The 57,542-nt window shown below is 60.6% G+C and carries 47 protein-coding genes, 3 tRNA genes and 2 pseudogenes; 34 read left to right on the plus strand and 18 right to left on the minus strand.

Annotated features, from left to right (window positions below; genetic code table 11):
* Positions 1 to 95: 95 nt before the first annotated feature.
* The 3 genes and pseudogenes from IEW17_RS11665 to IEW17_RS21590 form a co-directional block, all read left to right on the plus strand.
* Positions 96 to 371: pseudogene (locus IEW17_RS11665) on the plus strand (transposase); the annotation flags it as partial.
* A gap of 68 nt (positions 372 to 439) precedes the next feature.
* Positions 440 to 1,111 (plus strand): IS3 family transposase, encoded by a 672-nt coding sequence (locus tag IEW17_RS11670; RefSeq protein ID WP_188562226.1) that lies wholly within the window; start codon positions 440 to 442, stop codon positions 1,109 to 1,111.
* A gap of 108 nt (positions 1,112 to 1,219) precedes the next feature.
* Positions 1,220 to 2,319 (plus strand): annotated as a pseudogene (locus tag IEW17_RS21590) (IS701 family transposase).
* A gap of 34 nt (positions 2,320 to 2,353) precedes the next feature.
* Here IEW17_RS21590 and IEW17_RS11685 read toward each other — a convergent pair.
* From IEW17_RS11685 to IEW17_RS11700, 5 genes are all read right to left on the minus strand, one after another.
* Positions 2,354 to 2,722 carry a hypothetical protein gene (locus tag IEW17_RS11685; protein ID WP_188562229.1) on the minus strand — a complete coding sequence of 123 codons (369 nt, stop codon included), beginning with the start codon at positions 2,720 to 2,722 and terminating at the stop codon, positions 2,354 to 2,356.
* A 57-nt stretch (positions 2,723 to 2,779) separates the two neighbouring features.
* Positions 2,780 to 2,935, minus strand: coding sequence for a hypothetical protein (locus IEW17_RS20935; protein ID WP_229748966.1), 156 nt, complete (start codon positions 2,933 to 2,935; stop codon positions 2,780 to 2,782).
* 239 nt (positions 2,936 to 3,174) lie between these two features.
* Positions 3,175 to 3,576 carry a sensor histidine kinase gene (locus IEW17_RS11690; RefSeq protein WP_188562230.1) on the minus strand — a complete coding sequence of 134 codons (402 nt, stop codon included), beginning with the start codon at positions 3,574 to 3,576 and terminating at the stop codon, positions 3,175 to 3,177.
* Positions 3,577 to 4,347, minus strand: a complete 771-nt coding sequence (locus IEW17_RS11695) for a PAS domain-containing protein (protein WP_188562231.1) — start codon at positions 4,345 to 4,347, stop codon at positions 3,577 to 3,579.
* A 26-nt stretch (positions 4,348 to 4,373) separates the two neighbouring features.
* Positions 4,374 to 5,006: a response regulator gene (locus IEW17_RS11700; protein WP_188562232.1), complete on the minus strand. Its 633-nt coding sequence runs from the start codon at positions 5,004 to 5,006 to the stop codon at positions 4,374 to 4,376.
* Positions 5,007 to 5,855: 849 nt separating this feature from the next.
* On the opposite strand from IEW17_RS11700, the gene IEW17_RS11705 reads away from it, so the two are divergent.
* The 7 genes from IEW17_RS11705 to IEW17_RS11735 all read left to right on the plus strand — a co-directional run bounded on the left by IEW17_RS11705 (position 5,856) and on the right by IEW17_RS11735 (position 18,993).
* Positions 5,856 to 8,402: a PAS domain-containing sensor histidine kinase gene (locus IEW17_RS11705; RefSeq protein WP_262891830.1), complete on the plus strand. Its 2,547-nt coding sequence runs from the start codon at positions 5,856 to 5,858 to the stop codon at positions 8,400 to 8,402.
* A gap of 10 nt (positions 8,403 to 8,412) precedes the next feature.
* A complete protein-coding gene (locus tag IEW17_RS11710) occupies positions 8,413 to 8,853 on the plus strand; it encodes a response regulator (protein ID WP_188562234.1) in 441 nt (146 codons plus the stop codon).
* 261 nt (positions 8,854 to 9,114) lie between these two features.
* Positions 9,115 to 10,641 (plus strand): T9SS type A sorting domain-containing protein, encoded by a 1,527-nt coding sequence (locus IEW17_RS11715; RefSeq protein WP_188562235.1) that lies wholly within the window; start codon positions 9,115 to 9,117, stop codon positions 10,639 to 10,641.
* Between the two features lie 100 nt (positions 10,642 to 10,741).
* The gene (locus IEW17_RS11720) at positions 10,742 to 12,184 is read left to right on the plus strand and encodes a phage tail-like protein (RefSeq protein WP_188562236.1); all 1,443 of its coding nucleotides are present in this window, start codon (positions 10,742 to 10,744) and stop codon (positions 12,182 to 12,184) included.
* A 985-nt stretch (positions 12,185 to 13,169) separates the two neighbouring features.
* The gene (locus IEW17_RS11725; RefSeq protein WP_188562237.1) at positions 13,170 to 14,405 is read left to right on the plus strand and encodes an NHL repeat-containing protein; all 1,236 of its coding nucleotides are present in this window, start codon (positions 13,170 to 13,172) and stop codon (positions 14,403 to 14,405) included.
* 102 nt (positions 14,406 to 14,507) lie between these two features.
* Entirely contained in the window at positions 14,508 to 15,749 is a 1,242-nt protein-coding gene (locus tag IEW17_RS11730; protein WP_188562238.1) for an ice-binding family protein, read from the plus strand.
* 139 nt (positions 15,750 to 15,888) lie between these two features.
* The gene (locus IEW17_RS11735) at positions 15,889 to 18,993 is read left to right on the plus strand and encodes a nidogen-like domain-containing protein (RefSeq protein ID WP_188562239.1); all 3,105 of its coding nucleotides are present in this window, start codon (positions 15,889 to 15,891) and stop codon (positions 18,991 to 18,993) included.
* A 334-nt stretch (positions 18,994 to 19,327) separates the two neighbouring features.
* Here IEW17_RS11735 and IEW17_RS11740 read toward each other — a convergent pair.
* Positions 19,328 to 19,400 (minus strand) — tRNA-Phe (locus IEW17_RS11740).
* A gap of 174 nt (positions 19,401 to 19,574) precedes the next feature.
* On the opposite strand from IEW17_RS11740, the gene IEW17_RS11745 reads away from it, so the two are divergent.
* The 5 genes from IEW17_RS11745 (at position 19,575) to IEW17_RS11765 (ending at position 25,883) form a co-directional block, all read left to right on the plus strand.
* Complete coding sequence (locus tag IEW17_RS11745; protein WP_188562240.1) at positions 19,575 to 20,966, plus strand: 4Fe-4S dicluster domain-containing protein; 1,392 nt, start codon at positions 19,575 to 19,577, stop codon at positions 20,964 to 20,966.
* A 199-nt stretch (positions 20,967 to 21,165) separates the two neighbouring features.
* Positions 21,166 to 22,017, plus strand: coding sequence for a (Fe-S)-binding protein (locus tag IEW17_RS11750; RefSeq protein WP_188562290.1), 852 nt, complete (start codon positions 21,166 to 21,168; stop codon positions 22,015 to 22,017).
* 201 nt (positions 22,018 to 22,218) lie between these two features.
* Complete coding sequence (locus IEW17_RS11755; protein ID WP_188562241.1) at positions 22,219 to 22,731, plus strand: hypothetical protein; 513 nt, start codon at positions 22,219 to 22,221, stop codon at positions 22,729 to 22,731.
* Between the two features lie 105 nt (positions 22,732 to 22,836).
* Complete coding sequence (locus IEW17_RS11760) at positions 22,837 to 24,759, plus strand: CHU_0125 family OmpA-like outer membrane integrity protein (protein ID WP_229748967.1); 1,923 nt, start codon at positions 22,837 to 22,839, stop codon at positions 24,757 to 24,759.
* A 185-nt stretch (positions 24,760 to 24,944) separates the two neighbouring features.
* Positions 24,945 to 25,883 carry a proline and serine-rich protein 1 family protein gene (locus tag IEW17_RS11765; protein ID WP_188562242.1) on the plus strand — a complete coding sequence of 313 codons (939 nt, stop codon included), beginning with the start codon at positions 24,945 to 24,947 and terminating at the stop codon, positions 25,881 to 25,883.
* A gap of 80 nt (positions 25,884 to 25,963) precedes the next feature.
* Here IEW17_RS11765 and IEW17_RS11770 read toward each other — a convergent pair whose 3' ends face one another.
* Complete coding sequence (locus IEW17_RS11770) at positions 25,964 to 26,434, minus strand: DUF4293 family protein (protein WP_188562243.1); 471 nt, start codon at positions 26,432 to 26,434, stop codon at positions 25,964 to 25,966.
* Positions 26,435 to 26,524: 90 nt separating this feature from the next.
* Between IEW17_RS11770 and IEW17_RS11775 the strand changes: the two genes are divergently transcribed.
* Positions 26,525 to 27,730, plus strand: coding sequence for a thiolase family protein (locus tag IEW17_RS11775; protein WP_188562244.1), 1,206 nt, complete (start codon positions 26,525 to 26,527; stop codon positions 27,728 to 27,730).
* Between the two features lie 84 nt (positions 27,731 to 27,814).
* Here the strand turns inward: IEW17_RS11775 and IEW17_RS11780 are convergent, their stop codons facing one another.
* Positions 27,815 to 28,516 (minus strand): hypothetical protein, encoded by a 702-nt coding sequence (locus tag IEW17_RS11780; RefSeq protein WP_188562245.1) that lies wholly within the window; start codon positions 28,514 to 28,516, stop codon positions 27,815 to 27,817.
* Positions 28,517 to 28,947: 431 nt separating this feature from the next.
* Here IEW17_RS11780 and IEW17_RS11785 point away from each other — a divergent pair, with 431 nt between their 5' ends.
* The 5 genes from IEW17_RS11785 to IEW17_RS11805 all read left to right on the plus strand — a co-directional run bounded on the left by IEW17_RS11785 (position 28,948) and on the right by IEW17_RS11805 (position 36,246).
* Positions 28,948 to 32,424: a DUF8693 domain-containing protein gene (locus tag IEW17_RS11785; protein ID WP_188562246.1), complete on the plus strand. Its 3,477-nt coding sequence runs from the start codon at positions 28,948 to 28,950 to the stop codon at positions 32,422 to 32,424.
* A 71-nt stretch (positions 32,425 to 32,495) separates the two neighbouring features.
* Positions 32,496 to 32,702 (plus strand): PID-CTERM protein-sorting domain-containing protein, encoded by a 207-nt coding sequence (locus IEW17_RS11790; protein ID WP_188562247.1) that lies wholly within the window; start codon positions 32,496 to 32,498, stop codon positions 32,700 to 32,702.
* A gap of 234 nt (positions 32,703 to 32,936) precedes the next feature.
* Positions 32,937 to 33,701, plus strand: a complete 765-nt coding sequence (gene truA / locus IEW17_RS11795) for a tRNA pseudouridine(38-40) synthase TruA (RefSeq protein WP_188562248.1) — start codon at positions 32,937 to 32,939, stop codon at positions 33,699 to 33,701.
* A gap of 190 nt (positions 33,702 to 33,891) precedes the next feature.
* Positions 33,892 to 35,667: an ABC transporter ATP-binding protein gene (locus IEW17_RS11800; protein ID WP_188562249.1), complete on the plus strand. Its 1,776-nt coding sequence runs from the start codon at positions 33,892 to 33,894 to the stop codon at positions 35,665 to 35,667.
* Between the two features lie 57 nt (positions 35,668 to 35,724).
* A complete protein-coding gene (locus IEW17_RS11805) occupies positions 35,725 to 36,246 on the plus strand; it encodes a hypothetical protein (RefSeq protein WP_188562250.1) in 522 nt (173 codons plus the stop codon).
* A gap of 101 nt (positions 36,247 to 36,347) precedes the next feature.
* Here IEW17_RS11805 and IEW17_RS11810 read toward each other — a convergent pair whose 3' ends face one another.
* The 3 genes from IEW17_RS11810 to IEW17_RS11820 all read right to left on the minus strand — a co-directional run bounded on the left by IEW17_RS11810 (position 36,348) and on the right by IEW17_RS11820 (position 37,445).
* Positions 36,348 to 37,046 carry an outer membrane beta-barrel protein gene (locus IEW17_RS11810; RefSeq protein ID WP_188562251.1) on the minus strand — a complete coding sequence of 233 codons (699 nt, stop codon included), beginning with the start codon at positions 37,044 to 37,046 and terminating at the stop codon, positions 36,348 to 36,350.
* A 145-nt stretch (positions 37,047 to 37,191) separates the two neighbouring features.
* Positions 37,192 to 37,265, minus strand: a tRNA-Pro gene (locus IEW17_RS11815).
* Positions 37,266 to 37,371: 106 nt separating this feature from the next.
* Positions 37,372 to 37,445, minus strand: a tRNA-Pro gene (locus IEW17_RS11820).
* 189 nt (positions 37,446 to 37,634) lie between these two features.
* Between IEW17_RS11820 and IEW17_RS11825 the strand changes: the two genes are divergently transcribed.
* Positions 37,635 to 38,111, plus strand: a complete 477-nt coding sequence (locus IEW17_RS11825) for a T9SS type A sorting domain-containing protein (RefSeq protein WP_188562252.1) — start codon at positions 37,635 to 37,637, stop codon at positions 38,109 to 38,111.
* A gap of 368 nt (positions 38,112 to 38,479) precedes the next feature.
* Positions 38,480 to 41,611, plus strand: a complete 3,132-nt coding sequence (locus IEW17_RS11830; protein WP_229748968.1) for a TonB-dependent receptor — start codon at positions 38,480 to 38,482, stop codon at positions 41,609 to 41,611.
* 98 nt (positions 41,612 to 41,709) lie between these two features.
* On the opposite strand, the gene IEW17_RS11835 is transcribed toward IEW17_RS11830, so the two are convergent.
* A complete protein-coding gene (locus IEW17_RS11835; protein WP_188562254.1) occupies positions 41,710 to 42,102 on the minus strand; it encodes a VOC family protein in 393 nt (130 codons plus the stop codon).
* 86 nt (positions 42,103 to 42,188) lie between these two features.
* A complete protein-coding gene (locus IEW17_RS11840) occupies positions 42,189 to 43,973 on the minus strand; it encodes an ABC transporter ATP-binding protein (RefSeq protein WP_188562255.1) in 1,785 nt (594 codons plus the stop codon).
* 242 nt (positions 43,974 to 44,215) lie between these two features.
* On the opposite strand from IEW17_RS11840, the gene IEW17_RS11845 reads away from it, so the two are divergent.
* The 8 genes from IEW17_RS11845 to coaE all read left to right on the plus strand — a co-directional run bounded on the left by IEW17_RS11845 (position 44,216) and on the right by coaE (position 50,626).
* The gene (locus tag IEW17_RS11845; protein ID WP_308420618.1) at positions 44,216 to 45,307 is read left to right on the plus strand and encodes a Glu/Leu/Phe/Val dehydrogenase dimerization domain-containing protein; all 1,092 of its coding nucleotides are present in this window, start codon (positions 44,216 to 44,218) and stop codon (positions 45,305 to 45,307) included.
* 151 nt (positions 45,308 to 45,458) lie between these two features.
* On the plus strand, positions 45,459 to 46,655 hold the full coding sequence (gene nusB / locus IEW17_RS11850; RefSeq protein ID WP_188562256.1) for a transcription antitermination factor NusB: 1,197 nt from the start codon (positions 45,459 to 45,461) through the stop codon (positions 46,653 to 46,655).
* A 118-nt stretch (positions 46,656 to 46,773) separates the two neighbouring features.
* A complete protein-coding gene (locus IEW17_RS11855; RefSeq protein WP_188562293.1) occupies positions 46,774 to 47,088 on the plus strand; it encodes a YtxH domain-containing protein in 315 nt (104 codons plus the stop codon).
* 141 nt (positions 47,089 to 47,229) lie between these two features.
* Positions 47,230 to 48,228 (plus strand): isocitrate/isopropylmalate dehydrogenase family protein, encoded by a 999-nt coding sequence (locus IEW17_RS11860; RefSeq protein ID WP_188562257.1) that lies wholly within the window; start codon positions 47,230 to 47,232, stop codon positions 48,226 to 48,228.
* Between the two features lie 171 nt (positions 48,229 to 48,399).
* Positions 48,400 to 48,915, plus strand: coding sequence for a DUF1573 domain-containing protein (locus IEW17_RS11865; RefSeq protein ID WP_188562258.1), 516 nt, complete (start codon positions 48,400 to 48,402; stop codon positions 48,913 to 48,915).
* Between the two features lie 19 nt (positions 48,916 to 48,934).
* A complete protein-coding gene (gene yajC, locus IEW17_RS11870) occupies positions 48,935 to 49,267 on the plus strand; it encodes a preprotein translocase subunit YajC (protein ID WP_188562259.1) in 333 nt (110 codons plus the stop codon).
* Positions 49,268 to 49,270: 3 nt separating this feature from the next.
* Entirely contained in the window at positions 49,271 to 49,996 is a 726-nt protein-coding gene (locus IEW17_RS11875; RefSeq protein ID WP_188562260.1) for a YbbR-like domain-containing protein, read from the plus strand.
* Between the two features lie 24 nt (positions 49,997 to 50,020).
* A complete protein-coding gene (gene coaE / locus IEW17_RS11880) occupies positions 50,021 to 50,626 on the plus strand; it encodes a dephospho-CoA kinase (RefSeq protein WP_188562261.1) in 606 nt (201 codons plus the stop codon).
* 53 nt (positions 50,627 to 50,679) lie between these two features.
* On the opposite strand, the gene IEW17_RS11885 is transcribed toward coaE, so the two are convergent.
* Positions 50,680 to 51,000, minus strand: a complete 321-nt coding sequence (locus IEW17_RS11885; protein ID WP_188562262.1) for an ArsR/SmtB family transcription factor — start codon at positions 50,998 to 51,000, stop codon at positions 50,680 to 50,682.
* A gap of 259 nt (positions 51,001 to 51,259) precedes the next feature.
* Between IEW17_RS11885 and IEW17_RS11890 the strand changes: the two genes are divergently transcribed.
* From IEW17_RS11890 to IEW17_RS11900, 3 genes are all read left to right on the plus strand, one after another.
* Complete coding sequence (locus IEW17_RS11890; protein ID WP_188562263.1) at positions 51,260 to 52,489, plus strand: Glu/Leu/Phe/Val dehydrogenase dimerization domain-containing protein; 1,230 nt, start codon at positions 51,260 to 51,262, stop codon at positions 52,487 to 52,489.
* A gap of 310 nt (positions 52,490 to 52,799) precedes the next feature.
* Positions 52,800 to 53,543 carry an LOG family protein gene (locus tag IEW17_RS11895; RefSeq protein ID WP_229748969.1) on the plus strand — a complete coding sequence of 248 codons (744 nt, stop codon included), beginning with the start codon at positions 52,800 to 52,802 and terminating at the stop codon, positions 53,541 to 53,543.
* A gap of 98 nt (positions 53,544 to 53,641) precedes the next feature.
* A complete protein-coding gene (locus IEW17_RS11900) occupies positions 53,642 to 54,838 on the plus strand; it encodes a lycopene cyclase family protein (RefSeq protein ID WP_188562265.1) in 1,197 nt (398 codons plus the stop codon).
* On the opposite strand, the gene IEW17_RS21245 is transcribed toward IEW17_RS11900, so the two are convergent.
* The 4 genes from IEW17_RS21245 to IEW17_RS11915 all read right to left on the minus strand — a co-directional run bounded on the left by IEW17_RS21245 (position 54,835) and on the right by IEW17_RS11915 (position 57,336).
* Positions 54,835 to 55,224 (minus strand): ATP-binding cassette domain-containing protein, encoded by a 390-nt coding sequence (locus tag IEW17_RS21245; protein ID WP_262891831.1) that lies wholly within the window; start codon positions 55,222 to 55,224, stop codon positions 54,835 to 54,837. The two genes, IEW17_RS11900 and IEW17_RS21245, sit on opposite strands and share 4 nt — an antisense overlap.
* A 56-nt stretch (positions 55,225 to 55,280) precedes the next feature.
* Positions 55,281 to 55,589, minus strand: a complete 309-nt coding sequence (locus IEW17_RS21250) for an ATP-binding cassette domain-containing protein (protein WP_262891832.1) — start codon at positions 55,587 to 55,589, stop codon at positions 55,281 to 55,283.
* A 104-nt stretch (positions 55,590 to 55,693) separates the two neighbouring features.
* Entirely contained in the window at positions 55,694 to 55,915 is a 222-nt protein-coding gene (locus tag IEW17_RS11910) for a DUF2795 domain-containing protein (RefSeq protein ID WP_035561220.1), read from the minus strand.
* Between the two features lie 101 nt (positions 55,916 to 56,016).
* Entirely contained in the window at positions 56,017 to 57,336 is a 1,320-nt protein-coding gene (locus IEW17_RS11915) for a DUF349 domain-containing protein (protein WP_188562266.1), read from the minus strand.
* Between the last annotated feature and the right edge of the window lie 206 nt (positions 57,337 to 57,542).

The following is a 57,542-nucleotide window of genomic DNA, read 5'->3' on the forward strand; positions in this document are numbered from 1 at the left end:
GCTTAGGCTGGAACGACCACTACCTGGAGGACCTGCTCGCCCGAATTGCTAAATGTGTTTAGTCTGCTGCAAAACCTGATAACCGCCGCAAGTACGACGCGGCCTTCCGTGCCGAAGCCTTGCGCCTGGCCGAGCAAAGCCGCTCGACCCAAGCCGCCGCCCGGGCGCTCAACATCGACCCGAAACGTTTCTACCAATGGCAAAAAGCTGCTCAAACGCCGATGGCGGCCGCATTGGGGGCGGCGCTAGACCCGGCTACAGCCGCCGAACTGCGCCAGCTGCGGGCCGCCAACCGGCGGCAGGCGCAGGAGTTGGAGTTGGAGATTTTAAAAAAAGCCATCGGCATCTTCTCACAGACGCCGGACCAATGAGCCGCTACTGCTTCATCGCCGCCGAGTGCGGGTACTTCCCAGTGCGGCGGCTCTGCTAGGTACTCGGGGTGCCGGCCAGTGGGTATTATGCGTGGCAAACGGGGCAGCAGCGGGCGGTGGCGGCGCAAACTCCGGCCTGGGAAACGGCGCTGGTCAAAGCCTTTGGCATCCACCAGCGCCGCTACGGCACCCGCCGGTTGCAAGTCGCCCTGCGTGAAAAAGGGCACCGGGTGGGCCGCCAACGCCTGCGCACGGCCATGCGCCGCCGGGGCCTGCGCGCGCTGCAACCTAAGACCTACACCCCGCGCACGACCGACTCCACCCACGGGCTGCGCTGCGCCCCCAACCGGCTACTTGACCAGCCCAAGCCGACCCAGGCCAACCAGGTCTGGGTCAGCGACATCACGTACCTGCCGCTGGCCAACGGAGAGTGGGCATATCTGTGCGCCTTCCAGGATAGATGCACCAAGCACGTCGTGGGCTGGCACGCGGGGGCCGCCATGCCGGAAGAATTGGTCACCACGGCCTTGCAGCGAGCCTCTTTTGCCCAACCGCCTACCCCAAGCCTCATCGTCCACTCCGACCGGGGCGGGCAGTATTGCGGCAACGCCCACCGCGCGCTCTTGCACCAGCACGGGGCCGTGCGTTCGCAGTGCCGCCGCGGCGAATGCTATGACAATGCCCAAGCTGAAAGTCTCTGTTCCCGCCTTAAAATGGAGGTGCTCGAACTGCGCGAGTGACCCGTTTTTGCCGATTTAGCTGACGCGCAAGCCAGCATCGCCGACTATTTTGACTACTACAATCTGATGTTACGCAGTCGTTGGGCATCTTAGCCCGTTTAGTAGCTTATGATGACTTGCACGCTGGACCTGTACACGGATTATTTGCTGAGTTCGACGGGTCCGACGACGGCCACGGGCTTATCGCGGCTGCTGGACGGGGCGTTGAGCCACGACCACATCACGCGCTGGCTGAGTCAAGGCACCTACGGCCCGGCCGAGGTCTGGCGGCAGGCCAAGCCCCTGATTCGCCAGGCCGAAGCCCGGCGGCCGGCCGGCAAGTTTGCCGTGCTCATCGTCGACGATTCGGTGCTGGAAAAGGCGCACACTGACGCCAACGAGCTGATTTGCACCCATTGGGACCACAGTCAGCAGCGCTACGTCAAGGGCCTGAACTTCGTCAGCCTGCTCTACTAGGCCGCCGACTTGGCCCTTCCCATCGCCGTCGAGCTGGTGCGCAAAACCGTGCCCGTCTACCAGCCCAAGACGCAGAAAACGAGTTATCAGAGCCCGTTCACCAAGAATGAGTATTTGCAGCAGATGCTCCGCGTAGCCCTTACCGGGGTGGCCCCAACAACAGGTGGCCTACCGCTACTTGCTGGCCGACAGCTGGTATGCCTCGGCCGAGAACATGACCCTGGTGCGGGCCCTGGGCCACCACTTTCTTTTTGCCCTCGAAAGCAGCCGCACCGTGGCCCTGAGCGACGCCGACCGCGCGCAGGGCCGGTTCCAGGCCGTGCAGTCGCTGGTGTTTCCCGATACGCAATCCTTGCGCGTCTATTTGCGGGCCGTCCAGCAGGCGGTGCTCGTAACCAGGCAAGTCTTTACAAACCAGGACGGTAGCCAGGGCATGTTGTATCTGGTCAGCAGCGACACCGACCTGGACCAAGCCCAACTGACCACGATTTACCAGAGACGGTGGAAAAGCGCATCAAGCTTTTTGTGTGGAAGAATACCACAAGTCGCTCAAACAGAACGCCTCCATGGGCAAGGCGCCCACCAAAACCCTGGCCACGCAGGCCACCCATTTCTTTGCCGCCGTGCTGGCCTACACCAAACTGGAGGTGCTTAAGCTCAAGTGCGGCATCGGACATTTTCGTCTCAAAGCCCAGCCCTATACCGTCGGCCTGAAAGCCATGTACCACCAACTCGGTCAACTCCGTGCGTAACATCAGATTTTAATATGAGCAGCATGTGTAGCGCTTACGCTATTTTACACCTACTCAAAGTAGCGGTTACCGCCCGCTCAAAGGCCAGGTAAGTGTAGGGCTTGATGAGCACCTGGGTGTGGCGAATGCCAACGCTTTTCACATATTCTACCGGGTAAGCCGTCGTGATGATGATGTTGGGAAAATGCAGTGCAAACTCTTTTACGCCCCCACTCATCAGCCCCAACGCATTGGACGAATTATCCAGCAAATCCAGAAAGACGATATCGACCTGGGCCACCGACTTGGGGTTGACGACTGTTTCCGAAGACCACGCAATTTCCAGCCCCGCATACCGATTGATGTATTTTATCAACAGCTGCTGCGCCAAATCTTCGTCTTCGATTATTCCACAAGTGTGCACGTTCAAGTATCCCGAATTATTTGTCCTACCATACTGCCGCCTGTTCTTGGCTCGAGCTTACAATTGGTCAGTATACAGCATACAGATTGGCGTTGAGGAAGTGGTGGTAACAAGGTTGCCAAACGCCGGACTTGTTGCGGCACCGCCCATCAGATAAGCAATAACTTCTTTCTGAAGACCCAATTTGGAAGCGGAGGTAGCGTTCTTTTTCATTGTGAAAATGGAAATGGTTACTGGGTGAAATGATTGATGTTTAGTAAAACAAGTTATTAAGTTGCACTTCTCTGCCAAAATTCGACCAAGTCCCCCAAACCTTCGACATTTCGATAATTGTTAGCCTTTTCACCGCCGTTTAAAGCAGAATCCACGGCCCACCTCTTTCCAATCCGCTGGCCCGGATTAGAGCCAGACCGACTAATTGGTACTTGGCTGCCAACAATAAAGCGGAGGAGCTAGGGCTGGGGCAGGGGGCCCAGGTACACCCGGAAGGTGGCGCCCACGCCCACGCTGCTATCCACTTCGATGTGGCCGCCGTTGGCCTGCACGAGCCGGTTGACGAGGTAGAGGCCCACGCCCGTGCCTTCGGTGTGGCTGTGGAAGCGGCGAAACAGCTGGAACGGTTCGGGGCCGTGGGCGGCGGCGTCGAAGCCCAGGCCGTTGTCCTGTACCCAGAGCACCGGCTCGCCATCGGCCAGCCAGAACGACACGTGCACCCGGGCCGGGCGGGCGGGGTCGGCGTACTTGAGGGCGTTGCTGAGCAGGTTGAGCACGATGGTGCGCAGGGTGGCGCGCGGGTAGGAAAGCACGGGCCGGGCCGCAAAATCGACGGTGACGTGGGCGCGGGCGGCTCGCACCTAGGGTTCGAGTGCCTGTAGTACGCCTTCCACCATTTCATCCAGCGCCAAGGGTTCGGCCTGGGCCAGGGCGGCCTGTTGCAGCTGTCCCAGAGCGGCTAAGTCGTCGAGCGTGGTGGTGAGCTGACGCAGGCTGTCCTGAAACAAGGGCACCAGGATGCGTTCTTCGGTGGGGTCGGTAAAGGTGACGCTGCGGCGCAACTCTTCGAAGAGCCCGGCCAGGTTGAGCACGGGCAGCTTCAGGTCGTGGCTGGCCGCGTACACAAAGCTGTCGAGGTCGGCGTTGGTGCGGGTGAGAAGGTGGTTGTGGCTGCTCAGGGCGGCGTTGACCAGCTCCGTGTCGATGTGGGCCACCTGCAGGCCGGCGTAGGCGATGGCCAGTTCCTGACCGAACTGCTCGAGTTTCCGCCGGGCCCGTACCTGCTCGCTCACGTCGGTGGCCACCACCGAAACGCCGGTTCGCTGGCCCGCATCATCCACCAACGGCTGGTACACGAAATTCCAGTACACGGTGTCGCGGTGGCCGGCCCTGTCGAGGGTGGAAGGCAATTCGGTGGCCACGTAGGGCACGCCAGTAGCCAGCACGCCATCGAACAGTTCCTCAAAACCCTGACCAGCGGCCTCGAGCAGGGCCTCAAACAGCGGCTTGCCGAGCACTTGGTCGACGGTGCGGCCCCAAATGGCGCACACGGCCGGGTTGGCCAGCTCAATCACGTAGTGCGGCCCCCGGAAAATGGCCACGGCCACCTGCTCGCACACCCGCAACTCCATAGGCCCAGCAAGTGGCCTTGCCGAGGCTAAACCAGCCCGCGCATGTGCTGGCTGAGCAGCTGCGTGCGGCTATTGACCTGCATTTTGCGGTAAACGTGCTTCACGTGCGTGCGAATGGTGAGGGTCGACAAATCGAGGCGCGTGGAAATTTCCTTATCACTCAGCCCGTCCACAATGCCTTGCAATACCTGCCGTTCGCGTGGGGTGAGCAAATCGGAGTGCGTGGTGGGCGTGGGGCGGAAGTGCGAGAGCACCTTGCGGCTGACGTCGCGGCTCATGGGCGCACCGCCGCGGGCCACTTCCAGCACGCCGGCTTTGAGCTGGTCCAGGGTGGTTCCTTTGGTCATGTAGCCGGTGGCTCCGCAGCACAAGGCCTGGTAAATATGCTCCACGTCCTCGTAGGCCGTGAACATGATGACCTCCATGGTCGGGTATTTCTGCTTGAGCAACGGCAGGGCTTCGGTGCCGCTGATGCCCGGCAACCCGACATCGAGCAACAAGACCTGGGGCACCAGCGCGTCATCGAGCTCCGTGAGCAGGTCTTCCACACAGTCGGCCACCACCACCACGCTGATTTCGGGCTGCTGCGTGAAGTAGGTCCGCAGAACTTTGGCCATGACCGCGTCGTCCTCCACAATAGCCAGGGATAAGGACTGCATTCGCTCTAAAAAAGAAAAACCTGGGGACCAACTCATTTTAGGTACTTGTCCGCTCCTCTGCCCACCATCGGTGGTGCGGACTGGAAACCGGGAAGAAGTTTGAATGTAAATACGAATTTGGGAGCTGTCTCAAAAAAAGCCCTCCTTCAGACCTACCCTATTTGCGGGTGTGCAGACCAAAAGTTGACCAATGGCCTCCCAACAACTACTGGGTGTTGGACGGATGACCCCTAGCACGCTGACTTACAAACAGCTGAGCACGTGCCCAACGGAGGCCGAATTAAAATAGTTTACTTGTGTATTTGAATAGTGAGCGCAAGAGCGGAGGGGGCGTCGAAATGAATGATGAGCCAAGACCCGCATCTAGGGTAGGTTTTTTGCGGAAAAGCGGAAGTGAAAAAAGGGAATTTTGTAATGGCCTAGCACCGGCCAGCGGCAGCCCTGCCAGGTGGCCACCAGCACCGCTGCCACGGGCCACTAGTGGCTTGTCCGGCAGCAGCCTGTTCGTCTTTGTCATTAATTATAAGCACCCTCGGTGCGCTTCCATCATCTACCTACACCCTTTTTGGGCAACCCGCGCCGCCGCCTGGGGCATCCGCTCTTCGGCGTGCACCAACAAAGAACCGCATATTGACGCCATTTCCGAAAGGCCAACGGCGATTCTTTCACCAACGCTACCGGAAATTTATTGATTAACCGCTGAATAGTTGAACGCCTTCGGGTTGACTAAGCTTTCATTTGTGGTGCGTATTTCAAGGAACCGGCACCAGCGCCGTAACCTTGCCAAAACGGACCATTTTCCAGTACTTCCTATTGGCCCCAGCCCGAAGAACTCCTCAGCGAACTCCAATGAGCACCTCAGAAGAACTCAGAATATTGAAAACCATGGTGAGCTTTTCCCCGGACCTCATTTGTGCGCTAAGCCCCGAAGGCCGGTTTCGGCACGTGAGCGACGCCTGCCAAAGGGCATTGGGGTATAATACAACCGAAATGATAGGTAAACACTTCTCTGATATTATCCATCCCGACGACAGCACCACCGCCCTGGAAAAATTCCTGGACGCTTGTGGCCGGGCCGAGCCCGTGGGGTTTGAAAGCCGCTGCCTGTGCAAAGACGGCCAAGAGGTCCACATTGCCTGGTCGGCGCTACGGGCCGCCGCCGATGAGCTGCTGATTTGCGTGGGGCGCGACGTGACCCAGCAGCGGCACGCCACCCAGCAAGCCCGTGAGCAGGAAATACAGCACCGGACTATCATCGAGCACGGTTTCGACATGGTGGGCCTGGTGAACGAGCAGGGGGTTTTCACGTACGCGGGCGGTGCTACGCAGCACACCATCGGCTACCGGCCCGAAGAAATGGTGGGCCATTCCGCTTTCGACTTTGTTCATCCCGACGACCTGGCGATGGTAGAATCCTACTTTGCCCTGTTGGCCACGCAGGCCGTTATTTCAATCCCGGACTTTCGCTTCCGCACGGCCAGTGGCGAGTGGCGGTGGCTGGAAACTACCTTGAATGCCTACTTGCAGGATGCCACCAAAATCTTCGTGGTGAATTCGCGCGATATCACGGAACGGAGGCTCAGCTGCCTGGTGCACACCGAGAGGGAGCAGCGCTTGCAGGTCCTCTTTGATAGCGACTCCGCGCTGGCCGCTTTTCAAACTGCCGATGGCCTGGTACTCGACGCCAATCCGGCTCTGCTGGCCTTCCTAAAAAAAGAAAAACAGGAAATCCTCAACCGCCCGCTGGTCGACTTCCTGCCCGCGGAGATACGCCCCCTAATTTCCCAGATGCACCTCGAAATGGCCCACGGGGCCAAGGTGCAGTTCGAAACCAAAGTGCAGTTTGAGGGCGAGAAAGAAAAAATCATGAAAGCGACCAAGACGCCGCTGATGGTCGACGGCGAACTTATTGGCGTGTATTGTACGATGCAGGACGTTACGGAAATAACTACTGCGCAACGCCTTATCAAGCAACAAGCGGCGCAGCTCACCATGGTTATGGAGAGCATCAACGACGCCTTTTTCTCAATCGACCACGAGTGGAAGCTGACGTACCTTAACACCGAAGCCGAGCGGCTGCTGGGCATAAGCCGTGAAGGCGCCCTCGGCATCAGTTTCTGGAGCCTGTTCTCCGAAGAGGTCGACGGCATCTGTCACCAGCACTACCAGAAGGCTATTGCCACGGGGGAGACAGTGCAGTTTGAGGTCTATTTTGAGCGCGAAAAGTTGTGGCTGGAAGTGAAAGCCTATCCCTTCGCCGAGGGCCTGTCGGTGTTTTTCGCGGACATTACCAAACGGGTGAAGGCCGATAAACAGCTCAAGCTCATGGCTCTGGTGGCCCGCGGCACCGACAACGGCGTGGTCATCACCGATGCCCAGGGGCGCACAGAATGGGTCAACGATGCCTTTACCAAGCAAACGGGCTATGGCCTGGACGAGGTGCGGGGCCGCGTACCGGGCTCGGTGCTGCAAGGCCCCGAAACCGACCCCGTAACGCTAAGCTATATTCAGGAGCGCATGCAGCAGCACAGGCCGTTCTCGGCCACCATCCTCAACTACAAAAAATCGGGCAAGAAGCTGTGGTTTGCCATGGATATCACCCCCATTCACAACGATGCCGGCCAGCTAACCCAGTTTGTGACCATTCAGCAAGACATCACCTTCCGCAAGGAGGTGGAGGCCAGCCAGGCCGCCATGACCCAGGATTTGTACCGCCAAAACCGCGACTTGCAGCAGTTCACTTACGTGATTTCGCACAACCTGCGGGCTCCCCTGGCCAACGCCCTGGGGCTGGCCACGGTGCTCACGAAAATGGATAAAAATGGCGAAGTGTTTGCGACGGCTCTGACCCACCTGCGCCAGAGCATGGTGCAGGCCGACGATGTGCTCAAGGATTTGAACTTGGTGCTTTCCATCCGGGACAAGAAGGACATGCAGGCGATGGAGCCCCTGGCCCTGAAAGATGTCTGCCAGCAAGCCATTAATAACCTGGAGGAGGCCTTGCACGAGTGCGACGGCAAAGTGGTGCTCAACGTAGAAGACCAGCTGATGACCCGGGGCAACCGGGCCTACCTCTACAGTATTTTCTACAACCTGCTGTCCAATTCCATCAAGTACCGCTCCGAGGAGCGCACCTTACAGGTCGACATCGTGTGCTGCACCGGGGCGCACGGTGGCCCCACCATCACGTTCACCGACAACGGCTCGGGCTTCGACATGTTCAAGGCCGGTTCCGACGTCTTTCAGCTCTACAAGCGCTTCCACACCAACCAGCGCGGCCGGGGCATTGGCCTGTTCCTGGTCAAGACCCACGTGGAGGCCATGGGCGGCAAGATTGAAGTCACCAGTGAGGTGAATTTTGGCACCCGCTTCACCATCCACTTAGACAAGCGTTAATTCCGGCGGTATGCTCACCTACCTCATCGACGACGACCCCGTCAGCCTGTTCCTTACCGAGCATATGCTGCGTCTGGAAGGCTTCATGGCCCCGATTTTGGCTTTTGCTGGTGCCGAAGAAGCCTTGGCGCACTTGCTGCCCCGGCTGGCTACCAACCCGCCCGGGCTTATCTTCCTCGACTTGAACATGCCGGTGATGGACGGCTGGGGATTTCTGGACGCATTGGCTCCCCATGCCTCCGCTCTGCAGGACGGGTGCCGGATTTACCTACTCACCTCTTCGCTGGCCCTGGTTGATACGGAAAAGGCCCGGGACCACGCACTGGTGCATGGCATCATTCATAAGCCGCTCGACGAAGAGACCATACGGGCAGTAGTACTGAAAAAAACCAGAACACAGCTGGCAGCCGCGCCTGCCGTTGGCGCGCGCAGTAGCCGGGGCGAGGCCTAGCGCTGCTGGCAGCTTTTGTTTCGTCAGCCAGCCCTTGACCAAATAGCGTGTGGCCAGCCCTTGCATTGCGCAATCAGCCCGGGCATTGCGGCAACAGCAAAACCAGGAGGTATCCGCTACGCACGGGGCCGTTTCGAAGGGGATATGTCAAGCCGCAACCAAATAATATTGAGCGTTTATCCCTCAATTAGGGTAGTGATTTTGGGCAAGGTACAGGCAGGGGCCGCCATAGCTTTGTGGCTTCCCTTGAGCTGTTTACGAATGATATTACTCTTTACCAGATTACCCGCGCTGGTTAGCCTTCCCGGCCGGCCGCCGCGCCGTACACCGGCTGGCCGCCACCTTCGCGTAGCCGCTTGCCTGATGGGGCTGGCCAGCCTTGGGGCCAGCGGGTCCTTGGCGGCCCAAACCCTGGCCAACCGTGGCGCGCACGTACTTGTGCAGCCGGGAGCCTTCGTGGTCGTGCGGGGGTCGATGGCCAACACGGCGGGCAGCACCCTGACCAATGCCGGCACCCTGCTCCTGACCGGGGACTTTGCCAATGCTGGGGCCCTCAACTCCTCCGGGTGGGTGGTGTTTGCTGGGGCAGTCAACCAAACCCTGACCTCGGGCGGGAGCAACTTGGCGCAGGTAGAAGTGCGCAACACGGGCAGTGCCGGCACCAATCGCGTGCTGGTGCCCAACGATGTTACGCTCACGGGCCAGCTGCTGCTTACCCAAGGGGGAGTGCGCACCGAGCCCACCGCGTTTCTGACGCTGCTCCCGGGTGCCACCGTGGCGGGTGAAGCCCCGGGCCGCTACGTGCAGGGCAACCTGCGCGTGATACGCGACCTGGTAGCCGGGGTACTGGACTTTGGCAACGGATTGGCGCTCGACGCGACCGGCTCTCCCTTGGGCACAGTAACCGCCACCCGCACCGCCGGGCTAACCACGGCGAACGTAAGCTATGCCACCAACTCGAACGGAGGGCTCTCGAAAGGCATTGACCGCATCTGGGCCCTCACGTCCACCTTGTCCCCCATACAAGCCATCCCCCTCACGTTTTCTTGGCTAGCCGACGACGACAATGGACTGACGGATTTCACGGCGGCGCAGGTGTGGCAGCAGCGGCCGGCGGGCGGGTCGTGGTTTACCACCATGCAGCCTACTTCGGCAGTTACGCGGACCATTACGGCCACCACCACCACGCTCTCGCGCTACACCGTGAGCAACCGCGCCAATCCGCTGCCCGTCGAGCTCAGCCTTTTCTCCGCCGCGCGGCAGGGCGATGCCGCGTGGCTGCGCTGGACCACCGCGAGCGAGCGCAACAACGCCAAGTTCGACGTGGAAAGCAGTACCGACGGACAGCTGTTCCGGCGAATCGCAACGGTGGCCAGCCGCAGCACCAACGGCCAGGGCGCGGTGTATGACACCAAAGACCCCAACATTGCCCGCTACAGGGTAGCCACCGTGTACTACCGGCTGCGCCAGGTAGACCGGGATAGCACCGAAACCTTCTCCCCGGTGCGGTCCGTAGCCGCTGCCATGGCCACTGCCCTGCAGCTGCAGGCCTACCCCAATCCCTTTGGCGAAGCCGTGACGGTGGCCGTGGAGGCCTTGGGTGCCGGCCCCGCCAGCGTAGTGCTGCGCGATGGGCTGGGCCGGGCGGTCTGGCAGCAGACGATGGTGCTGGTCCGTGGCGTCAGCGAGCACCGGCTGGTGCCCCCGGCTTCGCTGCCCCCGGGCGTATACCTGCTCACCGTCACACAGGCCGCGCAGCAGCGCCACCTCACCCTCACGCGCCAATAGCCGCCAGTGCCCCGGCCCACCGGTGCGGGGTTTACTACGCTTTTTCCTATCGTTTTCTGGCCCCCAAAACGTGGCCGCTTGTCTGTTTTCTTACCATAACATGAAAAAGATTTACCTGCTGTGCTTGCTGATAATGCAAACCGGCGCGGGCTACCTGATGGCCCAAAACGTTGGCATTAATGCGACGGGCGCATTGCCCGACACCAAGGCGATGCTCGATATTTCGTCAACCTCCAGCGGCCTGCTGATTCCGCGCATGACCACGGTGCAGCGCGATGCCATCGCGGGTCCCACGGTGGGCCTCCAGGTGTACAACCTGACCACCAACACGGTGGATGTCTTTCGCGGGGTAAACTGGGAAGCCACGGGCTTCATGAGTCCGACCAGCTCGGTGGTGAACGTGAACTCGCTGGCCGACCTGCCGGCACCCTCTAACGGGGTCATTACGCTGGTGGAGGGCAAAATGTATTCCTTCTCGGGCATCGTCAACATCAGCCCCAACTACATCGACCTCAACGGGGCCGCGGCGCGCGGCAACAACCCAGTCGGCGACGGCGTGGCCTCGAACGTGAGCGGGGCGGTGCTGCGCAGCACCGGCAAGCACGTGTATCTGGAAAAGCTGCTCGTCATTCTGGCCAGCTCTACCACCAAGGCTTATGACTTCGCGGACAACGTGGGCGACAAATCCTGCAACATCATCACCGGCAACAATGTGAAGCCCGCTTCCCCGGCCCAGCCCGCGGGCCCGGGCGTGGGCACGGTATCAGGGTTCCGGGCCGTGATTATCCTGCAGAACTACTTCGACGTGAGCGACGGCCTGAAAGTAACCGGCACCATGGGCCGGCTGATTCTGGGCTTCAACCTGTTTGGCAGCATCACGGCCGGCAACAGTGCCGTGGAGATGCTTTCGGGCCTGACCGTAAACGACGTGGACCTGTCCAACAACCACTTCATTTTTACCCCCAACGTCGCCGCCACTGGCATCAAGATTTCGGGCGCAACCGTGGACCGGGGCCGGATGAGCACCAACATGTTTCGCAACGTGGCCACGCCCATTACCGGGTTTAGTGGCGACACGCCCGGCTGGCAAATGCAAAACAACACGGGGGTTCCGAATACCCGTGCGCAGGGCTTCCTATATATGAACGGTAACACCACGGCCACCAACTTTGTCGACCAGACATCCTACGTGAAGGTGGCGGGCAACACGACGATAGTGCGGCAGCAGAAATTCACGTCCATCACCACCAACAGGCTCACCTATGCTGGCAAATCGTCCACTTCGGTGCGGGTAACTGCCATAATTGGCGGCAAAGCGCCCTTTGCCGGCGCTGATTACTCCATTGCTATTATCAAAAACGGGGTGACCATTCCATTGCCCGCCGCTTCCATCGGTTCCATGCTCAATAACCAGGGCTTTCAGATAGTACTGGAAACCGACGTGGACTTGGCAACCGGAGATTTTCTGGAGCTTGGCATCCGGAACACCGCCAGCACCGCCAGCGTCACAATCTCCGACCTGCAGTTACGGGTTTCAGAATAGCCCGGTACCGGTTCTGGCCGGGCCGGTTCGGCGGGCTCTTCTGCCGGTCAGTTGGCCAAGGCGACCGGTGGGAAGATGGTCACCAAGTTGGCTGTGGCGGGCTGTGCCACCGGGTTGCCCTGGCAGGTCCTGAATGAAACCCGGGATAACCCCAAAGAAGCTGGCCCAGGAAATGGGCACGAGTCTAAACGTGCCTGCGGTTTACTAGAGCAGTTTCGAAGTTTGTGTACGTGGGCGATGTAGCGTGGACTCTGCGAGTCCGCGCCCGGCCCGGCCGACACGCGGACTCGCAGAGTCCACGCTACACGTACACTAACCCCGGAACCGCTTTAACGCTACGTACCGACGTGCTGGCGGGCGTCTGCGACGCGCGCCAGCACGTCGGTACGTTATCGGTTTACTTCACCAGGCAGGTTGAAACCGCAGGCGCTAGCTGCTTAAATCAGAAGCTAAGTGCTTGCACAAAATTAAATGAGGTATTAGGGGGGTCATGCTGAGCTTGTCGAAGCATCTTTACCGCTTCGTTGAACGACCCTGACGAAGCAGTAGAGATGCTTCGACAAGCTCAGCATGACGTTCTGATTGTACAATTAATTTAGAACAAGCACTTGAAAGAGTGGCGGAATGAACAAGTAAGAAGGGCGTTGAGCCAAGGTAGAGTAAGCGTTTGGGGTAGAAGTCCTACCGCATTTTAGGTAGGACTTTTTACAGGTAGCGATGAGCGTGCAAAATATCTTTGCAATACCTCTTATTCTACTTAGTTATGACCCAAGCTTATACTCATCCGATTGCTTTACTTGGCTTTCGCCTTTTGATTTTTAACCGGGTTTTGTTGGGTCAGCGAGTCGCTGTGCTCGCTAAATCAACGGTAATCTGCGGATTGCTGCTTGCCTTTTTACTCCTGAGTCAGAAAGGGCATTGCCAAAACCCCAGCTGGCAATGGGCCGTCCAATCAACCGGAACCGGCATTGGGCAATTGAAAGGCTTGGCCGTGGACGCCGCCGGCAATTCTTACCAAGTAGGATTTTTTACGGAAAGCATCAACTTCGGCGCTACCACACTGGTTAGCCGGGGGCGCAGCGATGTTTTCGTGGCCAAGCTTACCCAGGCGGGCAACTGGGAATGGGCCGTTTCGGTGGGCGCCGCGGGCAGTGACCACGCCACCGGAGTGGCCATAGATGCCGCGGGGCGCATCTTCATCAGCGGCAGTTTCAACAACCAGGTTCAATTTGGCCCTGCTGCCCTCACGAGCCAAGGAGACATGGACGTGTTCGTGGCTCAAATCAGCCCCTACGGCCAGTGGCAGTGGGCCAACTCGGCGGGCGGCCCGGGCCAGGACCGGGTGTGCTCCCTCGCCGTTTCGAACACCGGGGCCCTGGTGGTAGGCGGCCAGTTCACTGAAACGGCCAATTTTGGGCCTACCGCCTTGGTTAGCAACGGCAGCACAGATGCCTTTGTGGCCCGGATGGGCCACGATGGGGGCTGGCAGTGGGCCATTGGGGCGGGCGCGGCCGGCAACGATGAGGCCACCGCCGTGGCCACCAATGCAGCCGGCGATGTCTACGTCACGGGCTACTTCAGCAACACCGCGGCATTTGGCAGCTCCATCCTCACCGGGCAGGGCATGGACGATGCCTTTGTGGGCAAAATCAGTGGTGCCGGGCAGTGGCGATGGGCCACCGCGGCCACCAGCACCAACACCGCCTATGGCAAAGGCCTGGCGGTTGACCCCACGGGCGGCGTGTTTGTTACGGGCTCCTTCTGGGGCAGCGGCCAATTTGGAAGCACGCGCCTGAGCAGCAATTCCAGCGACGATGGTTTCGTGTCCCGCATCACCGATGCGGGGCAGTGGCAGTGGACTACCGTGCTGTCCAGCAACTACCTCGAAAGCATTGTCGGCATTGCCCTAGATAAAATGGGCAAGCTCTACGTGGCCGGCACCTTTAGCCAGACCATTTACGCCGGCACTTTCCACGTCACCAGCCGCGGTTATCAAGATGTTTTTATTGGGTACCTGAACCAACAGGGTGCTTGGCTGGGCCTCACCGCTGGCGGTGGCGCCGAACCCGATGGCACCCAGGCCATGGCCCTCGCGCCGGGCGGCGAAGTATTCGTGGGCGGTGATTTTAGCTCGGCCGCTACGTTTGGCGCTACCCAGCTGCAATCGGGCACGCCGGCGGCGCAAGTCTGCGTTGGGCGGGCCACGGTACCACAGCCCTAACCTAATACGCTTTTGAGGAGGGAATTGCTTTCCGACGTGCTGAAGAAGTGCGCAGGAAAGCAATTGCCAAAAACATTTCAGTATCAGTATCTAACTAACGCTATGAGAGCAACCTTACTACTCACCCTGCTACTGGCTGTTTCGGGACTCAGCTTTGGGCAGGCGCCCGCCTTGGGAACAGCTTCGACCTACGGGGCATTCACGGCCAGTGGCGCATTTAATAATACTGGAGCAACCGCTATTACCGGAAACATCGGAACCAATTTGGGGGCCGTAACCGGTTTTCCCCCCGGAACGCATACGGGGATACCTTCCGTGCAGGACAGTGCCTCTAGCCAAGCGGCTAAGGATGTGAACGCGGCTTATTCCGCCATGAGCCTCAATACCACCGGCACTACCCTCGGCGCGGCTTTGGGCGGTGGCCAAACCCTCACGCCGGGTGTTTACTTGCTAAGCACCGCCGCTACGCTATCCGGCGACTTGAATCTTGATGGTCTCGGCGATGCCAACGCCGGGTTTATCATCCGGATTAATGGGGCCTTGTCGGCTGCGGCCGCAACCCACGTACGGCTGCTCAACTCCGCTTCATGGAGCAAGGTGTACTGGCAGATAAACGGCCGCGTCGACATCGGCGAAAATTCCGCTTTCAAAGGAACCCTGCTGGTCAATGCCGACATCAACATGATGCTTAATGCGACGCTTCAGGGCCGGGCCCTCACCCGGGGGGGCATCATCACGCTCAATACCAACAACATTAGCACCGCAGCGGCCGATGTTCCATTGCCGGTGAAACTCATCAGCTTCACGGCTGAGCGCCAGGGCGAAACGGCCCTGCTGCGCTGGACCACCGCAACGGAGCAGAACAACGCCTACTTCGCCTTGGAAAGCAGCGCCGATGGCCAACACTTCGGCACGATAGGCCGCGTGAGTGGCACCAGCAATTCTACGCAAGCGCGCACTTACCAGTGGACGGATACCCGCTTGGCCGAGTACTCGGCAGGCCAGGTTTACTACCGGCTCAGGCAGGTCGATACGGATAGCTCAACGCACTATTCCCCGTTGCGGATGGTCGCGCTTGCGCCTCTGGCGGGCCTTCAGATGCAGGCGTTTCCCTCGCCTTCCCAGTTGCCCGCCAACCTGCTCATCCAGGCCGGGCAAGCCGGCCCCGCCACCCTGCGCCTGACGGATGCCCTTGGCCACCTGGTGGCTGCGCGCCAGCTCCCCTTGAATACGGGCAGCAATTCGGTGCCCTTGAACGAGGGCCCGCGCCTCGCCCCGGGCCTGTACCTGGTACACCTGCAGCAGGGTGCCCGGCGCCAAACGCTCCGGTTTGTGCAAGAGTAGTTTTTCCTATAAAAAACGACGGCAGCAACCAGATGACCAGTTGCTTAATCTGTCTCCCCCAACGGGTGGCAAAGCGCGGCTTTGCCACCCGTTGGGGTCTTACACCCTGCTATACGGCATCCTTTTACAATTCCATGTCATGAGAAAACACGTACTATACCTGGCGGCGCTGCTGGCGCCGCTACTGCTCACTGCGCTGACCGGCGTGGGGCAAACCGTTACGAACCCTTCGCTGACCAGCGGCTATGATATGGCGAAAAGCGGGCTGGTTTTCGGGAACCGCCCGGCCCCCACGCCCGCCGTTAATAGCGGCAGCAGCGGCATTGCCTCCGGGCCGCAGTACACCGGGAATGGCTGCTTTATTCCAGCCGATGCCTCCTACACCACCCTGGGCCGCAACGATGACGGCTCCTTTGGGCCTATTGCGTTGCCCTTCACGTTTCGCCTGTACGGCAGCTCCTACACGCAGGTGTGGATAAACACCAACGGCAACCTGACGTTTCAGGGACCTTTCAGCAGCTTTTCATCGTCGGGCTTTCCGTCGGGTGTGCCCATGGTGGCGCCCTTCTGGTCCGATGTGGACACGCGCAACCCCGCCAGCGGCCTGATTCACTACAAGCTGAGCCCCACCAACCTGATTGTGACGTGGGACAACGTGGGCTATTACGGCACCATGGCGGATAAGCTGAGTACTTTCCAGGCCATTATTGGCTCCGAAACCGATGCCTTGCTAGGCCCCGGCCAGAACGTGAGCCTGCGCTACGGCGACATGCAATGGACCACGGGCTTGGCCTCGGGCGGGGTCGGTGGGTTCATGGGTATCCCGGCCACGGTGGGTGTCAACAACGGCAATAACCTTGATTACGTGCAGGTGGGCCGTTTCAACCTCAACAACTCGGACTACGACGGCCCCGGCGGAGCCCATGACGGCGTGAATTACCTCGATGGACAATGCTTCGGCTTTAATGTGGGCAATGCGGGCAACGCGCCGCCCTCGGCCAATAATATGCCCCTCAACAACACGGTGACCGTAGCCTGTGGCCAGACCGTAACGCTCGACCCACGGTTTCTGGGACCGGAAGTGAACCAGACCGTGACCGTGGGCGTGAACACGAACGGGCTGTGCAACACCAGTGTGACGACCACCAATGGCACCATCGCCAACGCGCACATCGTCATCACGGGCACCCCATGCAACGTGGGTACGCACCCCATTATCCTGACCGCTACCGACAACGGCAGCCCCACGGGCATTACCACCGTCACGCTGAACGTGGTAGTGGTAGCCTGCTGCAACCTGCAGCTCGCCGCCACCCCTACTCCCGTGGCCTGCCCCGGGGGCACCGACGGTGCCCTCGACCTGACGGTGAGCAATGCTACCGCCCCGCTGACCTACCGCTGGAGCAACGGTGCCACCACCCAAGACCTGACGGGCGTGCCCCCGGGCACATACACCGTAACCGTAACCGAGGCCAACGGCTGCACAGCTACCGCTTCCTACAGCCTCGGGCAGCAGGACACCGTGAACCCCACGGCCCGGACCCGCAACATCACCCTGCCCCTGAATACCGCCGGTGCCGCCACCCTCACGCCGGCCAACGTGGATAATGGCAGCACCGACAACTGCATCTTTACCCTGGCCCTCAATCGCACGGCCTTCGACTGCTCGAACCTGGGCCCGAACACCGTGACCCTAACCGTGACCGATGGGAATGGCAACGTGGGTACCGCCACTGCCACCGTTACCGTCGTGGATGTCATCGCACCCACCGTGCGCACCCGCCCGGCTACGGTATACCTCAATGCGGCCGGCCAGGCCAGTCTGACCGCGGGGCAGGTGAACGACGGCTCCCTGGATGCCTGCGGCGTGGCATCAACCTTGGTGAGCACGACTTCCTTTGGCTGTGCCAACCTGGGCGCTAACAACGTGAGCCTGACGGTGACTGATGTGCACGGCAATACGGCCGTTGGCGCGGTAGTGGTCACCGTGGCCGACAGCCTTGCCCCCACCATGAGCGGGGTGCCGGCCAACATCAGCACCACGACCCCGATTGATAATCACACAGCCATCGTGCGCTGGACGGCTCCATTGGTGGCCGATAACTGCAGCGCGACCCTTACCTCCTCGCACCAGAGCGGCGCGGTCTTTCCAGTGGGCGTTACCACGGTTACCCTAACGGCCACCGACCCCGCTGGCAACCGCACCAGCCGCTCATTCCAGGTAACGGTCCTCGGCTGGGCCATGTCTGCCAGCTTGAGCAGCCCCACTTTCAGCCCAATCAACAGCGGCAGCGCTTCCGTCGGATACAATGTAAGCTGCTACGGCGCCCGTACCGGCACCGCAACCGTGAGCGTGACCGGCGGCGACCAGCCGTATAGCTACCTGTGGAGCACCGGCCAGACTGGAGCCACCGCCACGGGGCTGCCGGCCGGTACGCACACGGTCACCGTCACCGACGCCAATGGCATGCGTATCGTTCGTACCATTACGCTCACGCAGGCCCCGGCCATAACCGTTACGACCAGCGCCACCCTGCTCACAAGTTTTAATGGCGCGCAACCGCGCACCCTCTACCGTGGCTACGGTGCCCAGTCCCTGGAGCTTCGCGGCGTAGCTACTGGCGGCATGGGCGGCTACACCTACACCTGGGCCCCGGCCACTGGCCTGAGCCGTACCACTGGCAATACTGTCACGGCCAGCCCTACCGTCACGACTACCTATACCCTTACGGTTGTCGACGCCAATGACTGCACGGCGGCCATCAGCCAGGTCACGGTAGTCGTGCTGGATGTGCGTTGCGGCAATAAAAACGATAAGGTGCTGGTATGCCACAACGGCCACGAAATCTGCATCAGCGCGAACGCCGTGCCCGCCCATCTCAACGGCCACCCCGGCGACCGGCTGGGTAGCTGCATCGCCCCGCTGGTGCTTGGCGCCCAGGGCGCATCCAGTACCCCGGCCGCCCCCGCTACACTGAAGGAAACTGCGCTGCTGGAGGCCTTCCCCAACCCGTTTGCCAACAGCACAACGGTACGTTTCCGGCAAGTCGAAACAGCTGCCGTGCAGGTGCGCGTCTACGATGGTCAGGGGCGCGTAGTAGCGGTGCTTTTCAACGGAGTAGCTGAAGCCGACCGGGAATATTCGCTCGTGTTGGATGCTACCCCGCTAGCCACCGGCATCTACCTCTGCCGGTACGAAAGCCTGGGTAAGAGTATCACCCAACGCTTATCCGTGACCCGGTAACGGCGATGCAATAGGTTACCTCACCCGGCGACCGCACACTGAAGAACTGCAAAAAAGCCATCGGTTTCTATCGATGGCTTTTTTGGTGACTACTATTTCTCAAGCTGCCGAGTATTCCGGTTCTGGCTTTCTACATCAATTACCCAAAACACTGAAGACAAGGCTCCCATTCAAACCAAACAGCCGTAGAACCGGCGTTTCTGCGGTCATGACCGCAGAAATAAGCAAGCCACACAAGCCCCAGGACCAGCGCCAACGTGGCCACGCCCCCTACGCTTAGGTGTTGCCTTAAAAAACAAAAAAGCCTCTAGCGCAATGCTAGAGGCTTTTTTCGTGGCAACAGTTGGAATCGAACCAACGACACCAGCATTTTCAGTGCTGTGCTCTACCAACTGAGCTATGTTGCCGCTTCCCCGCCATGCTTGAGGGCGCTTAGGGGACCGCAAAGGTACGATAGCAAAGCAACGACGCAAGAAACCACGCAAAAAAAGTACCGATGGGCGAATATTTTCCCGCAAAGTATTCGGCATGCCGAGTATATTCGTAATCACAAAGCCTTCTGTCTTGTTACCTTTACTGACATGTTGCAATCCATCCTCTTTCTACTGCTGCTCGTGGCGGCGTTCGGCCTGTTTGCGTGGCAGGTCCGAAAAATACGGGCCAATATCCTCGTTGGGCGCGACCGGGACATGAGCGGCAACGTCGCCGAACGGTTCCAAAAAACCCTGCTGGTCGCGTTTGGCCAGCAGAAGATGTTCAAGCGCCTCACCCCCGCCCTGCTCCACCTCATTGTGTACGTGGGCTTTCTGGTGATTAACGTGGAGGTGCTGGAAATTGTGGTCGATGGCCTGTTCGGCACCCACCGCTTCCTCAAGTTTCTGGGACCGGTGTACGACGGGCTGATGGCGACCAACGAAATCCTGGCGGCCCTGGTGCTGGTGGCCGTGGCCGCATTCTGGTGGCGCCGCAACAGCAACCCACCCCTCAAGCGCTTTAGCGGCCCCGAGCTGCGCCTGTGGCCCAAGCTCGACGCCAACATCATTCTCTACGTCGAAGTAGTGCTCATGATGGCCCTGTTCTTCATGAACACCGCCGACCTCAAGCTGCACCAGATGGAAGGCCAGGACCTGCCGGGCACCTTCCCCGTCAGCAACCTGCTAGTGGGTCTGCTACCCACCAACGTGGCCACCCTGGAGGTGCTGGAACGCACCGGCTGGTGGGCACACATCATCGGCATCTTCTTGTTTCTCAACTACCTGCCCAGCTCGAAGCACTTCCACATCATCATGGCGTTTCCGGGGGTGTGGTACTCGCGCCTAGTGCCGCAGGGGCAGTTTTCCAACGTGGAAAGCATCACCAACGAGGTGAAGGCCATGATGGACCCCAGCTTCGTGGTGCCGCCCGCGCCCACCGCGGCCGATGGCTCGGCGCTGGCCCCCGCACCTTTTGGGGCCAAGGACGTGGAGGACCTGCCCTGGACCAACCTGCTGGCCGCCTACTCCTGCACTGAGTGCGGCCGCTGCACCTCGGTGTGCCCCGCCAACCTCACGGGCAAGCTGCTCTCGCCCCGCAAAATCATCATGGACACCCGCGACCGGGTGGAGGAGAAGTACAACTCGCCGCTGATTTTTCAGCCCAACGTGTACGGGGCCGAAGCCAAGCACGAGCCCATTACGGACTTAGCCAACGCCACGCTGCTACGCGGCAAGGTGACACCCGAGGAACTCTGGGCCTGCACCACCTGCAACGCCTGCGTGGAAAGCTGCCCGGTGAATATCAACCCGCTCGAGAGCATCATCGAGATGCGCCGCTTCCTGGTGCTGGAAGAATCGGCCGCACCCAACTCGCTGAACGTGATGTTTTCCAACATTGAGAACAACGGCGCGCCGTGGGCCTTCTCGCCATCGGACCGGTTCAACTGGGCCGATGAGCTGTTTGCTACGGAGAAGCAGCCCGCAGCGGTGGTCGCGTAATTAACAACACCAATTGAACGTCATGCCGAGCGCAGCCGAGGCATCTCGCGTGTGGCACTAACTCAACCGTTGGGCCGTCAATGGCTACTGCTGCACGCGAGATGCTTCGGCTGCGCTCAGCATGACGTTTTAAATTATACCCATCATGTCCCCAACCACTCCCGCTGCTGGCGAAAAGCGCCAAATCAACGTTCCCGTCATGGCCGACCTGGCGGCCCGCAACGAGTCGCCCGAAATCCTGTTCTGGGTGGGCTGCGCCGGCGCTTTCGATGACCGGTACAAGCGCGTGACCCGCGCCTTCGTGCGCATTTTGGAGCATGTGGGCACCAACTACGCGGTGCTGGGCCTGGAAGAAAGCTGCACCGGCGACCCGGCCAAGCGCGCCGGCAACGAATTTCTGTTTCAGATGCAGGCCATGACGAACATCACGACGCTGAACGGCTACGGCATCAAGAAAATCGTGACGGCCTGCCCGCACTGCTTCAACACCATCAAGAACGAATACCCCGCCCTGGGTGGTGATTATGAGGTAATTCACCACAGCACCTACCTGCAGCAACTCATCAACGAGGGCAAAGTAGGCGTGAGCGGCGGCGAAAGCTTCAAGGGCCGCCGCATCACCTTCCACGACTCCTGCTACCTGGGCCGGGCCAACAATATTTACGAAGCCCCGCGCGACGTACTGGCCGCCCTCGACGCCGACCTAGTGGAGATGAAGCGCAGCCGCGCCAACGGCCTGTGCTGCGGCGCGGGCGGGGCCCAGATGTGGAAAGACGCCGAGCCCGGCAAGAAGGAAATCAACATCGAGCGTACCGAGGAAGCCCTGGCCACCCTCAGCGGGCAGGCCGAAGCCCTAGCCAACCTAGGCGGCGTAGAAACCGAAACCAGCGCCCCCGGCCCGCACGATTTGCAGGGCAGCATCATCGCCGTATCGTGCCCCTTCTGCATGACCATGATGAGCGACGGCGTGAAAAACAAGGAACAAGAAGGCCGCGTGCAGGTGTTTGACCTGGCCGAGCTGATAGCCTCCGCCGAGGGCATCAACGCCTAACGGGCTTCTTTTTGAAGAAATCGAAACGTCATGCTGAGCTTGTCGAAGCACCTCTACCGCGCAACTAATTTTGGTTGGTACAGCGGCAGAGATGCTTCGACAAGCCCAGCATGACGTTCTTTATTGTTGCAATAAGTCCTCCGGAGCTGCGTTTTTACTAAAACGCTACGGCTACGCTACCAACCAATAATTCTGCGCCTCATGCATATTGCCTTCCACCAACTCCCGCCCGACGCCCGGGTCTGGATTTACCAAGCCAACCGCTCCCTTACGGACGCAGAAATGACGGCAACCCTGCCCGCCCTGGCCCGGTTTGCCGAGGAATGGACCAGCCACGGCCGCAGCCTGCTGGCCTCGGCCGGGTTCCGGCATCAACAGTTCTTAGTAGTGGGGCTGAACGAAGGCGTGGCCGGCGCGAGCGGCTGTTCCATCGATGCGTCGGTACGCTTTGTGGCGCAGCTGGAGCAGCAGCTGGGCGTGGAGCTGCTGGAGAAATCACGCCTGGCATTTTTGCCGGCCGGTACGGTTCAGGTTATGACGCGAACAGAATTGAAGGCGGCAATAGCCGCCGGCGCGCTCACGGCGAATACGCCATATTTCGATAATACGATAGCAACCAAGGGTGAGTTGGATACAGAGTGGCCCCGGCCCGCCGGGCAAACCTGGCTAGCCCGCTACTTCGGGCAGGAAGAAAAAAACCCGCAGCTTGCATGAATGCTACTCAAACGTAGTATTATTGCTAACCCAAAAATGCCGAATGGAGAATGCTTCCCGGTGCCCCGCTTCCCTTCCCTCCCCACCCCCACCACTATTCCATCCATGAGGAAACTATTATTCATCTGCGCCGCGGCCGGCTCCGCCGCGCTGCTGAACGGCTGTGCTACCACGAGCAGCCTGAGCAAAGGTGACAAACAGTTCGCCCGCGGCCAGTATGAATTGGCGATTCCCTTGTACCAGGCCGACATTGCCAAGGGTAAGAACGCTGCCATCTCCAATTTCCGGCTTGGCGAAGCTTACCGCCTCTCAAACCGGGTGGAAATGGCCGAGCCTTTCTACAAAGCCGCTTTGGATGGTGGCGTAAAGAATGCCGATGCCGGCTTCCGCTATGCGGAAGCCCTGAAGGCCAACGGCAAATACGACGAAGCGGCGGCTCAGTTTGCCACCTATGCCAGCAGCGGCGGTAACCGCACTCTGGCGGTCCGCGCCGACGGGGAAAGCAAGAACGCCACCGCCAGCAAGGAAGTGGCGGCTACCAAGAATAAGTACGAGGTGATGCCGGTGGACGCCCTCAACTCGGCGGCCTCGGATTTTGGCGGCACGATGATGGCCAGCACCGGCGAACTGGTGTTTGCCTCGGGCCGCGACGGCAAGAAATTCCTCGGCAACGGCGAGAATTTCAACGACCTCTACGCCATTAAGTTTGACAACGCGGCGACCATGACCGGCGGCACGGCCCACAAGCTGGAAGGCCCGTTCAACTCCGAAACCAAGCACGAAGCCAGCGCGACCTACACGCCCGACGGCAGGACGGTGGTGTTTGCCCGCTCGAACGACGGCAGCAAGAAAGGCTACCTGAGCGTGGACCTTTGGATTTCCTACAACAAAGCCGGGGCCTGGAGCGAGCCCGTGCTGGCCAACATCAACGACCGCTCCGCCGACGACTTCTCGCCGGCTTTTGGGCCCGATGGCACCACGCTGTACTTCGCGTCGAGCCGCAAGGGCGGCCAGGGCGGCAACGACCTGTACAAGGCAACCCTGGGGCCGAACGGCCGCTTCTCGCCGGCCGAAAACCTGGGCGAAAGCATCAACTCGGCCGGCAACGACAACTTCCCCGGCGTGGCCCCCGATGGCACGCTGTACTTTGCTTCGGACGGACGGCCCGGCGTGGGTAAGCTCGACATCTTCATGGTGAAAAGCGGCAAGCCGATGAACCTGGGGGCCGACGTGAACAGCGCGGCCGACGACTTTGCTCCGGTGCCAATGGCCAACGACATGGGCCTGTTCAGCTCGAACCGGGCCGGCGGCAAAGGCTCCGACGATGAGTACATGTTCAAGAAGAAGGCCCTCAAGCTGGTCACCTTCTACGCCGACGGTACGGTGCTGGAGCGCGACGACAAAGCCAAAACCACCCTACCCGTGGCCGGTGCTCAGGTCAGCCTCACCAGTGCCAATGGCCAGCGCCAGACCGCTATCAGCGGCCCGGACGGCAAGTTCAGCCTGAAGCTGGACTCGGTGACGAACTACACGCTGGTGGCTGACCGCGCCGGCGACTTCGCTGCCCGTGGCAACGTGAGCACCGTGGGCCGCAAGCCCAGCCAGGACCAGCTGCCCAACCTGACCAACGACATTCGGGTGCCGGTGACCCTGACGCTGAATAAAATCATCCTCGCCAAGGCCATCGAAGTCAAGGACATTCTCTACGACTACAATAAGTACGACATCCGCCCGGATGCCGCTACACACCTCGATACGCTGGTGCAAACGCTGGTGGACAACCCCAAAATCTCCATCGAGCTGAGCTCGCACACCGACCAGCGCGGCAAAGACGCCTATAACCTCAAGCTTTCGCAGCAGCGCGCCCAGGCCGCCGTCGACTACATCGTGAGCAAGGGCGTGGACAAGGCCCGCATCACGGCCAAGGGCTACGGCGAAACCCGTCCCATCGTGCTGAAGCCCACCACGGAAGAGGAATACCAGCAGAACCGCCGCACCGAATTCCGGGTGACGCGAGTGGCCAAGTAAACGGACTGCATTGTTTTATGAAAAAGCCCCCAAAACTTCGGTTGCGGGGGCTTTTTCGTGCGTGCTCTATCTGTAAACCAGGCGCGAACAGGCGCATTGGCACCGAGGTTCCGAACGTGGCATACCTTTTGAAAATGCCGTACCACCGGCTCAATTCACGGGTTGGCTACTACTTCCTTTTCGTTATGAAAAAGGCTTTACTCCTCGCCTTGGCCGGTTTGTTCTCGGCGGTGGCTCCGGCACTGGCTCACGGGCCCGCACCGGCTAATGTCAACTTCGCATCTGAGCGCGGCGTGCCGTTTGGTCTCGTGCTCGATGGCCGCCCGCTTACCCGGGGCGTGGCCCGGCAGGTGCACGTCGACCAGCTGGTGCCGGGCGTGCACTGGGCCGATTTCAGCGTGCCCACGGCCTACGGCGGGGTGGTGCGTTTCCGCAGCCGCGTGTGGCTGGAGCCCGGCCTGGAAACCACCTTCGTGCTCATCGCCCGTCCCGGCCGGCCCCTCGGCCTGCGCCAGGTGAACGCCGTGGCTCTCTACGGCCCGAACCGTGGCAATGGCTACGGCCGCAGCTCCAGCGGCCCCCGCTACAACAGCCCGGCTCCCTACGGCCAGGGAAACTACTCTCCCAACGGCCCGGCCCCAACTTATCCGCAAAACGGTGGCGGCTATTATAACAACGGCAGCAGCAATAACGGCGGTAACGGCAGCTACGATGATGATGATGACGACGGTGACGACGACTATGGCAACAACGACGGCACGGGCCACGGCAACGCTCCCGGCGGCGCGGGCTACTACCCTGGTTCCGCGACGAGCAGCTACCGTAGCATTCCCCCGCAGGAAGTGGAGGGCCTAGTACAAGCCGTGCGGCAGCAGCGCTTCGAAGCCGGCAAGCTGAGCACGGCCAAAGCGGCCCTGGACCAGAGCGCCCTGCCAACCGACGACCTGAAACGCCTGCTGCTGGCCCTCGATTTTGAGGCTTCGCGGGTGGAGCTGGCCAAGTTTGCCTACCCGCACGTGACCGACCCACAGAACTTTACCCGCGTGTACCAGACCCTCAACTTTGAATCCAGCAAGCGCGATGTTGAGCAGGCCGTGAGCGCCCTGGAGCAGGAGCAACGCTAATCTGGCCACCGGACTAAAAAATGCCAAAAGGCCGCTATCGTGATGATAGCGGCCTTTTGGCTTTAGCGCGAGCTTGATGCTTAGCGCAGGCGGTCGGCGCTGCGCACCAGCTGCTCGTCGCGGCGGATGAAGCGATTGGCCAGCAGGTTGAGCAGCAAGGCCAGCGTGGGCAGGTAGAAAGCCGTGAGGAACTGGCCTTCCAGCTTGAGGTTCAGCAGCTGCTCGCCCTTATTCGAGAAGTAGAACGCGGCCCCGAGCGTGGCCGTGATGAGCAGCAGGTTGACAGACCCCAGCAGGAGCTGCTTGGTGCGGTTGCGGAACTGGAAAATCTCAAACACCGCCACGGCGGCCGAGGCGGCGGCCAGCAAACCGATAATCCAGACCGTCCCCGGGGCGGGCACCGCCAGGCCCTTGGCATCGAAGCCGAAAGCGGTGAGAGTCAGTTCCTGGTTGGTAAGACCGTCGATTTTGTGCCACAGCGGCAACGCCAACAGGCTGAGCATGGCCAGGGCCAGCAACAGTAAAAACACGCTTTGGATTCTTTGTATCATCTTTGCTGTATTGTTAGAAAGGGGCCCGGGCTTGTGCCGGGGCCACAAATTTAGTCCCATCCGGCGCTTGCGCCGCTATTGTTACTCCGAATGCCAACTGCTTATATCGTGGACGCGGTGCGTACCCCGATTGGAAAATTTGGCGGCGCGCTCAGCAGCGTCCGCCCCGATGATTTGGCCGCCCACGTCCTTCGTGAGCTCATGCGCCGCAATCCTTCCGTTGATAAAAGCGCCATTGAGGACGTCATCATCGGGGCCGCCAACCAGGCCGGCGAAGACAACCGCAACGTGGCCCGCATGGCCGCTCTGCTGGCCGGCCTGCCCACCACCGTGCCCGGCAACACCGTGAACCGCCTCTGCGCTTCGGGCCTGCAAAGCATCATGGACGCGGCCCGCGCCATCAAGGCCGGCGAGGGCGACGTGTACCTGGCCGGCGGGGCCGAGAGCATGACCCGCGCCCCCTTCGTGATGGCTAAGTCGGAGTCGGCCTTCGGCCGCGAGCTTACGGCCCACGACACCACGCTGGGCTGGCGCTTCGTGAACCCCCGCCTGAGCAAGCTGCACCACCCCTTCTCGATGGGCCAGACGGCCGAGAACGTGGCCAAGCAGTACGGCATCACCCGCGAGGAGCAGGACTTCTTCGCCTTTGAAAGCCAGCGCAAATACGCCCGGGCGTTCGAGAAAGGCCGTTTTCGCAAGGAAATCGTGCCCGTGTTTATTCCCAGCCCCAAGGGCGACACGGCCTTGTTCGACACCGATGAGCAGCCGCGCTTCTCGTCGCTCGAAAAGCTGGCAACGCTCAAGCCCGCCTTCCAGCCCGAAGGCGGCACCGTGACGGCCGGCAACTCGGCGGGCATCAACGACGGAGCCTCGGCCGCGCTGCTGGTGAACGAAGACGCCCTGGTCCGCTACAACCTCAAGCCCCTGGGCCGGGTGGTGGCCTCCGCCGTGGCGGGCGTCGACCCATCGGTGATGGGCCTGGGCCCGATTCCGGCTATCCGCAAGGTGCTGGAGCGCGCCGGCCTCACCCTGGCCGACATCGACCTGATTGAGCTGAACGAAGCCTTCGCGGCCCAGAGCATCGCCTGCATCCGCGAGCTGGACCTGGACCCCGCCAAAGTGAACGTGAACGGCGGCGCCATTGCTATGGGCCACCCGCTGGGCAGCTCGGGCGCGCGCATCACGGCCACGCTGCTGCACGAGATGCACCGCCGCGGCGAGGGCATGCGCTACGGCCTGGTAGCGATGTGCGTGGGCGTGGGCCAGGGCGCGGCCGTGATTTACGAGAAGCTGTAGGAGATAAACAAAAAGAACGTCATGCCGAGCGGAGCCGAGGCATGACGTTCTTTTTACTGGGGCTGCTCTGATTCGCGGGCGTTGCTACGCCACGACGGCTACCCTGGCCGCTGCCGCGGCCGGCGCTTGCAGCAGGCCCGCCCGGAAGTAGGCGGCGCAGCGGGCATCGTCGCGCAGAAACTGGGCCGCCACCAGCTTCACGGCGTCGCTGAGGCGGCCGGTGAGGTCGGAGCGGTGGGCCTGGGCTTCGGCGCGGGCCTTGGTCGATTGCTCGTCGCCGGCACTGGTATCGTCGCGGCCGACTTTGAAAGCGGTGTACAAGCGGGTGTACAGGGCCGGGTCGAACTCGGGGCCCCGCATTTTGACGTGGGCGAGGGCGGCCTTTTCGGCGCGGGCAAAAAGCAAGTCGGCGGTGAGCAGGCTGGCCTTGCTATACTCGGTGCGGCCGTTGGGGAAGAAAGCTAGGCGGATGGCCGGGTCCTTCTTGCTTTTGTAGTCGATGAGGGCCTCGTCTTCTTCGAGCTGGTGCTGCAAGTCGGCCAGGTCGCCCCACAGGAGCTGGGCCCCGGTGCGGCGCTGGCTGATGCCGGCATCGGTGGCGGCCATGGAGCCAAACAAGGCTGTGTGAAAGGTAGTGAGGCCGGCGAGAAGGGCCTTGAAGGCCCCGCCGGGGTTGTCGAGAGCGAGGCGCTGGGCCACGTCGAGCGAGAATTTTTGCAGACGCGGCAGCGTCACGTCCTGGGTGGCAAAATAGTCGGGGGCGAAGAACGGGGTAGGGTTCACCATAAGCGGAAATTTGCGGGCCGGAAAGGGGGTGAGAATGAAAAGGGTAAAAGACGGCTGCGAACTTTCGGCCCGGCCCACCGGCTCCGGCGGGCCTGAACCCAGGCCTGCGCCCCGCCAAAAACCGTCCGGCAGCGAGTAGCCGATGCCGAATGGCTCCCGAAAGACTTCCAGCAATCTTTCGCCGGAGGCAAACTACTGCCGGGCGGTTTCCGCAGGCCTTTAGCCGTTGGCAACCAAGCCCCGGAAAGCCTCCGGCACCGGGTAGCCGGAGGCGAAAGGCTGCCGGCATCCCGGCAGGAAAGTCAACCTTAACCAAACCCGAACGGCCTGAAAATAAAATTTTTACGCTATAGCACAGTATAGTTTTATAGATGTTATTTGTAGAGCCGTGCGGGTGCATGGCAGCTCATTTTTATTTCTTACAACCAAGTATGTTAAACCTCTCCTCAACTGGGTTGCGCCGGCCCTTCCGGCGGCTGCTTGTGCAAGCCCTGGCCGGGCTGGCCCTGCTGGCCGTGTCGGCCACGGCCGCTGAAGCCGCCAACCCGCTGCTGCGCATCGAGGCCCTGGGTAGCCCCAGCGGCAACCCCGACGTGACGGCCTTCGTCGACCAGGTCGAAATCGTGCGCGTGTCCGACGGCATGGTGATGACCGGCGCCGTGGCCAACCCCGGCTTCGAAACCTTTGACCCGCTGGCCAGCGGCACTTTCGGCTACAACCCCACTGGGGCATCGTGGACGTTCACGGGCCGGTCAGGCATTTCCCAGGCGGGTGGCGGCTTTGGCCCCACCCCGCCCCAGGGCAATGCCGTGGCCTTTCTGCAAAGCTTCGGGGGCAACAATGGCCTGGCCGACCAGACCCTGGCTCTAGCCGATGGCGTGTACCGGGTGCGGTTCCTGGCGGCGCAGCGCACCAATTGCTGCGGCGGCACCTACGACCAGCGCCTGAGCGTGCTGGTAAACGGGGTTTCGGTGGGCGTGGTGCAGCCCCCGTCCTCCACCACCTTCACCTCCTTCACCTCCAACGCCTTCGTGGTGGGCTCGCCCAACAACGCGCTGGCCTTTGACGGGGTGAACGACCAGGTGACCGGCACCAATGCGCAACTGCCCCAAGGCAACACGGCCCGTACCCTGGAGGCGTGGGTGAATCCGTCCAACACCAACGTCGGGCTCATTACCTACGGCACGAATGCCCTCAACCAGCGTGCGGGCATTAGCTTGCTGGGCAACCGGCTGTACTACGCGGGCAGCAGCAATGACCTCATCGGCAGCACGGCAATAGCCCTCAATACTTGGCACCACGTTGCCGCCTCCTATGACGGCACCACCCTGAAATTGTACGTGGACGGGGTACTCGATGCGACGCAAAATATGACGGCCTTTAACACGACTGGCACCGGCTTCCTGCTGGGAAACACTGGCAACGGGGTCTCCGAGTACCTCAACGGTCGCCTCGACGAGGTGCGCCTTTACAACGTGGGCCTGACGGCGGCGCAGGTGCAGGCCGACATGTTCAGCACGACCTCGGCCCTGCCGGGCAGTCAGATAGCATATTACAACTTCGACCAGGGCATCGCCGGCGGCAACAACGCGGGCATCACGAGCCTGACCGACCAGAGCGGCAACGGCCGCACGGGCACGCTCATGAACTTTGCCCTCACCGGTACTACTTCCAACTTCGTGCGCAGCTTCCCCACCATCACCCAGATTGCGCCCACCAGCGGCCCGCGCGGCAGCAGCGTGCTCATCGCCGGCACCAATCTGCTCGATGCCACCAGCTTTGCCTTCAACGGCACGGCCGTAGCGCCCTTCACCACGCCCACCAACGACTTCTCGGCCACGGTGACCGTGCCCGCCACCGCCACCACCGGCCGGGTGAGCACGGCTTCGGCCACCCTCACAACCTTCACCGGCCCCGCCTTCACCGTCGTCACCGACCTGGTGGTGAGCACCGGCACGCAGCTCGCTCCGACGACCATTCCGGCTGGCAACTACAACAGCATCACCATCACCGACGTCGGCAACGGCGTGCTGGCCGGCAACGTGAGCGTGGCCACGTTCCTCACCGTGCAGCCCGGCGGCGGGCTGAGCGACGGCTGCAGCATCATCAGCGGCGCGGGCACCTTCACGCTCGGCGCCGGCAGCATCCTGGGCATCTGCAGCCCGGCGGGCATCACCTTCAGCGGGGCCACGGGCTCGGTGCAGGTCACGGGCACCCGCTCGTTCTCCACCGCCGCCAACTACGGCTACAACACCAACGCCGCGGTGACTGGCAACGGCCTGCCCGCCACCGTGGCCAGCCTGGCCATCAACACGGCCGGCAACGTGACGCTCTCCAACCCGGTGGCCGTGTCGGCCGCCGTGGGCGTGGGCGGGGCCGGCAACCTGCTGCTCAACGGCAACAACCTGACGCTGCTCTCCTCGGCCACCGGCACGGCCCTGGCCCGCAACAGCAGCACCGGCATCGTGGTGGGCACGGCCACCGTGCAGCGCTTCATCGCCCCGGTCAACCCGGGCCTGGGCTACCGCCACTACAGCGCCCCGGTGAGCGGCTCGACCGTGAGCGACCTGGCCACGGCCGGCTTCACGCCCCAAATCAGCCAGGCCGCCACGTATAACGCTTCGGCCACGCCGGGCACCACCACGCCCTTCCCCACCGTGTTTGCCTATGACCAGAGCCGCGTGGCCCTCACCAACTCGTTCGCCCCCTTTGACCGCGGCTTCGTGGTGCCCAGCGCCGCCACCCCCCAGATTGACCTGAACCTGACCGTGGGCCGCGGCTACGCCGTCAACATCGCCGGCAACCAGCTGGTCGACTTCGTGGGCACGCTCAACACCGGCACCCGCTCGCTCACGCTGGCCCGCAACGGGGCCGGCAGCGCCAACGAATTTGAGTCCGGCTGGCACCTGGTGGGCAACCCCTACCCCGCCCCCATCGACTACGCCCTAGTGGCCCCGGCCGACCGCACCAACCTGGAAGACGCCATGTACGTGTTCGAAAGCGCTACCCAGTACACCGGCAGCTACCGCAACTACGTCAACGGCGTCCCCGCCGCCAACCGCTTCATCGGCATGGCCCAGGGCTTCTTCGTGCGGGTGGCGGCGGGCCAGACCAGCGGCACGCTCAACTTCCAGAACAGCCAGCGCGTGACCGACCCCACCGTGCAGGTGCGCTTCCGCCGCGACGCGCCCGACCTGCGCCCCCTGGTGCAGCTCGACCTGCGCGGCGCCACCGGCGCGGCCGACGCCTTCTACGCCTACGCCCAGCCCGGCGCTACGGCGGCCTTCGACGCGGCCTTCGACGCCCGCAAGCTGCCCAACACCACGGGCCTGAACCTGGCCAGCGTGGCCAGCACCGGCGAGGCCCTGTCGATTGACGGCCGCCCGGCTTTTGCACCCGCCACTGCGCTCGCCCTGACGGTGGGCGTGCCCGCCGCCGGCACCTACACGCTGGTGGCCGCCGACCTGACCAACCTGCCCGCCGGCCTTGACGCCTTCCTCACCGACGCGGCCACCGGCCGCACGGTGAACCTGCGCACGCAGCCCAGCTACGCCTTTGCCGTGACGGCTGCCCAGGCGGCCACGCTGCTCACGGGCCGCTTCACGCTCGCCTTCGGGGCACGCACGGCCTTGGCGGCCGCCGCGGCCCTGACCGCCGCCGAAGTGTCGCTCTACCCCAACCCGGCCCACGGCACCTTCGCGGTGCAGGTGCCGGCCGTGGCCGGTGCCACAGCGGTGCAGGCCACGCTGCTCAACGCCCTGGGCCAGGCGGTGCGCCACCAGTCGGCCGCGCTCTCCCCGGCCGGCGCTCTCCTCACGGTGGAAACGGCCGGCCTGGCCGCCGGCGTGTACACCTTGCGCCTGCAGGTGGGCACCGCCGCGCTGGCCAAGCGCGTCGTCATTCAGTAATTATTGTTCGGGGCCGGCGCTGCGCCGGCCCCGATAATTCATTCCCGTTCATTTCAACCGTACGCCATCCAATGAAACACTTCCTTTATTCGGCCGCCCTGGTGCTGGCCGTGTGGGCCCTGAGCAGCGCCGCGGCGCTGGCCCAGGCCCCCAGCACGGGCGGCCCCACGCCAACGCCCGCCGCCACGGCCGTGCCCCTCGACGGCGGCGCCTCGCTGCTGCTGGCCGGCGGCATCGGCTACGCCGTGCGCAAGCTGCGCCAGCGCCGTCAGCGCTAGCTGACCCGGCCCTTCGCCGGCCCGCAGGAAGCCCCAGCAACCGTCCGGTTGCTGGGGCTTTTTAGCGCTTGGGCCGCTATACCCTGCGCCGGCAAACGGGCGGCGCGGTACCGGCCCGGCCCGTGGCGGTGAAGCAGGGCCGGCCCCACCTGCGCGACTCCGTTACTTTTGCCCCCGCTGCCGCTTAGTAGCGGGGGCTTATCGCGTCCGTCGCTTTCCTCTTTCACCTTTTCCATGCGTTATTTTCTTCATCTCGCCTACGACGGCACCCGTTTCCACGGCTGGCAGGTGCAACCCAACACCGTTACCGTGCAGGCCGAGGTAGACCGCTGCCTGAGCCAGGTGCTGCGCCAGCCCGTCCACTGCTTGGGTAGCGGCCGCACCGATACCGGCGTGCACGCCAGCCACCAGGTAGCGCATTTCGAGGCCGAGCTGCCCGACGGCCTCCCCTTGGACGTGTTGCTCTACCGCCTGCGCCGCGCCCTGCCGCCCGACGTCGCGGCCCTGCGCCTGCACCCCGTGGCCGCCAATGCCCACGCCCGGTTTTCAGCCGAGGAGCGCAACTACGAGTACTTCGTGGTGACCCAGCCCAACCCCTTCCGGCGCGACCACGCCCTGTACATCGACCGCCCGCTCGACCTGGCGGCCATGAATGAGGCGGCCGGCTACCTGGTGGGCCAGTTCGATTTCACCTCTTTCTCAAAAATGAAGGGCAATGAAAACCACTACGTGTGCTACTGCACGGCCGCCGGCTGGCACCCCGCGCCGGGCGGCTGGGTGTTCCGCATCCGGGCCAACCGCTTCGTGCGCGGCATGGTGCGGCTGGTGGTGGGCACTCTGCTCGACGTGGGCCGGGGCAAGATGACGCCGCGCCAGTTTCAGGAGCTGCTGTGGGCCCAGCGGCGGGTGGATGCCGGCGGCGCGGCCCCGGCGCAAGGCCTGTTTCTGAGCCGGGTAGAATACGAGGACGGCGTGGTGCCGGAGGAAGAGGTGGACTGAGGCGGTTAACCAGCGGAACGTCATGCCGAGCGCAGCCGAGGCATCTCGCGTGCAGCAGTAATCAATGCTGTTGCAACGAAGCGAGCGAGATGCCTCGACTGCGCCCGGCATGACGTTCGGTAGATAAGCCCTCGCCACCGCCCATACTTTTTCGTCCCGCCGTGGTTTACTTCCGACCTTTGCCTGACTTATGGACCCCACTACTTCCGCTACTAAAACCGGCCAAGTGTTCGATTGGGCTGTGCTACGCCGCCTGCTCAGCTACGTGCGCCCTTACCGGCGCGTGTTCATCGGCCTGATTGTGCTCACCGTGGCCACGGCCATCCTGGGTACGCTGCGGCCCTTTCTCATTCAGCGCATGGTCGATGTCAGCATCGAGCAGGGCGACATGAAGAGTCTCAACACCATGTTTTTGCTGCTGCTGGTGCTGCTGGTGGGCCACGCCGGCGTGAGCTATTTGCAAACGTACTACGGCGGCTGGCTGGGCCAGTACATCGTGCGCGATATCCGCACCGACCTTTACCAGCACCTGCTCAAGCTTAAGCTCAGCTTCTTCGACCGCACCCCCATCGGCGTGCTCGTCACGCGCAACATCTCGGACGTGGAAACGCTCTCGGACGTGTTTAGCGAGGGCCTGGCCGCCATGGTGGGCGACATCCTGCAGCTGCTCTTCATCATGGCCTTCATGTTCTACATCGACTGGCGGCTCACGCTCATCAGCCTGTCGGTGATTCCGCCGCTGCTGTTTTCCACCTACGTGTTCAAGGAGAAAATCAAGAGCTCGTTTCAGGATGTGCGCAACGCCGTGGCCCGGCTCAACTCCTTCGTGCAGGAGCACCTCACGGGCATGAACGTGGTCCAGATTTTCAACAACGAGGAGCGGGAGTACCGCAAGTTCGCGGCCATCAACAAGGAGCACACCGAGGCCAATATTCGCTCGGTGCTCTACTACAGCATCTACTTTCCGGTGGCTGAGGTGCTGGGGGCCGTCGGGGTGGGTCTGCTGGTGTGGTACGCGGCTCAGGGCCAGATTGAGGGCTCGATTTCGAAGGGCGCGCTCATCGCCTTTATCATGTACAACGCGCTGTTCTTCCGCCCCATCCGCCAGATTGCCGACCGGTTCAACACCCTGCAGCTGGGACTGGTGAGCACCGAGCGCCTACTAAAGCTGCTCGACAACCAGGATTTGGTGGCCACTACCGGCACCTTCGCCCCAACCGAACTCCGGGGCGACGTGGAGTTCAAGCACGTCAAGTTCGCCTACAACGAGCCCGACTGGGTGCTCAAGGACATCAGCTTCCACGTGAAGCCCGGCCAGACCATCGCCTTTGTGGGCGCCACCGGCGCGGGCAAAACCAGCATCATCAACTTGCTGAGCCGCTTCTACGACATTCAGGAGGGCAGCATCTGCATCGACGGCCGCGACCTGCGCGAGTACGACCTGAGCCTGCTGCGCCGCCAAATCGGGGTGGTGCTGCAGGATGTGTTCCTGTTCGCCGGCAGCATCCGCGACAACATCACGCTGGGCAACAAAACCATCACCGACACCCAAATCTGGGAAGCGGCCGACTTGGTGGGGGCGCGCCGCTTCATCGAGCGCCTGCCCGGGGCCCTCGCCTACCCCGTGATGGAGCGCGGGGCCACGCTCTCGGTGGGCCAGCGCCAGCTCATCAGCTTCGTGCGGGCCATGGTGTACCAGCCCCACATCATCATCCTCGACGAAGCTACCTCATCGGTCGACTCCGAAACCGAGGAGCTCATCCAGGAAGCTATCGAAAAGCTGATGCAGGGCCGCACCTCGCTCGTCATCGCCCACCGCCTGAGCACTATCCAGAAGGCCGACAAAATCATCGTCCTCGACAAAGGCGAAATCAAAGAAACCGGCACCCACGACGAGCTCCTGCGCATCGAGGGCGGCTACTACGCCCAGCTCTACCGCATGCAGTACGTGGTGGCCAGTACGTAGACGGCACGGTAAAAAACCGAACGTCATGCTGAGCTACTGTCAATACAAAATCCCAAAATGACCCGTTACCTCTTTCTTGCCATCATTTTGCTAACAGTGGCCGCGGCTGGCTTCTACGTCTACCTGGGCGGCAACCGGGAGCCCAAAGTCACCCTGGAAACCACAACGGCCCCGCTGTACCTGGCCGGGCAAGCCTTTCATGGCTCCGTGCGGGGCGAAGGATTCGGCAACCTCTTCCGGCAGGCCAAGGACGCCCAGGCCCGCCTGCGCGGTGACCTCGCCAACCTCTACCTCAACGACCCCGAAACGGCCCACGATACCATCAACGCCTTCATCGGCCTGGCCGTGACCGATACCACCCAGGCCCTGCCCGTGGGTTTCCGCTACCGCCTGGTGCCGGCCGGACAGCGCGTCATCGCCGCCCGCCTCACCGGCGTGAGCTACCTGCTATCCCCCAACAAGCTCTACCCCGCCGCCCTGGAAGCCGTAAAAGCCCGCAAGCTCACCCAGAGCGGCGACTTCTACCTAGAACGCTTCGGCAGCGATGAAGCGTCGGAGGTACTGGTTGGGGTGAAATAGCTATTTCCAAAATGAGCGGCTTGCTCAGCGAACTGGGCCGATATAAAAAGAGCCCCCGACCAGTTGGCCGGGGGCTCTTTTTATGACACGCTCAGCGCTGCTTAGCGGCCGAAATAATAGGTGCCGCCAAACTGCAGCTGGGTGAGCCCGAAGCTGGCCCCGAAGTCACTGGAGGTGCTCTCGTAATTTTGGGGAGCCGTGGTACCCGTGCGTTCCGGATACTCGTTGTTGAAGCGGCTGTAGCCCAACGACCCGATTGAGGCCGTAAGGCCCAGCTTGGGAATGGGGAAGAATACGATGCCCGGCGTGAGGCTGGCGTAATAGCCCGATGCTTTATAATCGACGATGACTGGGTTGTTGTTCCCACTGTAGGTCTGATACCGCAGGTTTTGGTAGCCGGCCCCCAGCGTACCCAAAACACCGAACTGCTCGGTCAGCATTTTATAGTACTGCACGTAGGGCCCCACTTGCAGCCGGGTGCGCGGGTCCAGTTCCTTCGGCACGAAGTTGGACGATGGCGTGTAGGTAGTGTAGCCGTTCCGGCTGGAGCTGTAGCCCAGGCTCAGCCCAATGGCTAGGTTATCGGCCACGAAATAGCCCACCGAAGGCGAAAAGCTGAACTGGCTGCCTTTCGTTTCGGCCGAGAAAGGCGTGCCGTTGAAACCCTGGGAACTGCTTTTGTTGGTGTAGCTGCTGTAGCCGATGCCGCCGCCCAACGAAATGGTGCCAGCGGCAATACTTTGGGCCCGCGCTTCGGCAGCGCCAAAGGCCAGCACAGCCAAGAGGAAAAATTGCTTCATTCGGAAAAAGGTAAAAATGGATAGGTGGAAAATGGCAAAGGTGCCAACAACGGCCCCCTAACGCCGGGCGAACCCCGGCAGTATAGAGCCGCTAAAACAAAAAAAGCCTTCCCAATACATGAGGAAGGCCTTTTCTGCTTTGGAGTCGGGGTGGCAGGATTCGAACCTACGGCCTCGTCGTCCCGAACGACGCGCGCTACCGGGCTGCGCTACACCCCGAAAGCAGGCCGATGGGGCGGCCTGTTTTCAATTTCCAATAGTCACGGCCGAAAAAAGCCTCCGAACCCGAAAGTTCGAAGGCTTTAAGAGAGCAACTGCTCTTCAGTCGGAGTGGCAGGATTCGAACCTACGACCTCCAGCACCCCATGCTGGCGCGATACCAGGCTACGCTACACCCCGTTGGTATTGGAGCGACAAAGGTAAGCCAATTTCCGGATTTGGTGCAAGCCAGAGGCAAATAAAGTTTTTCGCAATGGCTTTTCTGGTGCGTTGGGAGCAGCCACTGCCGCTGACTGCCGTTACAACCGGCACCAGATTTGCTTAGCTTTACGGTAGCAATTTTACTTCCGTCCCATTCGTATTACCGTTATGAAAAAGCTACTATTACTTGCCGTTGCCAGCGGCTTATTATCGGCAGCTGCTCACGCCCAGACGCCTGCCGCTGCTACACCTGCTGCGGCCGTGGCGGCCCCGGTCAAAGAAGAAGCCATTTTGCCCAGTGGTGTGGTGGCCGCGCCCGCGCCGGTGGCTGCCACTGCTCCCGCAACGGCAGCTACTACTCTCATTGCCTCGGCCCCCGAAACGCCCGCGGCCAACCCCAACGCCATCAAAGTGCGGGCCGAGTCGAACAACGCCACCGGCCGCCTCACCGTGAAAACCGACAACCCCGGCCCCACCCGCGTGGAACTCACCGACGTGGGTGGCCGCCCCGTGCTCACCTACACCATGATGAACGGCCAGACGCCCGCCGTGCTCAATGTGAGCCGGCTGCCGGCCGGGGCGTACATCGTGCGCTGCACCGCCTACGAAAAAACCGGCATGCGCCGGGTGATGATAGGACAATAAGTTTCGACTGCTACTTACGGGGGCAATCTGTTGCTGGCGGCGCAATACAAACGCATAGCCAGCAACAGATTGTGAGTGAAAATATATAATTATTTGATTTATTATATTCTATAATCAAAGTCATAGATTTGCGCACACATGGCACCCAATAAGTGCCATTTTGCATGTTTTCGTAACATTACCAAATTATTATGCAAGCCGCGCATAATAATTTGGTAACCTAGCTTTGCAGTGAAATTCCGAGGAAATGCTTCGGATAAACAAAAAGCTATTTTATGAAAAACAGGATTTTACTGTTGATACTGCTCGGCTTTGTGCTTTTCACGAGTAGTCACAGTTTGCGGGCTCAAGGCGTAACCACCTCCGCCATGAAAGGCCTGGTGCTGGACGCCAAAGGCGAGCCCCTGCCGGGGGCCACGGTACTGGCCACTCACTTGCCTTCGGGCACCCAATACGGCGCGGCAACCCGCGAAAACGGGCAGTACGACCTGCTGAACATGCGCATCGGAGGACCTTACGAAATCAAGGTTTCGTTTGTGGGCGCACAGACTTACACGGCCACGGGCATTCAGCTGGTGCTGGGCAAAACCTACGAAAGTCGCGTCACGCTCACCGACAACGCGCAGGCGCTGGACGAAGTGGTAGTGCGGGGCAACCGCGACAGCCAGATTAACAAGGACCGCACGGGCGCCGCCACCAACATCAGCTCGACGGCCATCCGGACGCTGCCTACGGTGAGCCGCTCGCAGGAGGACTTCACGCGCCTCACGCCCCAGAGCAGCGGGCTGAGCTTCGGCGGCCGCAACACGCTGTACAACAACTTCTCGCTCGACGGCTCCATCTTCAACAACTCGTTTGGCCTGGATTCGCCCACACCCGGCGGCCAGACGAACTCGCAGCCGGTTTCGATTGACGCCATCGAGCAGATTCAGGTGAGCCTGGCTCCTTATGATGTGCGCCAGGGTGGCTTTACGGGTGCCGGCATCAACGCCGTGACTAAGAGCGGCACCAACGAAATCAAGGGCACGGTCTACACCTACTTCCGCAACGAGAACCTGATTGGCAAGAAGGTGGAGGGCGCAACCATCACCAACCCCAGCCTACAGTTCAACCAGACGGGCTTTGCCCTGGGCGGGCCGCTGGTGAAAAACAAGCTGTTCTTCTTCACCAATGCCGAGCTGACCCGGCAGACCGACCCCGGCCAGACGTTCCGGGGTGCTACCAGCCCCAGCGAGGCGCTGGCCGCCCAGGGCGGCCAGCTCAACGGCGTGAGCCGGGTGCAGCAGGCTGACCTGCAAGCCATCCGCGACCGTCTGACGTCGGTGTACGGCTACGACCCCGGTGCTTACCAGGGCTTCAACTACCGCACGTACTCGGACAAGTTTCTGGTGAAATTCGACTGGAACATCAACCCGCAAAATACCTTCTCCATTCGCTACAACTACCTGAAGAGCTACCGCGAGCAGGGGCCGCACCCGATTGCCATCGCGCCCTCGTCGCGGATACCTGGCGTGAATACGCTACAGTTTGCCAACTCAGGCTACACCATCAACAACAACCTGAACTCGGTGGTGGCCGAGCTGAACAGCACCTTCGGCAATGGCAAGTTTAGCAACAAGGCGCAGGGTAGCTTTTCGGCCTTCCGCGACTTCCGCGAGCTGCCGTCAGGCAAGTTCTTCCCGCAAATTGACATTACGCAGGGCGGCACGACTTACACCACTGTGGGCACGGAGCAGTTTTCGGCTAATAACATCCTGAACCAGAACATTTTTCAGTTCACGGATAACCTGAGCTACTTCGCAGGGGCGCACATCATCACGGGTGGCGTCAACTACGAGCGATTCAACTTCGTGAACGGTTTCAACCTGCAGCGCTACGGCTACAACCGTTTGGAGCTGAACGACTTTTTCGCCAACACCCGTCCTGGCACCGCCGCCAACCCCAACCCCAATTTTCTGGACCTGAATGCGCGGGCGACGGCCGGCGGTTTTGCCCCTATCAAACAGGTTGACGTGGTGGTATCGCAGCTCGGCCTTTATGTTCAGGACGAATATCAAGTGAACCCGGCCCTGAAACTAACGTTGGGTGTGCGCGCCGATATTCCGATTTACAGCACGAGCGTGGCCGCCAATCCGCAGATTTCGGCCGCCACCTTCAATGATTCCAATGGCAGCCCGGTTAAGGTAGACGTGTCGGAATTTCCGAAATCATCGCCGCTGTTCTCGCCCCGCCTGGGCTTCAACTATAGCTCGCAGGGTGACGGAGCCAAGACGCAGGTGCGCGGCGGCACGGGCATTTTCACCGGCCGCATCCCATTTGTGTGGATTTCAAATCAGGCTTCAAACGCCCAGTTTGGCGATTTTTACACCTTTCAAATCAACTCGACCGGCCGCGACTTCAGGTTTCCGCAGGTGTGGCGCACCAACCTGGCCATCGACCACGAGCTGCCCGGCGGCGTTGTGGGTACGCTGGAAGGCATATTCTCGAAGGACCGAAACGCAGTGGTGCACCGCAACTACAACCTCGTAACGCCCACTCAGAGACTGACCGGCCTGAATGGCGGCGACACGCGGCTCATCTACCCGGCCTCGGGACCCCGCCTCAATTCATTCACCGGCCCCAACGGCCAGCCCACTTTCCTCGACGCGGGCGTCATTGCCCTGGAAAACACTAACCAAGGCTACCAATACTCGATTACGGGCCAGTTGAAGAAGGACTTCGCCAGCGGCTTCTACGCCACCGGCGCTTACACCTACGCCCAGGCCAAGGATATTACCTCGAACCCCGGTGAGATTGCCGGCGATGCCTTCCAGCGCTTGCCGGTGAACGGCAACACCAACCAGCCCCGGCTGGCCTACAGCGACTTTGGCTTGCAGCACCGCTTCATTGCCGCCGCCGGCCGCCGCTTTGATTATGGCGAAAAATGGGCCACCACGGTGAGTTTCTTCTTTGAAGCCGCTCAAGGCAACCGTTTCAGCTACACCTACGCCGGCGACCTGAACCGCGACAACATTGGCGGCAACGACCTGATTTTCGTGCCCGCCAACCGCAGCCAAATCAACCTGGTACCCTACACCAACGCGGCCGGCCAGGTGGTGTCGGCTGATGAGCAGTACCGTCAGCTCGATTCCTACATCAGCCAAGACAAGTACCTGAGCACCCGCCGCGGCGACTACGCCGAGCGCAATGGCTCGCTCAGCCCCTGGTACACCCAGCTCGATGCCAAAATCCTGCAGGACTTCACGCTCACGACCAGCAGCGGCAAGAAAAACACCCTGCAGCTGAGCCTCGACATCCTCAACCTGGGCAACCTGCTGAGCGCCAGCTGGGGCAACCGCCAGCTGGTGGGCAACAACCGCCTCATTGAGGCGGGCTACTCCAGTGCCACGTCGAACGCCCCCGCTTACACGTTCCGTGGTGGCAACCAGACCTTCTTCACCGACACCAGCCTGAACAGCCGCTGGCGGGCGCAGGTGGGCGTGCGCTACCTCTTCAACTAAGTAAAGCACCTCCTCGGAGCAGCTTTGCAAAAAAGGCCCGGCAATGATTGCCGGGCCTTTTTTATGCTCTTATTCAACCAGTTGGCTTTGATTTGTAACTACCCCAGCGGCTCCAGCAGGTCCCACTTGTTGCCGTACAGGTCCTCAAATACCGCCACGTGGCCATACGCTTCGCGGCGGGGTGTTTCCAGAAAGCGCAGGCCGCGCGCCTGTAGCACGGGGTAGTCGCGCCAGAAGTCGTCGGTGTGGAGGAACAGCCAGACGCGGCCGGCCCCCTGCCGGCCCACGCTGCGTATTTCCTCCTCGGTTGTGGCTTCGGCCAGCAGCAGGCCGCAACCCGCAGGGCCGGGCGGCGCTACCACTACCCAGCGCTTGCCCTCGCCCAAATCCAGGTCGGACGTGAGGGAAAAGCCCAGGACATTAGTGTAAAATGCAATGGCTTCGTCGTAATCACGAACGAGCAGGGTGACGTGCGCCAGGCGTTGGTTCATAAACAAGTGACGCAGACTTTTAGGCCGCGGGGGAGATGCTTGGATTCGCGGCCTGAAAGTTTCTCCGGGTACGTCCGCGCTACTGCCTACGCTTCTTCGGTTTGCAGCTGCCGGTCGTAGAGGGCACGGTACAGGCCGGCGGTTTCGGCCATCAGGGCCTCGTGGGTGCCGTGCTGCACAATCACGCCGTCGTCGAGCACCAGGATTTCATCGGCCAGCTTTACCGAGCTCACGCGATGCGAGATAATGAGGCTGGTGCGCTGGGCCATGATGCGCTGCAAGCTGCCAAGGATGGCGTTCTCCGTCTTGGTGTCCACGGCCGAAAGGGAGTCGTCCAAAATCAGGATTTTGGGCTCTTTCACCAAGGCGCGGGCCATACTCACGCGCTGCTTCTGGCCGCCCGAGAGCGTGATGCCGCGCTCGCCCACTTTGGTGTCGAAGCCTTCGGGGAAGGCGAGGATGTTCTCGTACACGTCGGCATCTTTGGCGGCTTGCAGCATCCGGGCCTCGTCGGGCTGGTCGAGGCCGAAGTTGATGTTGTTGCGAATGCTGTCGGAGAACAGGAATACGTCCTGCGGCACGTAGCCGATTTGGCCGCGCAGGGCCCGCAAAGAATAATCACGCACGTCGGTGCCATCCACCTTAATATCGCCGGCCGTTACGTCGTACAAGCGGCAGAGCAGGGCCGCCACGGTGCTTTTGCCCGAGCCGGTATTGCCGATGACGGCCAGCGTCTGGCCGTGGCGCACGCGGAAGCTCACGTTTTTCAGGGCCTGAATACCGGTATCGGGGTAGGTGAAGGACACGTTATCGAACACGATGTCGCCCACCAGCTCACGCTGTACGTTCTGGCGCGAAACGATGTCGGTTTTCTGGTCTAGAAATTCGTTGATGCGAACCTGCGAAGCCTCGGCCCGCTGCACCAGTGAGGAGGTCCAGCCCAGGGCCGTGACCGGCCAGGTGAGCAGGTTCACATAGATTAGAAACTCGGCAATGGTGCCCGTGGTGATGGTGCCGCGAATAACTTCCTGGCCCCCCACCCACACGGTGATGAGCGTGCTCAGGCCCACGAGAAACAGGATGAGCGGAAAGAACAGCGAGTTGACAAAGTTCAAACTCAGCGACTTCTCCTTGTACTCGTTGCTGGCCGCCGCGAACTGGGCGTGCGAATCATGCTCACGCACGAAAGATTTCAGCACCCGAATTCCGGAAAAGGCCTCCTGCACAAAGGTCGTCATGCCCGACAGCGCCCGCTGGATTTCGTCGGACTTGCGCTCAATCAAGTTATTGACGTAAAAGATGCTGACCGACAGCACCGGCAGCGGCAGCAGCGTGTAGAGCGTCAGCTTCACGTTCACCATGAGCATGAGCGGCACAATGAGCAGAAAGAGCAGCACCAGCTGCAGGAAATACATGATGGCCGGGCCGAGGTACATCCGCACGCGGCTCACGTCTTCGGAGATGCGCGACATCAAATCGCCGGTGCTGTGGCGGCGGTAGAAGCTGAGCGGTAGTGACTGGTAGTGCTGGTAAATCTGGTTCTTCTGGTCGTTTTCGATGTGGCGCGACATCACGATGAGCGTCTGGCGCATGAAGAACAGGAAAATGCCCCGCAGCAAGGCCAGCACAATGATGAGCATGCCATAGAACAGCACGTTGCGCCCGAACAATTGGTACACGCCGCTCTGCGCCTGCGTGCCCGCGTAGAGGTGGTAGAGGTCGATGCCCTCGTTCACCAAATCGAAGGCGTAGCGCACCAGCTGGGCCGGAAAAATGGCCAGCAAAGTACTCAGCGCCACAAACAGCACCCCGGCGAGGAAATGCCATTTATAGCGGAAAATGAATGGGTTAACGGCGTTGAGAGCGCGCACAGGCAAGGTAAAAAAAGGCCGGTTTGGGAAAATAGCGGTACTTTTGCGGCCGATTAGCCTGCCATCCTGGGTGGCGCGAAGGACCTTGCCGCTGCTGAACTGCTTGCAGTAATGTAAACAGCACCAACGTGGCAAGGTCCCTCGCGACGCTCAGGATGACGGGCTAATTTGAAGACCCAACAAAGTTACGCCGCACTCTTCCCAACCATTCCCAAATTCCCACCAAGCTCAATCCATTCCCAATGATTGAAACCCAAATCATGGCTCCCGAAGCCATTTTCGGCCAGATTGCCGAGCACCAGCACGAGCAAGTCGTGTTTTGCCACGACCACGAGACGGGCCTCAAGGCCATTATCGGTATCCATAACACCGTGCTCGGGCCCGCGCTGGGCGGCACCCGCATGTGGCACTACGCCTCCGACATGGAAGCCCTGAATGACGTGCTGCGCCTTTCGCGCGGCATGACCTACAAGGCCGCCATCTCGGGCCTGAACCTGGGTGGTGGCAAGGCCGTCATCATCGGCGATTTTAAGACGCTGAAGACCGAAGCCCTGTTGCGCAAGTTCGGGCGCTTCGTGAAGAACCTGAACGGCAAGTACATCACGGCCGAGGACGTAAACATGACCACCAAGGACATGGAGTACATCCGCATGGAAACCACCCACGTCGCGGGCCTGCCCGAGAGCATGGGCGGCTCCGGCGACCCCTCCCCCGTCACGGCCTACGGCACCTACATGGGCATGAAAGCCGCCGCCAAAAAAGCCTACGGCTCCGAGAGCCTGGCCGGCAAGCGCATTGGCGTGCAGGGCGTGGGCCACGTGGGCACCTACCTGCTGGAGCACCTCCAGAAAGAGGGGGCCAAGCTCATCGTGACTGATTATTACGAGGACCGTGCCTTGGAGGCTGCGGCTCGTTTCGGGGCCACGGCCGTGGGTCTGGATGAGATTTACGACCAAGACATGGACATCTACTCGCCTTGCGCGCTGGGTGCCACGCTGAATGACGACACCATTCCGCGCCTGAGAGCCCGCGTAGTGGCCGGCTGCGCCAACAACCAACTGAAGGTAGAAAACCAGCACGGCCCCGAGCTGGTGCGCCGTGGCATCGTGTACGCCCCCGACTTCCTTATCAACGCCGGCGGCCTCATCAATGTGTATTCCGAAGTAACGGGCGGCAGCCGCCAGGGTGCGCTCACCCAAACCGAAAAAATCTACGATTTCACCCTCCAGGTTTTGGCGAAAGCCGAAGAAGAAGGCACGCACCCCCAGGCCGCCGCTATCAGGCAGGCTAAGGAGCGCATCGCCAGCGTGGGCAAGGTGAAGTCGACTTACTAAGCGAAAAAGAACGTCATGCCGAGCGCAGCCGAGGCATCTCGCGTGTGGTAGTGACTCAATCGTTCAACAAAGCGAGCGAGATGCTTCGGCTACGCTCAGCATGACGTTCTTTTCTGACTACTGAATACCTAATACTGATTACCAGACCAATATGCTCAATCGCCGCCTCCTCCGTATCAAAGTCATGCAGTCGCTCTACTCCTACCACCAGGCGGTGGGAGCTGATTTGCTGCTGGCGCAGGACCGCATCGCGGCTGCTTTCGAGCCCGACCTGACGGCCAAGGAGGCCCCCGACCGCCGCCAGCTGGAAGGCCAGCGCAAGATGGGCGAAGCCCAGCTCCGCGAGTGGTACAAAACCGGCGTGCAGCCCGAAAAGACGGACGACAAAGCCGTGGACAATGCCGTGGCCGATGCCATCGACTCCTTCCAGAACCAGGTGAAAAAGGACGGCAAATTCTACGGCGGGCAGCTGCTGGTGGGGGCCGAAAGCATTCACGACCAATACCTGCACCTGCTCAACCTGCCCGCTGCCCTCCTGGGCGTGATTGAGGAAGAGCAGAGCCGCGAGGAGCGCCGCCGCCTGGGCCCCCGCGAGGATGCCGTGGATGCCATCCGCCTGCACAAGAACGTGGCTATCGTTAAGCTCATGGCCAACGAGCAGCTCCAAAGCTCAACCATCCGGCGCAAGCTGGCCTGGGAAGGCACCGAGGAGCTGGAGGCCCTGCGCGCCGCCTGGGAGGAAATGAAGGCCGACGAAACGCTGCGGGCCTACCTGACCGGCAAGCCGACCGATGAAGCCGAAATGGACTACGACACGGACATGGAAATCCTGCGTCATATCTACAAAGACTTCGTTTTCAAAGGCGAAGCCCTCCCGCGCCAGCTGGAGTCTGATGACTTGAACTGGGAGGAGAACCGGCCCATCGTGCGCAACCTGGTGCTGAAGACGCTGAAAATGCTGCCCATCGCCGCCACCGAAACGCAGGAGCTGATGAACCTCTCGGCCAACTGGGCCGACGACCGCGAATTTGCCGAAACGCTCTACAAGCAGACGCTCATCGAGGACGACAAGATGGAGAAGCTCATCGCCGGCTCGGTGCAGAACTGGGACGTGGACCGCGTGGCCCTGCTCGACAAAATCATTTTGAAAATGGCCCTCACCGAGATGCAGCTTTTCCGCGGTATTCCGGTGAAAGTGACTATCAACGAATACATTGAAATCAGCAAAGTCTACAGTACTCCCAAGAGCAAGCAGTTTGTAAACGGTATTCTGGATAAGCTGGCGACGGATTTGGCGGCCAGCGGCGACATTCGCAAATCGGGGCGCGGCCTGCTCGACAACCAGTAGCCGCCGACCGATGCGGGTACATTGGGCCGGCTTGCCCACCTTTGTACCCACTGGCCGGTTTCTGCGTATTCCCGGCAGTACTTGTTCTCAACTTTCTTCCCTCCTCATCCCGACGACCATGGCCAGCAAAACCACCACCGGCATTCTGTGCTTCGCGGGCGGCGCCCTCACCGGCGCAGCCCTTGGCTTGCTCTATGCCCCCGAACCCGGCACCGAAACCCGCTCCTGGCTCAGCTACCAGCTCGAGAAATACCGCTCTGTGCTGGCCGACCTCACCGACAGCCTGGTGACCAGCCGTGAGGCCGCGGCCAACCCTTCCTTCGCCAAAAGCGAAGGCCAACGCGTGATTTCCGACGCCAAATCCAAAGCCGAGCAGCTGCTGGGCGATGTCGACCAGCTCATTAATCAAATCAATTCCCGCAAGGGCCATTAATGATGTGAGAATGTGAAGATGTGAAAAGGTGCTTCTGAATAGATTCTGAATGTGTTTTATCATACACCGAGGTCAGTCCAGCATCTTTTCTAATCCGCATCTCCACATTTTCACATTTTCCACATTAGCACATCAAACTAGATGCACTTAGTAACCCTTATTCCCGGCGACGGCATTGGCCCCGAAATCACCAAAGCAGTAACCGATATTTTCACTGCCGCCCAAGTACCCGTGCAGTGGGAAGAGCAGAACGCCGGCCAGACTACGTTCGACCAGTCGGGTGAGCTGATTCCGACCGCGCTGCTCAAGTCGCTGGAAAAGAATAAGGTGGCCCTCAAAGGTCCGATTACCACGCCGGTAGGCAAAGGCTTCCGCAGCATCAACGTGACGCTGCGCCAGAAGTACGACCTCTACCAAAACGTGCGCCCCAGCAAAACCACGTCGGGCATCGTCACCCGCTACGAAGGCATCGACCTGGTGCTGTTCCGCGAAAATACCGAGGGTCTGTACTCGGGCCTGGAAGTATATGACGAGCGCCTCGGCATCGCCGACTCCTTCAACCGCATCACGGTGGAGGGCTCGCGCAAAATCTGCCGCGCCGCCTTCGCCTACGCCGCCAAGCACGGCCGCAAAAAGGTGACCCTGGCCCACAAAGCCAACATCCTGAAAATGGCGGGCACGCTGATGCTCAACGCCTGCAAGGAAGCCAGCAACGAGTTTCCGCAGATTGTATTCGAGGATAAAATCATCGATAACATGTGCATGCAGCTCGTGAACAAACCCGAGCAGTTCGACGTGGTGGTGACGACCAACCTGTTTGGCGACATCCTGTCCGACCTCTGCGCCGGCCTCGTGGGCGGCCTGGGCGTAGTGGCCGGTGCCAATATTGGCGACGATATGGCCGTGTTTGAGGCCGTACACGGCTCGGCCCCCGACATCGCCGGCCAGGGCAAAGCCAACCCCACCGCCCTGCTCCGCTCGGCCCTGATGATGCTGCATTACCTCGGCGAGCACGCCAAGGCCGACCAGATTGAAAAGGCCCTCGAAGGCACCCTCCTCAACCAGGAGGAGTGCACCGGCGACCTCGGCGGCAAAGCCAGCACCAGCCAGTTCGCCCAGAACATCATCAACAAGCTGTAGGAAAACGCCTTAGGACATCCGGGATGACCACGCTTCTTCTTGCGTAGTCGCGCCGGACACAACATCGGCGGTGGCCGGGCACGTTGTGCGGGCGGCGGCTGTTTGTGGAGCTAGTTGCTTTCTTATTTTGCTCAATGACAGAACGTGCCAAGGTGCGTTTCCATAATTTTCATGAAATACCAGATTCTCCTAGTCGCGGCGCTGTTGCTCACGGCCTGCAACCGCGACAAAGCACCCGAAGCCGGTGCTGAAGGCCTGAATGCCGCCGCTACCGTCGTTTCCGATGCCGCCAACCCCGTGGTGGACAACCCCAACGTGGTGAGTGAAAACGAATTGCCCAACCCCAATGCCCCGGTGATGAAATTCGCCGAGGCAGAATTCGACTTCGGCGACATCAAGCCCGATTCCAAGGTGCGCCACACGTTCACATTCGTGAATACGGGCAAATCGCCGCTGCTGATTGAGGATGCCACCGCTTCCTGTGGTTGCACCACCCCCAGCTGGACCAAGGAGCCGGTGGCTCCCGGGGCTTCCGGCAAGATGGAAGTACAGTTCGATAGCCGCGGCAAGCAGGGCATCATCAGCAAGCAGGTGGCGGTGCGGGCCAATACCCAGCCCGGCATCACCACCATCCTCATCAAAGGCAACGTGCTCGACGCTGCTACCAAAACCACCAATCCTCTTTAACTTCCTTTAAGCCAACGCCATGTTTCTGACCTTACTATTGCAGGCTTCCGGCGGCATGGATTTCATGCAGCTGATATTCCCGGCGGCCATTGGCCTGGTGGTGTATTTCTTCATGATTCGCCCTCAGCAAAAACGCTCTGCTGATGCCAAATCCTTCCGTCAGTCGCTGGCCAAGGGCTCGCGCATTGTCACCATCGGCGGCCTGCACGGCCTTGTGGTCGACCTCACCGACGACACTGTGGTGGTGGAAGTAGACCGCGGCACCAAGCTGCGCTTCGACCGCTCGGCCATTGCCCGCGAAGTGGGCAGCAAGGCCTCGAGCACGGCCATCGAAGCCGCTGCGGGCGCCTAAGTCATGGACGGGCCGTTGACCCGGGCGGGCGGGCTTGTGCGCTGGTTTGTGCGCCCCTTCGCGGGCCAGGAACCCAGCTTTTATCGAGCTATTACGGCGTGTCTGCTCGCGGCCAGCCTGTTCTGGCAAATGAATGCCCTGAACAAAACCTACACCACCCGGCTCAACTATCCGCTGGCGTGGCACTACGACTCGGTGCATTACGTGCCCCTGCGCACGCTACCGGCCAGGCTGCCCGTCTCGGTCACGGGGCAGGGCTGGCGCTTACTGCGGGCCAATCTGGGTTGGGGTACTCACCCCGCCGATTTGCGGCCCGTGCCGCTGCCGGGCACCCGCTACCTGCCCGCCGGTGCGTGGCGGCGCGGCTTGCAAAACGCGCTGGAAGGCGTGCAGGTAAACGAATGGGCCGGCGACACCCTGCGCCTGACCTTTGACCGCTACGCCAGCCGCCGCATTGAGTTGGGACTACCGGCCGATTCGGTGCGCCTTTACAAAGCGTCTTTCGAACCAGCCATTATTTCATTCCGGGGCCCGGCCAGCATGATAAATGCGCTGCCCAGCCCCTACCCCATTGCGCTACCCCCGACTCCGGCCCGCGGCAGTTCCGAAGAAGTCGAAGTAGCCGTGAAGGCCCCAGCGCGGGTACGGCCTTCTGTTGCTACCGTGCGGCTCACATTCACCGCCATTGAGCGTATCAAGGTCATCAAGCGCCGCAGTCGTACTCGCTAGTCATCCCTTCTTTTTTCGCTTTGCATGTTGCGTATCGGTATCACAGGCGGCATTGGGTCGGGCAAGAGCATTGCCAGCCGGCTGTTTCACGCGCTGGGCGTGCCGATTTATGACGCCGACTCCCGAGCCCGGTGGCTCATGGAAAATGATGCCGAACTGCGCCAGCAACTCACCGCCGTCTTTGGGCCCGACACGTATGATGTCGCCGGCCGGCTGAACCGACCCGTGCTGGCAGGCACCGTATTCCGCGACCCGGCCTTGCTGGCCCGCCTCAATGCCTTGGTACACCCGCATGTAGGCTCCGACTTTGAGCAGTGGGCCAGCACGCAGCAGCACGCCGGCCACGCCTACGTGCTGAAGGAAGCAGCGCTCTTATTCGAGGCTAATTCCCATAAACAGCTCGACCGTATCATCACGGTTTTTGCGCCGCTAGCCGTGCGGCAGGCCCGCGTGCTGAAGCGCGACCCACACCGCTCGCCAGCTGATATTCTGGCCATTATGGACAAGCAGCTCAGCGAAGAAGAGAAAATGCAGCGGGCCGACCACGTCCTCATCAACGATGACGTGCAGCCGCTGCTGCCCCAGGTCCTGGCTTTGCACGCGGCATTTAGCGCACCGCAAAGGACATAAAAAAGGCCGCTTCTCACGAAACAGCCTCTTCGATTGGAGCGACGGGAGTAAACCTATAGCCGGGACGAGTAGTCTTCCAGCGTGTCAATTACTTTCAGCAACTGGGGCACTGCCAGCGAATAGTAGATTTTTGTGCCAATCTTGCTCGATTTCAGCACGCCCCGGTCTTTGAGGGTAATGAGGTGCTGCGAGGCAATCGCCTGCGGCAAATCGAGGGCTTGGTAAATATCGGTTACCGACATTTGGCTGTCCTTGCCCTTGGTTTTGCCCAGCAAATCAACAATGGCCAGCCGCTTAGGATGGGAAAGAACCTTCAGCATGGCCGCAGCGCGGTCCAACTGGTGCGCTTCTACACGCGAATGCAATGGTTTCATGAATTAAATAAAAAGTAATTAGGAAAAGTAGAATAAGTGCAATACATCAGTGTTGCTGTGGTAGTTCCTAAGCAGGATGCAAAATAGGGGCAAATATTTCGTTTATTTTTCAAATTAGGTATGCTATTGAAAAAATAAATGAATACTCGTTTATTTTGTTTATGAAATAAGTACAATTAGACATTTCGGCCGCGTCAATCCGTCCTCTTACCTTTACGAAACTGCTTGTATTGGCAGCCATTCTTTTCACAAGTGTTTGATGCTTGACCTGCTCACTAAATTTGAAAACAAACGTCCTGAAATCGTCTTCGAATGGAAGGATTCCGAAACCGAAGCAGAGGGCTGGGTGGTAATCAACTCGTTACGCGGCGGTGCTGCGGGTGGTGGCACGCGCATGCGCAAGGGCCTGGACAAGCGTGAAGTAGAGAGCCTAGCCAAAACCATGGAGGTTAAGTTCACGGTTTCGGGCCCTGCTATCGGCGGGGCCAAGTCAGGCATCAACTTCGACCCGCAGGACCCACGCAAGCGCGGCGTACTGGAGCGGTGGTACCGAGCAGTGTTTCCGTTATTGAAAAACTACTACGGCACCGGTGGAGACCTTAACGTAGATGAGATACATGAGGTTATACCTATTACTGAAGAATATGGCCTTTGGCACCCGCAGGAGGGAATAGTAAACGGACACTACCGGGCCACTGAACCCGAAAAAATCCAGAAACTGGGACAACTCCGTCAAGGAGTAGTGAAGGTGATAGAAGACGCTACTTTTTCTCCTAATCTCGCCCGTAAGTATACTGTAGCGGACCTGATTACGGGCTACGGCGTGGCCGAGGCCGTGCGCCATTACTACCGGCTGTGGCCCGGCACCGATGTACGGGGGCAACGCGCCATCATCCAGGGCTGGGGCAACGTGGGCGCGGCGGCGGCTTACTATTTGGCGGGCCAGGGTGTGCGCATTGTGGGCATCATCGACCGGGCCGGCGGGCTGCTTAGCAGCGAAGGCTTTGGGTTGGAAGAAATTCGTGGCCTGCTGCTGGCGCGCCAGGGCAATGCCTTGACAGCCGACAACCTGCTGCCGTTTGAAGAAATCAATGAGAAAATCTGGTCCGTGGGGGCCGATATTTTCGTGCCGGCCGCTTCCTCGCGCCTGGTGGCGCGTGGGCAAGTAGAACAGCTGCTGGCCGGCGGCTTAAAAGTGATAAGCTGCGGCGCCAACGTGCCCTTCGCCGATCCGGAAATTTTCTTCGGCCCCACCGGTGAGTTTGCCGACCAGCACACGGCCGTCGTGCCCGATTTCATTGCCAACTGCGGCATGGCGCGCGTGTTTGCCTACCTCATGGAAACCGGCGCGGAAATTACCGACCAAGCTATTTTCGCCGATACTTCCCGCATTATCGGGGCCGCTTTGGAACGTACTCATGCGGAGAATGCCCAGCCCACGGGCATCGCACAACGCTCCTTCGAGATGGCGCTACGACAGTTGGTGTAGACAACGTGCTAGTTAACAGAACGTCGTGCTTTGGCAAATTCGGCACGACGTTCTGACCGCTCTGTAAATCACTTCCAACCCGCAGCATTTTTATTCGATAACAATTCGATAACTTTGACGCCCTACTTTTGGTCGCCCCACATCCGGGGCGATTTTGTTTTTAGAAGAATTCCCACCGAAACATATGTCGACTCTTAAGAAAGCGAAGACCAGCAAAACCAAACTCTCTGATGACTTGCTGAATGCTGGCAGCGGCAAAACCATCAAGCAGCCGAACGTGAACGACGATAAGCTCACGACCATTACGGAGATGCGCCAGCAGACCAACGGCCAGACGGCCCTGGCCATTGAAGACGAGCAGCGCCTGCGCAAAGCCTTTGTCGACAAGGACTGGAACGAAATCAAAATCGCCGATAGCTGGCAGATTTTCAAGGTGATGGCCGAGTTCGTGGAGGGCTTCGAGAAGATGTCCAAAATCGGACCTTGCGTTAGCATCTTCGGCTCGGCCCGCACCAAGCCCGACAACCCCTATTACCAGTTGGCCGAAGAAATCGCGGCCAAGCTGGTGCGCCACGGCTATGGTGTTATCACGGGCGGCGGCCCCGGCATCATGGAAGCCGGCAACAAGGGTGCTCGTTCCGAGGGCGGCAAGTCGGTGGGCCTCAACATTGAGCTGCCCTTCGAACAAACCCACAACATCTACATCGACCAGGATAAGTGCATTGACTTCGATTACTTCTTCGTGCGGAAAGTGATGTTTGTGAAGTACGCCCAGGCTTTCGTGGGCATGCCCGGCGGTTTCGGCACGCTCGACGAGTTGTTTGAGGCCATGACGCTGATTCAGACCAAGAAAATCAGCCGCTTCCCCATCGTGCTGGTGGGCTCGGCGTATTGGAACGGCCTGTTTGAGTGGATTAAGGACGTGATGCTGACCCAGGAACACAACATCTCGGCCGAGGACCTGAACCTGGTGCAAATTGTGGACGACGCCAGCGAAGCCGTGAAAATCATCGACGACTTCTACCACAAGTACCTGCTGTCGCCAAACTTCTAAAGCTTGGGACCGTTGTTAAGACATTGAAAAAGCCGAGCCGTCAGGTTCGGCTTTTTTGTTTGCCAATTCCCCATTTTTGCGGTTGATATCCTGCTACCATGCCCACTGCTGATTCCGTACTAGAGTTTGATTACCTCATTGTGGGCGGCGGCGCGGCAGGGCTGAGCCTGGCGTACCACATTGCGCAGGAGCCACGGCTGGCGGACAAGAACGTGTTGCTCATCGAGCCCGAAGCCAAAGCCCAGAATGACCGCACCTGGTCATTCTGGACCGACGAGCCCGGCATTTTCGACGGTATTGTGGCGCACGAATGGCGCAAAATTGCCTTCCGCAGTCCTGGCTTCGAGCGGGTTTTCGACCTGGGTCGCTACCGCTACAAAACCATCAACGGGCTGGACTATTACCGTTTCGTGCAGCAGGCGCTGGCCGATAAACCGAACTTCTCCGTCCTGCGCGGAACCGTCGAACAACTCGATAATACCCCAACTGGCGTGCGCGCTACCACAGCGGCTGGCACTTTCACGGCCCGCTACGGCTTTGACAGCCGCCCCCCCAACTTGGCGCAACTCAAGCAGCCGCAGAAGCACCGCTACCTCCTTCAGCACTTTGTGGGCTGGGAAATTGAAACCGAAACCGATGTATTCGACCCGACGACGGTTGAGTTCATGGACTTTCGCGGCGAGCAGCAACACGAGGCGCGGTTCATCTACGTGCTGCCAACTACTACCCGCAAAGCGCTGGTAGAGTACACGTTATTTTCGGGAACCCCCTTGCCGAAAGCCGAATACGAGGCGGCCATCCGGGAATACCTGCGCGATACGCTGGGCCTGAGCACCTACCGCGTAGTGGCCGAAGAAGTAGGGGCCATCCCGATGACGGACCACCCGCTGCCCACCCGCCACGGGGCGCACATTTTTAACCTGGGCACCCTTGGCGGTCGGGCCAAGCCCAGCACGGGCTATGCCTTCAAGCGCATTCAGCAGCACTCGGCGCGGCTGGTGGCGGCCCTGGCCACCACTGGCCACCCGCCCGCCGATGCGACCGGCGATAAATGGCAGTTCCACCTATTCGATACCTTGCTGCTCGACATCATGCAGCGGCGCGGCGAGACCACCCGGGATGTTTTCCGGGAGCTGTTCGAGCGTAATCCTCTGGAGCGCATCTTCCGCTTCCTCGATGAGCAAACTTCCTGGGCCGACAACCTGCGCGTGATGAATTCGGTGACACCAGGGCCATTCATGCGCTCTATCGGCCAAGTCCTGCGCGGTAAGCCTGGCCGCCGGAAAATCAATTAAAAATTGAAAATGCTGCTTACAAACAAGTTGAATTGCCCATTTTTAATTGAAACCGGAGCCTGTTCCAGCCAGGCCCGCGCCTCGCGCACTGAAGCCGGCGAAATAGCCCGCAACTCGGGCTTGGGCTCCGATAGGTTGAGCAGGTAGCCGGATAATTCCGGCAAATTATCCAGGTCGTGAGTGCTGCAGAGCACGGTTTTGCCGTGCTGGGTAACCCAGCTGTGCACCAGTGTGAACACCTGGCGGCGATAGTACACATCAAGCTGCTGGGTGGGCTCGTCGAGCAGGTACACCTGGGCATCCTGCAGGCTGAGCTGCGCCAGCCACACCAGCTGCTGCTCACCACCAGATAGTTGCGTAAAGCCGCGGGCGGCCAGGTGCGCCATGCCCACCCGCACCAGCGCGGCATCGGCCAGGGCATAGTCGGCGGGCGCGTAGGCACTCAGCAGGCCGTGGTGGCGGAGCGGCCCATCACCACCAGCTCGCGCACGGCAATGGCGAAGTCGATGCTGCCGCGCTGGGGCAGGTAGCCCAGCAGGCCGGCGCTGGCAGCACGGAGGAGGTCGTGCACCTGCTGCCCGTGCAACCGTACGCGGCCCTGGTAGGGCAGCTGGCCGGTGAGCACCAGAAACAGCGTGGTTTTGCCGCTGCCGTTGTGGCTCACCACGGCCACAAAGGCCGGCGCGGGGACGCACAAAAAAAGGTTGCGGACCAACACCCTACCGGGGTAGCCCGCAACCAGATTCTCCACGCTAAGAGCGGCAGGAGTTATGGGTGTCAAATTATGAGTTACGAGTTCAGAGGATAATTCCTGGTTCAACTCACAACTCATAATTCAACACCCATAATTAGAACTTAGTACTCGTCCTCATTGAACATAAAGTCCTCTTTGGTCGGGTAGTCGGGCCACACTTCTTCGATGTTTTCGTAGGGTTGGCCGTCGTCTTCCAATGCCTGCAAGTTCTCAACCACTTCCATGGGCGCACCCGAGCGGATAGAAAAGTCAATCAGTTCGTCTTTGGTGGCGGGCCAGGGAGCATCTTCCAGGTAGGAAGCCAGTTCGAGTGTCCAATACATAGTAAGGCGGATAAAAAAAAGGTTGGCGAAGGTAACAGTTTCTTATCAAGAAACAAGTTAGAAATTGCATTGGAAACGACAACGCAAAAGGCTGGCCAAGGTTAGCCGGCAGCCTGGGCCTGCTGGCTGAATAAGGCAATCAGGTCATTTTTTGTGCGAATCTTACGCTCGAAAGACCGGATTTTGGTTTGCAGCATTTCGCGAAAAGCGTCGTTGGCGGCGCTGGGACTGAGTTTATCGAGGTTATCGCGCAGAGTTTCGAGCTCTTGGTGGTCGTCTTTCAGCAGCTCGCGCAGTGTGGTAGCCCGGAAGCGGGCCCGCTCGCTGGGCGCGGAAGCAGGCGGTTCGCCGCCCGCACGCTTGCGCAGGTGGTACTCCAAGGCGCTGAGCTCAAAAATCTTGTCACACGCCACCATGAAGCGCTGCCAAATGCGGTCCGATTCGTCGCCGCGCACGGTGCCCACCTGTTTCCATTCGGCCTGCAAGGCCTTGGCTTGGTGAATAGCCTCCTGTGGCGGCACGTTCATGAGGGCTTCGGCGCGCTCGGCCAGGGCCCGCTTGCGGGCCAGCAGTTCTTCGGCCGAGGCCGGCGCACCGGGGCTCCCAACAACCTGCTGGGTGGCAATGTGCACCTTCAGCCGCTCGAAGAAATGGTTGTTGGCCGCCCGAAAGCGCGTCCACAACTCCGAAGCCAGTTTTTTGGGCAAGGTGCCGTTTACTTCGCGCCAAGCCTGCTGCAAAAGCTTGAGCTGGCGCGAAGTGGTTTCGAACTGGTCGGAGTTTTTCAGGTTTTCGGCTTGCAGAATCAGGTCGCGGTAGCGGGTTTGCACCCGCGACGACATGGCTTTTTTGTCGGACTGAAACGCTTTGCGCCGGTCAAAAAACACCTGAATCGCGTTCTGAAAACGCGCTTCCAGTTCATCGGCCTGGGCCTTGTCGACGGGCCCGGTTTTGAGCCAGCCCTGGCGCAAGTCCTTCACTTTTTCACCGGCCGATATCCACTCCACGCTCTCGCTCAGCGTTTCGGCTTCCTTGATAAAGCCGAGCTTGGTGGCCAGATTCTTTTCGCGGTTGTGAGCCACCGTCACGGCAATGGTTTCATCGACCTCGGTGAGCCGGCGGTGCAGCTCCACAAAGTCGCCCAAGCCGTCGTAACTCAGCAGCTGCTCGCGCAGGTGCAACGCTTTCATGAGAAAAGACCCTTTGTTTTCGCTGGCAGCCATTTTGGCCAGCAAGGTGTCGACCTTGGTGTGAAGCAGGGCGAAGCGTTGCGCGAAATAGCACAGCGAGGCTTCGTCTGACTCTTTGACCAGGCCAATCTGGCGGGCCGGCTGGGCAAACACGGGGCGCAGCCACACGCCACCGGCTTCCACATAGCCAAAGCGCTGGGCTTCGGCCAGCAAGTGGTCAGTTGATTCCATACAGATAATAAGCTCGTGGGTAGGAGGGTGTAGGGGCGAGAGGGGAAGAACGGACTGTGGCTGAACTGTGGAAAAGGAAGGGACTACAAGTTTACGGTAAAAAGACGATGAAGGGCCAGGCTTTGGTGCAGATAAGCAAATCCTTGAATTAGGGGGTTGTGCCGGCGGCGCTGGGTTGTGCCAGCGGGTTTGCCGTTCTTTACGGC

This window comes from Hymenobacter frigidus (genome assembly GCF_014640435.1).
Classification (GTDB): domain Bacteria; phylum Bacteroidota; class Bacteroidia; order Cytophagales; family Hymenobacteraceae; genus Hymenobacter; species Hymenobacter frigidus.

Excerpts from the sequence above, each read along its gene's own strand:
- IEW17_RS20935 (WP_229748966.1), bottom strand. The coding sequence starts at position 2,935 with ATGAAAAAGAACGCTACCTCCGCTTCCAAATTGGGTCTTCAGAAAGAA.
- IEW17_RS11695 (WP_188562231.1), bottom strand. The coding sequence starts at position 4,347 with ATGGAGTTGCGGGTGTGCGAGCAGGTGGCCGTGGCCATTTTCCGGGGG.
- IEW17_RS11700 (WP_188562232.1), bottom strand. The coding sequence starts at position 5,006 with ATGCAGTCCTTATCCCTGGCTATTGTGGAGGACGACGCGGTCATGGCC.
- IEW17_RS11705 (WP_262891830.1), top strand. The coding sequence starts at position 5,856 with ATGAGCACCTCAGAAGAACTCAGAATATTGAAAACCATGGTGAGCTTT.
- IEW17_RS11710 (WP_188562234.1), top strand. The coding sequence starts at position 8,413 with ATGCTCACCTACCTCATCGACGACGACCCCGTCAGCCTGTTCCTTACC.
- IEW17_RS11715 (WP_188562235.1), top strand. The coding sequence starts at position 9,115 with ATGATATTACTCTTTACCAGATTACCCGCGCTGGTTAGCCTTCCCGGC.
- IEW17_RS11720 (WP_188562236.1), top strand. The coding sequence starts at position 10,742 with ATGAAAAAGATTTACCTGCTGTGCTTGCTGATAATGCAAACCGGCGCG.
- IEW17_RS11730 (WP_188562238.1), top strand. The coding sequence starts at position 14,508 with ATGAGAGCAACCTTACTACTCACCCTGCTACTGGCTGTTTCGGGACTC.
- IEW17_RS11735 (WP_188562239.1), top strand. The coding sequence starts at position 15,889 with ATGAGAAAACACGTACTATACCTGGCGGCGCTGCTGGCGCCGCTACTG.
- IEW17_RS11745 (WP_188562240.1), top strand. The coding sequence starts at position 19,575 with ATGTTGCAATCCATCCTCTTTCTACTGCTGCTCGTGGCGGCGTTCGGC.
- IEW17_RS11750 (WP_188562290.1), top strand. The coding sequence starts at position 21,166 with ATGGCCGACCTGGCGGCCCGCAACGAGTCGCCCGAAATCCTGTTCTGG.
- IEW17_RS11755 (WP_188562241.1), top strand. The coding sequence starts at position 22,219 with ATGCATATTGCCTTCCACCAACTCCCGCCCGACGCCCGGGTCTGGATT.
- IEW17_RS11760 (WP_229748967.1), top strand. The coding sequence starts at position 22,837 with ATGAGGAAACTATTATTCATCTGCGCCGCGGCCGGCTCCGCCGCGCTG.
- IEW17_RS11765 (WP_188562242.1), top strand. The coding sequence starts at position 24,945 with ATGAAAAAGGCTTTACTCCTCGCCTTGGCCGGTTTGTTCTCGGCGGTG.
- IEW17_RS11770 (WP_188562243.1), bottom strand. The coding sequence starts at position 26,434 with ATGATACAAAGAATCCAAAGCGTGTTTTTACTGTTGCTGGCCCTGGCC.
- IEW17_RS11775 (WP_188562244.1), top strand. The coding sequence starts at position 26,525 with ATGCCAACTGCTTATATCGTGGACGCGGTGCGTACCCCGATTGGAAAA.
- IEW17_RS11780 (WP_188562245.1), bottom strand. The coding sequence starts at position 28,516 with ATGGTGAACCCTACCCCGTTCTTCGCCCCCGACTATTTTGCCACCCAG.
- IEW17_RS11785 (WP_188562246.1), top strand. The coding sequence starts at position 28,948 with ATGTTAAACCTCTCCTCAACTGGGTTGCGCCGGCCCTTCCGGCGGCTG.
- IEW17_RS11790 (WP_188562247.1), top strand. The coding sequence starts at position 32,496 with ATGAAACACTTCCTTTATTCGGCCGCCCTGGTGCTGGCCGTGTGGGCC.
- truA (WP_188562248.1), top strand. The coding sequence starts at position 32,937 with ATGCGTTATTTTCTTCATCTCGCCTACGACGGCACCCGTTTCCACGGC.
- IEW17_RS11800 (WP_188562249.1), top strand. The coding sequence starts at position 33,892 with ATGGACCCCACTACTTCCGCTACTAAAACCGGCCAAGTGTTCGATTGG.
- IEW17_RS11805 (WP_188562250.1), top strand. The coding sequence starts at position 35,725 with ATGACCCGTTACCTCTTTCTTGCCATCATTTTGCTAACAGTGGCCGCG.
- IEW17_RS11810 (WP_188562251.1), bottom strand. The coding sequence starts at position 37,046 with ATGAAGCAATTTTTCCTCTTGGCTGTGCTGGCCTTTGGCGCTGCCGAA.
- IEW17_RS11825 (WP_188562252.1), top strand. The coding sequence starts at position 37,635 with ATGAAAAAGCTACTATTACTTGCCGTTGCCAGCGGCTTATTATCGGCA.
- IEW17_RS11830 (WP_229748968.1), top strand. The coding sequence starts at position 38,480 with ATGAAAGGCCTGGTGCTGGACGCCAAAGGCGAGCCCCTGCCGGGGGCC.
- IEW17_RS11835 (WP_188562254.1), bottom strand. The coding sequence starts at position 42,102 with ATGAACCAACGCCTGGCGCACGTCACCCTGCTCGTTCGTGATTACGAC.
- IEW17_RS11845 (WP_308420618.1), top strand. The coding sequence starts at position 44,216 with ATGATTGAAACCCAAATCATGGCTCCCGAAGCCATTTTCGGCCAGATT.
- nusB (WP_188562256.1), top strand. The coding sequence starts at position 45,459 with ATGCTCAATCGCCGCCTCCTCCGTATCAAAGTCATGCAGTCGCTCTAC.
- IEW17_RS11855 (WP_188562293.1), top strand. The coding sequence starts at position 46,774 with ATGGCCAGCAAAACCACCACCGGCATTCTGTGCTTCGCGGGCGGCGCC.
- IEW17_RS11860 (WP_188562257.1), top strand. The coding sequence starts at position 47,230 with ATGCACTTAGTAACCCTTATTCCCGGCGACGGCATTGGCCCCGAAATC.
- IEW17_RS11865 (WP_188562258.1), top strand. The coding sequence starts at position 48,400 with ATGAAATACCAGATTCTCCTAGTCGCGGCGCTGTTGCTCACGGCCTGC.
- yajC (WP_188562259.1), top strand. The coding sequence starts at position 48,935 with ATGTTTCTGACCTTACTATTGCAGGCTTCCGGCGGCATGGATTTCATG.
- IEW17_RS11875 (WP_188562260.1), top strand. The coding sequence starts at position 49,271 with ATGGACGGGCCGTTGACCCGGGCGGGCGGGCTTGTGCGCTGGTTTGTG.
- coaE (WP_188562261.1), top strand. The coding sequence starts at position 50,021 with ATGTTGCGTATCGGTATCACAGGCGGCATTGGGTCGGGCAAGAGCATT.
- IEW17_RS11885 (WP_188562262.1), bottom strand. The coding sequence starts at position 51,000 with ATGAAACCATTGCATTCGCGTGTAGAAGCGCACCAGTTGGACCGCGCT.
- IEW17_RS11890 (WP_188562263.1), top strand. The coding sequence starts at position 51,260 with ATGCTTGACCTGCTCACTAAATTTGAAAACAAACGTCCTGAAATCGTC.
- IEW17_RS11895 (WP_229748969.1), top strand. The coding sequence starts at position 52,800 with ATGCGCCAGCAGACCAACGGCCAGACGGCCCTGGCCATTGAAGACGAG.
- IEW17_RS11900 (WP_188562265.1), top strand. The coding sequence starts at position 53,642 with ATGCCCACTGCTGATTCCGTACTAGAGTTTGATTACCTCATTGTGGGC.
- IEW17_RS21245 (WP_262891831.1), bottom strand. The coding sequence starts at position 55,224 with ATGGCGCACCTGGCCGCCCGCGGCTTTACGCAACTATCTGGTGGTGAG.
- IEW17_RS11910 (WP_035561220.1), bottom strand. The coding sequence starts at position 55,915 with ATGTATTGGACACTCGAACTGGCTTCCTACCTGGAAGATGCTCCCTGG.
- IEW17_RS11915 (WP_188562266.1), bottom strand. The coding sequence starts at position 57,336 with ATGGAATCAACTGACCACTTGCTGGCCGAAGCCCAGCGCTTTGGCTAT.